This is a genomic window from Burkholderia sp. USMB20 (assembly GCF_000949135.2).
Taxonomy (GTDB): Bacteria; Pseudomonadota; Gammaproteobacteria; order Burkholderiales; family Burkholderiaceae; genus Burkholderia.
Map to the genome: position 1 here is coordinate 457,717 of NZ_JTAN02000019.1, position 55,426 is coordinate 513,142.

Consider the following 55,426-nt stretch of genomic DNA (forward strand, 5'->3'; position numbering starts at 1 on the left):
CGCCGCCTGCGCGTTGTCGAGCTGGCTCTGCACGGCCTGGATGAAATCCTCGAGGCGCAGGCTGGCGTTGCTGTTCATCGCACCGCTCCGTCGACCGGCACGGCTTCGAGGACGATCGCGAGCCGCGCCGGCTCCGCATCGAAGGCCGTGCGGGTCAGGAACTGCGGCAGGTCGCCGACCAGCTCGATGCCGTCGGCGCCCCATGCAATGCGCAGGTCGAGCGGCAGTTCCATCGCCATCGAGCGCACCCGCAGCCCTTGCGCCGCGCCCGCGGCCAGCTGTCCGGCAACGTCGGCGAACGCGCCCAGCGTCTCGCCCAGCGGCCGCGGCGCGATCATGTGGGTTCTCTCTGCGGATGCGGGTGCGGGTGCCGCCGGCGCCGATGAAGCCGATGAAGCCGATGAGGCCGACGCGGCCGACGGGGCGGCGGACGCGGCCGGCACGCGCGGCACGGCGGCGGCGCCTGCGTCGCGCGGCGGAACGGGCACCGCCACCGGCGCGCGGCTGGGCGGCCGGCGGCGCGATCCGCGCGCCGGCCGGCTGTGCCGCTCCAGCAGATTGCGCGACGCCTCGTCGACGAAACGGTCGAGCGGCGGCAGCGTCTCCGATGCGAAATTGATGCTCACCTTTCCGGTCAGCGTCGCCTTGAGATCGGTGTCGGTTTGCGCATTGACCGCAACGGTCGAGACCGTGGTGACGACATCGCCCGACGTTCCCCGTCCGCCCCAGGTCGTCTGCCCCGACGACGGGTCGTTCGACGTCGCATACTGCACGGCGGCGCGGTCGCGCGCCTTGGCCTGGAAATTGAGGCTCGCCGCGATCGTCCCGTCCTTGACCACGACCCGCTGCATGCCCAGCAGCACCATCGTCGACAGCGTCGACAACCGGTGCTGCGCGACGCGCTCGCGGGCGCGGGGCAGCACCACCGATTCGAGCGTCTGGGTATCGAACGCGCCGTCGGCCGCGCCGAAATCGGCGAGCCACGCGGGCGCGGGGGCCGCGTCGTCGTCGCCGGGCCGGACGACCGGCGCGAGGCGGTAATCGCCGCCGTCCTGCGTCAGCGTCACGTCGTGCGGATACTGCTCGACCAGCCACGCGCGCGCCTGCCCGTCGGTCACGTTCTCCTGCGTGAACTGGTCCAGCGGCTTGGCCACCGCGCCGACCAGGTCGGCGAAACTCTCGACCTGCTTGATCGAGCTGTCGACGATCGCGTCGTAGGTGCCATGCACGAGGCTCGCGACGAAGGTCGGAAAGTCGATCGCATCGGCCAGCGCCGCCGCACGCCGGCCGATGGCGTCCGTCGCCTTCTCCTTCGGAGGCGCCGACCCGCCCGGGGCCGCGGGCGCCGCGCCGCCGGCCGGCATTGCTTGCGGCAATGCGCCGTCCTGCCTGCCCGGGTCGCCCGATCCGGACCCGTCGACGATCTCGCGGCCGAACGCGTCGCGAGCAAGGGCCACCGCGGGCGTGATCGCGCCGCGGGGTGGCGGAGGGGGAATGTGGCGGGCCATCGCGCGTGTCCCTCGGGGTCAGGCGGGTTGCAGTTCGCGCGGCGCCGGTTGCGTGCCGCTTGCCGGAAGCGGCGGCGCGCCGTCGGCGCCGTGCACGATCTGGAAGCGGCCGTCGCCGTTCAGCGTCACCTCCGTCACGCCGACCTGGTCCTCCTCGCCGGCATGCCGGAACGTAGTGGTGATGCGCAGCTTGACGCTCGCCCGTTCGGCGGTGCCGGAACCGCGGCCGATATCCGCGCGCACGAACGCGCTCCAGCCGTCGAGCATCTGGCCGTGGTCCGCGGCAATCGTCACGTCGCCGACCGCGCCGCCCTGCCACGCCCAGTCGATCGACACCGGCGCCGACGTGCGGCCGCTCGGCCCGTCGATATACGGCCAGTCGTCGAGGGTGATGCGTTGGCCGGCCATGCGCGGCTGCCCGGCGCCGCCCGCCAGCGCGTTGGCGGGCTGGACCAGCCCGGCGAGCTGCGCGAGATCGTAGCTGCGCCCGTCGCGGCTCTCGGTGCGCCGGGTCAGGCTCACGCCGAAGCCGAACTCGCCGCCCGCTGCCGGCGGCTCGACGCCGAGCGCGTAGCCCGCGCCCGCCGCGCTGCCGCGATTGATCGTGTGGCCGAACGTGCCGCCCGAATGCATCAGCTGGATCACGCCGATGCCGGCCGCCGCCTCGTATTCCGACACGAAATCCTCGTAGGTCATGATGTAGCGGCTGCCGGTCGAGTGGGTCGGCGGCACGGTCCGCGCGCCGGGATGGCCCGGCGTGCCGACCACGCGGTCCAGCGGATCGGTGATCCGCACGAAATACGCGTCGCCGCTGCGATACATGCCCGTCACCACCACCGCATGGAAGAAGTTGACCGGCGCGCGCACGACTTCGGCGACCCAGATCGGCCCGTTCGCCTCCAGCAGCCGCCGAAAGCCTTCGGGCGCGAAGCACGCATTGGGTTCGACCGTGAGCGTCGACACCCCGGCGAACCCCGCCACCTCGGCCGGCGCCAGGCCATCGCGCATCTGGCGCTCGAGGCTGATGCAGCGCGCGAGCAGCGTCGGGTCGACGCTCTGGTTGTCGCGCCAGCCGATCACCATCGACGCGGCCGTCGCCCAGCAGCCCATGTCGGTGGGCTGCGGGGTCAGTTGCACCTCGTCCCAGTTCACCGACCAGTCGTCGGCGCCCAGCGCGCGCGCGGCGCCCGAGGCGACCGACAGCGCCTGGCTCGTGCCGAAGAAGCCGCGGCTCGGGATCGGCGCCTTCAGATGGCCGACATACGCGAGCGTTCCGGGGGCCATCGTGCCGGTCGACAGGCTGGCGAGATCGCCCGGCGGCACCCAGTGCGGCGGCACGCTGACGATCGGCCTGCCCGCGTCCTGGAACGACTGGGCGACCAGCTGCGAGCAGAAGAAGTTGTCGGTGTCGGCGCCTTCGCCGAGCTCGATGCGGCCGACGAAGCGGCGGCAGCGCTCCGCCGCGTCGCCCGACAGCAGGTCGCACGCGTGGCGGTCGATCAGGTAGCTGCCGCAGCGGACCAGCCCGACGTAGTTGAAACCGCGATCGAGGTAGCGCGCGGCGGCATCGGCAACCTGCTGCCGCTGCGTATCGGTCAGGCCCGGCACCCGGAACGCGACCGCGAGGCGCGCGTCGGCCAGCGCGTCCGCGAGCGGGCGCAACTGGACCCCGCCGGGAATCGCCTCGATCACCTGCCCGCCCTGGCCGACATAGAGCATCGCGTGGCTGACCTCCGCACCCGAGCCGGCACGAATGACGCCGGAGCCCGGATTGCCGGTGGTGCTGAGAATGATGTCGCCGATCTCCAGCGCGTCGGTGCCGATCGACAGGCCGCCGACGCCGGGATCGAGCGGAATGTCGTCGCCGAGGCCGCGCGCGGCGAGCCCCAGCGCCTGGCCGGCCGCCTGCGGCTGGCAGGTGCGGCTGGTGACCAGCCGCATGAAGTAGTCCCAGTCCCAATTGCCGTCGGGGCACGCGGTATGGCCGGTCGAGGTGTCGGCCTCGCGATGGCCCATGATCGTCGTGCGATTGATCGGCAGCTGATACTTGTCGCACAGCGACGCGACCAGCGCCGCCGAGGTTTCGTACTGGAGCTGGGTCGGCGCCAGCGCATCGAAATGCTGGACGGTGCCATTGCGACGCGGGTAGTCGGCGCCGCCGCGCTTCACCGCGATGTGTTCGATGCCGATGCTGCGCTGGTTCGAGCCCTTGCAGTGCCACGCCGTGTCGGCCTCGGAGACGAACTGGACGACTTCGCCCTCCTGCCCGACCAGGTAATGCGAACTCACCTTCGACGACGCATTGGTGAAGGTATTCACCACCTGCTGGACGGTGGGGACGTCGGCGATGTGGATGATGATGCGGTCGATCGTCTTGCTGCCGCGCCCCTCGTCGAAATTCGGGCTGGCGGCCGTGCGCGTGACGAGACTGTTCTCGCGCGCGCCCAGCGCCAGCGCGCTGGCCGTCGCGGACGGCTCGGCGGCCGCATCGTCGTCGCTGTACGGCGGCGTATCGATGCCGTAGGCCTCCGGGTCGGCGCTCAGGCCGCGCGCCCACGCAAGCGACGACGACGACGAGGTGGCGATCGTGCCCGCCGCGGCGCGCGAGACGCCGACGAAGACGCTCACCGGGCTGCCGACGCTGACGCCGGCCGACAGCGTGACGCCGACGAATTCACCGCGGGCGTTGAACAGCGCCGAGATGCCGCCGGCCGGGGCTTCGCCGACCATCACGCCGACCGTCGTGCCGGTGCCCGCGAAATCGTCGATATGGCCGCGCAGCAGGCTGATCTGGCCGGTGAGGCTCGCCGACACGATGTAGCCGAAGTCGAGCTCGCCCGACACGAAGACGCCGATGTCGTCGCCATTGGCGTCGAAGATGAGGCCGACCGCGCCCGCGCCCCCGGATTCCAGCCCGGCGCCCGCACCCGCGCCGATCGAGACCGACAGGCCGTTGCGCATCGCGACCGGCAGCAGCAGCATCAGCGACGCGGTGGCCGGATTCGCGCTCAGAATCGCGCGCAGCGCGGCCCGCTCGACGGTCGAGAGCTTGCGCGGCCGCGGCCAGGTGAAGCCGCGGCGTTCGCCCGCGAGGCGGAACCCGGCATCGTCGCTCATCCCCTGCGACACGGGTGCCGGTGCGATGGCGGGTGCCGGTGCGACGGCGGGTGCCGGTGCGACGGCGGATGCGGCGCGCGGCGGGGCGACGCCGACGCCGGCGCGGCGCGTCGCGGCGCCCGCGTTGCGGCATTGAGCGGCGGAAGCGGACCGAAGCCGTCGTCGTAATGGACGTCGTGGTGCGGCGCAGCGCCCTCGACGGCCGCTGCGGCGCGCGGGGGCGGCGCCCGGCCGGCCGGCGCCGGCACGGCGGTCGCGCCCGGCCGCGTGGCGTCGCCCGCCCAGTTCAGCAGCGGACTCCTGACGGCGGCAGCGCCGCGCGTCGGGAACACGCGGACCCGGCGCAATCCCCGGTCGCTGAGCCCCGACAGCGACACATACGGACTGTCGGCATTCGGCAGGACGTCGACCGTCCACGCATCGGCAGCGGGCGACGCCGCGGTGGCGAGGCCGAACCACAGCCGGCTCGCGCCCGCGAAGCGCGCCAGCACGGCAGGCGGCACCATGAACACCGCTTCGCCACGCGGGATCGCCAGCAGGCCGTCCTCGCGGCTGGTATAGAACGTCGACGACGTGCGCCCGTCCTTGCGCGTGAACAGCGCGGGATCGGTGGCGATCACCAGTTCCGCGACGCACGGCGCGTGGCCGACGCGAATCGTGAAGCCCAGCATCGGGAAACGGTCGGTCAGGACCATGCGGTTGGGATGGAGTTGCGCTGCCATGTCGTGTCCTCAGCTCTGGTTTTGATCGGGCTCGTCGCGACGGCCGCCGAGCATCGGCTTGCTGCGCGCATCGATCGCGCGCCGTTCGAATTCCTGCGGGGGAAGCATCTCCAGATCCGGTTCCGGGTCGCCGATGTCGGGGATTTCGTGGTGCGTCGCTTCGAACTGGGCAATCGCGCGCGCCAGCAGTTGCGCGAGCAGCTTCGCGTGCACCGGGCTGATCGCGACGCGACTCATCAACTGGACGTTGCCGGATTGCGGCTCGACCTGCCCGGCATCGATCAGGAACTCGAACGCGTTGTGCCCGACCTCGAAATAGTTCGCATAACTGGCGAGCAGCGGCCGTGTCTGGCCGGCCGGCTGGGCCGGCTCCGGCGGGGCGTCCTGGCTTGGCTCGATGACGTGCACGACGGCCTCCTTGCATGGCGACGGGCGGTCTGTCCGTTCTGCTTCGCAAGGAGCGGGCCAACGCGGGTGCGCCGGCGCAAGCACATGATTTGCCGTGGAATTTCCCGGCCGGTGCGGGATTCGGGAACGCTGCCGGGCTGTACCATGTGACAGCCCGGCTGTCACACCGATGCAGTGTTGCCGGCGTCCAGGTTGTATTTGGCCAGCTTGCGGTACAGCGTCATGCGCGACCAGTTCATCTGGCGCGCCGCTTCCATCTTGTTCCAGTTGGTCTGGCGCAGCACCGAGACCAGCCGCTCGCGCTCATGCTCGCCGGCCGAAAAATCCTGCAGGAACAGGCGCCGGAATGCCGGCGGCAGGTCGCCCAGCCCGAACGGGCGCCCTTCCGGCGCATCGATGAACAGTGCCTCGACCAGGTTACGCAACTCGCGTACGTTGCCCGGCCACCGGTAATGCCGCATGCACTCGAGCAGGGCGGGATCGGGCCGCCCCACCCGCATCGCCCGCTGCAGGTTGTGTTCGGCGACGAAGAGATCGACGATCGGCGCGATGTCCTCCGGCCGTTCGCGCAGCGGCGGTATCTCGATGCGCGCGACGTTCAGGCGATAGAACAGGTCGGCACGGAAACGGCGTTCCGCGACCAGGTCCTCCAGGCGTTCGTTGCTCGCCGCCACGATCCGGACATCGACCGGGCGCCGGCGCAGCGAGCCGACCGGCATCACCGTGCGGTCCTCGAGCAGGCGCAGCAGCTTCGCCTGGACGGCGAGCGGCATCTCGCTGACTTCGTCGAGGAACAGCGTGCCGCCGTCGGCCTCGACGAAGCGGCCGGGAAACGCGTGCTGGGCGCTGGTGAACGCGCCGCGCTCGTGGCCGAACATCTCGGATTCGAACAGGCTGTCGGGCACGGCCGCGCAGTTGACGGCGATGAACGGCTTGTCGGTCCGGGTGCTGAGGCGATGGACGGCGCTGGCGACGCGCTCCTTGCCGGTGCCGGTTTCGCCGGTCACGAGCACCGTCGTATCGGTGCGCGCGACCTTCGCCAGATAGCGGCGCAGGTCGGTCATCGCCGGGCTCGAGCCGTGCAGCCCGAGCGACGTCGCGTGAATGCCTCCGATCGTGCTCATGCGCGCGCCGCCCGGCTAGCGAACCGTTGACGGATGATGCGCAGCCCCGATGTTCATCGCCACTTCCCCCCCGCTGGATGTTGAGGAACAAGACAACCATCCTCGATGGCGATTGTTGGCACGCGTTTAATTAGTACTGTGATGCGTGTTGAATGGAGAGCCGCGTGTCACGGCGCCGGCCGATAACCAGTGTAGTTTCAATATGGAGATTCGTACAACCTGCCGACTACGCAATAACAAATATGTCATTTCACGCATTTTCATCAATTCATCCGCAATCGGGATGACGAACGGAAAGCCCGTCGCGGAATTCGGAGAATGCGTGTCGTTCACGAAGCGGGATCGGTGACTTCGCCAGTCGCGTACGTCGGTTGCGGTGAGGATGTGGCGCACGTGTCTGATGCGCGCGGAGACGGCGAGCCGCGTCGGGTTTCCGTGCCGCTCGATCGGCATGAACTGCCCGAGCGTCGAAACCCGAACCCGCAGCCTGCCGCCTCGCTGACGCATTCGCGCACGCTGCCATCGTCAATCGCGCAGATAGCCGTCGGTCGCCGAGTCCCGCATCCGGAACGACGCGAGCGCGGCAATCGCCCCCAGTGCACTCACGTACCAAAAGAATGCGGATTCGATACCGGCTGCCTTCAACGAAAGCGCCGCATACTCCGCCGACCCGCCGAATGCCGCATTGGCAATCGCGTAAGGCAACCCGACACCGAGCGTCCGCACTTCCGCCGGAAACATCTCGGCTTTCACGAGACCGCTGATCGAGGTGTACAGGCTCACGACCGCCAGCGCGGCGAGAATCAGGACGAAAGCCCACAGTGGATCGTGGACGGACTTCAGCGCCACCATCACCGGAACCGTGCCGACCGTTGCACCGACGCCGAACATCAGCATCGACGCCCGGCGCCCGATCCGGTCGGACAGCGCGCCGAACGCCGGCTGCATCACCATGAACACGACGAGCGCGGCGGTCATGATTGCACTCGCGGTCTTCGCCTGCATTCCGACGGTGTTGACGAGGTACTTCTGCATGTAAGTCGTAAACGTGTAGAACACCAGCGAGCCACCGGCAGTGAAACCCAGTACCGTTACCACGGCCCGGCCGTGCCCGCGCAGTCCTTTCAGCGTGCCAGCATCGGCCCGGTTGCGCGCATGCGCGGTCGTGGTCTCGTCGAGCGAACGACGCAACCTCATCGCGACAACCGCGCCGAGTGCACCCAGCGCAAACGGAATGCGCCAACCCCATGCGATCAGCTGATCGTGCGAAAGCCACTGCTGAAGCGCGACTACCACGACCAGGGCGAGCACCTGCCCGCCGATCACGGTCACGTACTGGAACGACGCGAAAAAGCCGCGCCGTCCCGGCTCGGCGATCTCGCTCATGTAGGTCGCGCTGGTGCCATATTCCCCGCCGACCGATAGCCCCTGCATGCAACGCGCGGCGAGCAGCAGCGCCGGAGCGAGCGCGCCGACTTGCGCGTACGTCGGCAGCACGGCGATCGCCAGCGACCCGCCGCACATCATCAGCACCGACAGGACCATCGCCCGCTTGCGGCCATGGCGATCGCCGATGCGCCCGAACAGCCAGCCGCCGACCGGGCGCATCAGAAAGCCGGTCGCGAACACGCCGGCCACATTGAGCAGCTGCGTCGTCCTGTCACCGGCAGGAAAGAACGCATGCGCAAAGTACAACGAGCAGAACGAATAGACGAAGAAATCGAACCACTCGACCAGGTTGCCCGACGAAGCGCCGACGATCGCCCGAATGCGTCGCCGGGAATCCGCCGGCGCGCCGACCGCGTTCGGCCGCAGGGTATTGGTTTCCATTGCTTGGTGTCTCCAGATCCATGTTGTCCCGCGGTCCGGTCTGATGCCGCGTCGGGAGGATTTGCGTACCGCTGCTAGCGCATCACGAACGGATTCCCCGTCGGCGCGCCCGTGTTGATCCACACGCTCTTCGTCTGCAGGTATTCGTCGATCGCGCCGATGCCGTTCTCGCGTCCGAGCCCCGAATCCTTGTAACCGCCGAACGGCGACATGAAGCTCACCGCGCGATACGTGTTCACCCACACGGTGCCCGACTCGATGCGCTCGGCCATCCGGAACGCGCGGCCGATGTCGCGCGTCCACACGCCCGCGCCGAGCCCGAAGCGCACGTCGTTCGCGAGCGCGACGGCCTCCTCTTCCGTATCGAAGCGGATCACCGACAGCACCGGCCCGAATACCTCTTCCTGCGCGATGCGCATGTCGTTGCGCACGCCGGTGAAGATCGTCGGCTCGACGAACCAGCCGTTGCCGCATTCGACACGCGCCGCCGCGTGGCCGCCGAGCGCAAGCTGCGCACCTTCGTTGCGTGCAATGTCGATGTAGCTCAGCACCTTGTCGTATTGCGCCCGCGTCGTGACGGGGCCGACCTGCGTGCCCGCATCCATCGGGTCGCCCATCCGCGCGGTGCGTGCGAGCGCGACCACGCGTTCGACGACCTCGTCGTGGACTCGCGCTTGCACGAGCAGCCGCGAGCCCGCGATGCAGGTCTGGCCGGTCGCGGCGAAGATGCCCGATACCGCGCCGTTCACCGCATCGTCGAGATTCGCGTCGTCGAACACGATGTTTGGCGACTTGCCGCCGAGTTCGAGGCTCACGTGCTTGAAGTCGCGCGCGGCCTGCTCGTTGATGCGGCGCCCGGTCGAATCGGCGCCGGTGAACGTCACCTTGCGCACCAGCGGATGCGCGACCAGCGCACTGCCGACTTCGTTGCCGAAGCCGGTCACGACGTTGACCACGCCGCGCGGAAAGCCGACCTCGTGCAGCAACTCGACGAACTCGAGCGTCGACGCCGACGTGAACTCGGACGGCTTGATCACCGCCGTACAGCCGGCCGCGAGCGCGGGCGCGAGCTTCCACGCGAGCAGCATCAGCGGCGAATTCCACGGCGTGACGATCGCGACCACGCCGAGCGGCTCGCGTCGCGTGAAATTGAAGTAGCCAGGCTTGTCGAGCGGGATCACGTCGCCCTGGATCTTGTCCGCGAGGCCGCCGTAATAGCGATACCACTGCGGCAGATACGTGAGCTGACCGCGCATCTCCGCGTACAGCTTGCCGTTGTCGCGCACCTCGATCGCGGCGAGGCGCTCGGCGTGCTCGGCGATGCGGTCGGCGAGCCGGCACAGCAGCTGGCCGCGCGCGGTCGCGGACATCTCGCGCCATGCGCCGGCGACGAACGCACGATGCGCGGCGCGCACTGCGACATCCGCATCAGCCTCGTTGCCGCGCGCCAGCTCGGCCCACGGCTGGCCGGTAAACGGATTGTCGGTGTTGAACCATTGACGGCTGTCGGGCTCGCGCCGTTCGCCGTCGATCAAGTGAAGGTAGCGTTGCATGTCCGGCTCGCTGAAATCGGTGTGAATCGCCCGGACCGCTACCGGATGCACGCATTCGGCAGCGGTCCCGGCACGGCGGTCGCCGCCGTTCGACGGGAACGACGAGATTGCGTCGAACGACGGCGTGTCAAGCGCACTCAGAACGGCGCGTAACCGAGTGCTTCGCGGAAGCGGTTCTTCACGTACACGCCGTCGCGCGGCGGCAGCGCGCGCGGCGGCTCGTCCGCGCGGATGTGAACCTGGGCAAACACCGGCCCGCTGCGCGCATTCACGCGCTCGACGATCTGCGTGTAGTCGCGCGCGTCGCGTACCGCGAACGAATCGGCGAGCCCGAAGCCCTTCGCGACCGCAACGAGATCGGTGCCGAGGCTCGAATGGCTCTGCTGCATGCCGGTTTCGCCGTAATGACCGTTATCGAGCACGACGATCGTCAGGTTGTTCGGCTGCTTCGCGCCGATCGTCCCGAGCGCGCCGATCCCCATCAGCTGTTCGCCGTCGCCGGTCACGACGATGACCGGCTTCTCCGGCTGCGCGAGCGCGAGGCCGAGACCGAGCGCCGCCGCGCCGCCCATCGCGCCCCACAGATAGAAATTGCCGACGCGATCGCCCGCCGCGAACACGTCATACGAGGCCGAACCGAGGCCGCTGACGACGAGCGCGTCCGGCGCGCCGGCCAGCAGGTTCCGGACGAACGCACGGCGCTCGATGGTCTGGTTTTGTTGCTCGCTCATTATTTCCGCTCCCACTTCTTGCGACCGATCAGGCTCTGCGACAGCAGCACGGCAACCTGCTCGCCGGCTTCGAAGGCGGCGTCGAACCCCGCACTGACGATTTCCTCGACGTCCTCCGGGCGGTCCGCGCGCAGCACCGTGATGCCCATCAGTTCGAGCGCGGCCTGCGTCGTCTTGCCCATCGGACCCTGCCACGGATTGAATTCCGCGTATTCGCCGCGCATCGTCACCAGCGTGAAGAACGGAAAATTGCAACTGCGTAACAGCGAGAACATGTTCACGCAATTGCCAACGCCGCTGCTCTGCATCAGCAGCACCGCGCGCTGGCCGCCGAGCCATGCACCGCTCGTCAGCGCCACGCCTTCCTCCTCGGTGGTCAGCGCGATGGCTGCGATTTCATCGTCCGCGATCGCGCTGCGGATCACCTGCGTATGTCCGGCGTCCGGCACGTAGGCGATCTGCTTCACGCCGCCGGCCTTCAGAACGGAAAAGATGGACGTCTGCCATGCCGGCTCATGTCCCGTTGCGGTACTCATCGGTTGCGCTCCTTCACGAAGTTGTTTCAGGAATCATAAAATGCGATTACTCTCACGCAGAAATAGAGTTTCCTGATACACGGATCACGATTCGGCATGGACATCAAGCAATTGCGCGCGCTGCTGGCCGTCGCGGAAACCGGCAGCGTCACGCGGGCAGCCGACGTGCTGCACATCGTGCAGCCCGCCGTGTCACGCCAGTTGAAGCTGCTGGAGGAGGACGTCGGGATCGCGCTGTTCGAGCGCGGTCGATACGGGATGGAACTGACGGAATCCGGCGAGATCCTGGTCGAGCATGCGCGGCGCGCGCTGCTCGAGCTCGACCGCGCGCGGGCGGAAATCCAGCCGTCGGACGCGCGGATCTCCGGCATCGTGACGATCGGCCTGCTGCCGAGCACGGCCGACCTGCTGGCCAGCCCGCTGCTGACCGCCGTGAAGGCGCGGCATCCGTCGGTCAGCCTGCGGGTGTCGGTCGGCTACGCCGGCCATTTGCGCGACTGGCTCGAAGCCGGGGAAATCGACGCGACGCTGCTGTACAACCCGAAAGCCACGCCCACCATCCAGGTGCAGCCGCTGCTCGGCGAGAGCCTGTGCGTCGTCGGGCCGCGCTCGTCGGACCTTGCGCCCGACCGGCCGCTCGCGCTCGCGGACATCGCCGCATGGCCGATGATCCTGCCGAGCGCGCCGCACGGCATCCGCAACATGCTGGAGCAGGCGCGCCCGGGCGCCGGCGCGACGCTCGACGTCGTTGCGGAAACGAATGCGATGAGCGTGCAGAAGAGTCTCGTCGCGCGCGGGCACGGCTTCACGATTCTGCCCAGCATCGCGGTCACGGAAGATATCGCGCGGGATGCGCTGCGCGCGGCGCCGCTGTCCGATCCGGGGCTGCAGCGCACGATCGTGCTGGCGTTGCCGAATACGCGCCGGATCGCGGCGGCCGTGCGGGCGGTTACCGCGCTGCTCGTCGACGAGATGCGCGCCGCGGTCGAACGCGGCGACTGGCCGTCCGCACACTGGCTCGCTGACTGAACCCGCGAAGGTCGCCCGTCACGACGGCGCGGATTCGCCCTCGCGCAGCGTGATGCCCGTCCACGCGCCGCTTGCGGCCAGTTCGCCGATCAGCTCGACGATCGCTTGCCGCACGGCGAGCGCGGCGGAATTGACGGGAGACGTGTTCGACCAGCACAGGCTCGCGGGCCGGCGGATCTCCGGCTCGACGATCCGGCGCATCTTCGGCCGGCTGGACGGCTCGCGCGACGCCAGCGCGGACGCCGGCAGGATCGTGCACGCGAGGCCCGACTGCGCGAGCGAGATCATGGTCGGCAGCGAGTCGATATCCGCGATGATGTTGAGCGGCACCTCCTCGCGCGCGAACGTGCGTTCGAGCAGCAGGCGCAGCCCGTTCTGCACGCCCGGCGCGACGAGCGGCACGCCGGCGAGCGACGCGAGCGGGCAGGTTCGCGCGCGCGACGGCACCGCGCCGCCCGGCTCGCCGAGCAGATACAGCACCTCGTCGAACAGCGGCATCGCGGTGATGCCGGTCGTGTTGGATTCGCGGAACAGGATCGCGAGGTCGAGCCGCCCGTTCGCCAGCAGCTCGTTGATGAAGCCGCTCATGCTCTCGATGTACTGCAGCCGGATGCCCGGATAACGCGCCCTCACGCGCTCGAACAGCGGCACCGCGAGGATCGACGTCATCGTGGTCGGGAAACCCACCGCGACCGTGCCCGACTCGCTGCCCGCGCCTTCCCGCACTTCCTGGCGCAGTTGCTCCATCTGCCTGAGCACGAGCCGCGCGTGACGGTACAGCGCCTGCCCGGCCGCGGTCGGCTTCACGCCCTGCGGGCTGCGCACCAGCAGCGTGACGCCGATGTCGCCCTCGAGCTTCGCGATCTGCTGGCTCAGCGACGGCTGCGCGACGAACAGCTTTTCGGCCGCCTTCCCGAGGCTCCCGTATTCCACGATGCTGACGAAGTAACGGAGCTGGCGGATGTCCATGGCGGTTCGTTCGATGCGAAAGCCATAGGATACCCCTATGACCGGCACATCCAAACGGTATTTCCGCCGCGCCTGCGCTTCACCTAAAGTCACTTCATGCCAAGTCAGAACAGCCGGCCCGCCCGGCGATGGAGGTGACAGTGAACGCTCCCCGGTCGCATGCCAGCGACGATGTCCAACAGGTCGCGACCGACCTGATCAGCGCCGAACGTGCGGTCGCCTTCGCGGCCACGCTAGACCATCCGGTCGTTCCCGCCGTGGGCGACGCGTTGCTGCCCGCCTGGCACTGGCTGTATTTCTGGTCGATCGCGCAGCAGGCCGAGCTCGGCCCGGACGGCCATCCGCGCACGGGCGGCTTCCTGCCGGACCTCGGGCTGCCGCGGCGCATGTGGGCCGGCGGCCGGCTGACGTTCGAACGCCCGCTGACGATCGGCGCGATCGCGACGCGCACGTCGCGCATCCTGTCCGTCGAACGCAAGGAAGGCCGCACCGGCACGCTCGGCTTCGTGACCGTCGAGCACGTGATCGAATCCGCGGGTGAAGTCGCGATCCGCGAGGAACACGACATCGTCTATCGCGGCGCGGCCGCGCCCGGCGCCGCCACGCCCCCGCCGAAGGCCGCGCCCGACGCCGCGCAATGGCAGCGCGACATCACGCCGGACGAAGTCATGCTGTTCCGCTATTCCGCGCTGACCTTCAACGGCCATCGCATTCACTACGACCGCACCTACGTGCGCGACGTCGAAGGTTATCCGGACCTCGTCGTGCACGGCCCGCTGATCTCGACGCTGCTGCTCGACCTCGTGACGCGCTCGCTGCCCGGCGCGACGATCGTCGAATACGCATATCGCGCGGTACGGCCGACCTTCCTCGGCAACACCTTCAGCGTGTGCGGCCGCCTCGCCGACGACGGCGAGACCATCGAGCTCTGGGCAAAAGATCACGACGGCTGGCTGACCATGTCCGCAACCGCGACCCTCGCATAGGGCCCATTCCAAGCATTCCCCGATACGAAACATGAATCCTACCGACGCGTACCAAGACATTCGCGAAGCCGTTCGCGACCTGTGCGGCGAGTTTCCCGCCGAGTATTTCCGCAAGATCGACGAGGAACGCGGTTATCCCGAAGCGTTCGTCGACGCGCTGACGAAAGCCGGCTGGCTCGCCGCGCTGATTCCGCAGGAATACGGCGGCTCCGGCCTCGGCCTGACCGAGGCATCGGTGATCATGGAGGAAATCAATCGCGCGGGCGGCAACTCCGGCGCGTGTCACGGCCAGATGTACAACATGGGCACGCTGCTGCGCCATGGCTCGGCCGAGCAGAAACAACGCTATCTGCCGAAGATCGCGAGCGGCGAGCTGCGCCTGCAGTCGATGGGCGTGACCGAACCGACCACCGGCACCGACACAACGAAGATCAAGACGACGGCGGTACGCAAGGGCGATCGCTACGTGATCAACGGCCAGAAGGTGTGGATCTCGCGCGTGCAGCACTCCGACCTGATGATCCTGCTCGCGCGCACCACGCCGCTGTCGGACGTGCAGAAGAAGTCGGAAGGGATGTCGATCTTCATCGTCGACCTGCATCACGCGATCGGCAACGGGATGACGGTGCGCCCGATCCCGAACATGGTGAATCACGAGACCAACGAGCTGTTCTTCGACAACCTCGAGATTCCCGCGGAGAACCTGATCGGCGAGGAAGGTCGCGGCTTCAAGTACATCCTCGACGGACTGAACGCCGAGCGCACGCTGATCGCAGCCGAATGCATCGGCGACGGCTACTGGTTCGTCGACAAGGTGTCGCAGTACGTGAAGGATCGTGTCGTGTTCGGCCGCCCGATCGGCCAGAACCAGGGCGTGCAGTTTCCGATCGCCCGCTCGTTCATCAACGTCGAGGCGGCGAGCCTGATGCGCTTCGAGGCCGCGCGCCGGTTCGACGCGCACGAGCCGTGCGGCGCGCAGGCGAACATGGCGAAGCTGCTCGCGGCCGATGCGTCGTGGGAAGCCGCGAACGCGTGCCTGCAGTTCCACGGCGGCTTCGGCTTCGCATGCGAATACGACGTCGAACGCAAGTTCCGCGAAACGCGCCTGTACCAGGTCGCGCCGATCTCGACGAACCTGATCCTGTCGTACGTCGCCGAGCACATCCTCGGCCTGCCGCGTTCGTTCTGACGGGAGTGACGAGCATGCGCCCACTGGAAGGCATCAAGGTCGTCACGTTCGAGCATGCGATCGCCGCGCCGTTCTGCACGCGCCAGCTCGCCGATCTCGGCGCGCGCGTGATCAAGGTCGAACGGCCGGGCGTCGGCGATTTCGCGCGCGGCTACGACGAACGCGTGTCGGGACTCGCGTCGCACTTCGTGTGGACCAACCGCTCGAAGGAAAGCCTCACGCTCGACGTCAAGCAGCCCGCGGCGCTCGACGTCGTGCACAAGCTGCTCGCGGATGCCGACGTGTTCGTGCAGAACCTCGCACCCGGCGCGACCCAGCGGCTGGGGCTCGATTACGACACGCTGCGCGAGCGCTATCCGCGGCTGATCGTCTGCGACATTTCCGGCTACGGGCTCGACGGGCCGTTCCGCGACAAGAAGGCGTACGACCTGCTGATTCAAAGTGAATCCGGATTCCTGAGCATTACCGGATCGAACGGCGAGCCGGCCAAGGCCGGCTGCTCGATCGCCGATATCGCCGCCGGCATGTATGCGTATACGAACATCCTCGCCGCGCTGATCGAGCGCGGGCGCACCGGGCGCGGCCGGCACATCGACGTGTCGATGCTCGAAAGCATGGTCGAGTGGATGAGCTATCCGCTCTACTACGCGATCGACGGCCAGTCGCCGCCGCGGCAGGCCGGCGCGTCGCACGCGACGATCTTTCCGTACGGCCCGTTCAGGGCCGGCGACGGCAACACCGTGATGCTGGGCCTGCAGAACGAGCGCGAATGGAAGCGCTTTTGCGAGACCGTGATCGGCATGCCCGAGCTGGCGGCCGACGAGCGCTTCGGGTCGAACAGCCGCCGCGTCGCGAATCGCGACGCGCTCGCGGCCATCATCGTCGATGCGTTCTCGACGCTGACGTCCGCCGACGTGATCGACCGGCTCGAGCAGGCCGGCATCGCGAACGCGCGGATGAACGACATGCACGGCGTCTGGACGCATGCGCAACTCGCCGCGCGGCATCGCTGGACGCGGGTCGACACACCGGCCGGCGAGATTCCTGCCCTGCTGCCGCCCGGCGTCGCGCCGGGCGACGATCCGCGCATGGACCCGGTGCCGGCGCTCGGCCAGCATACCGATGCCGTGCTGCGCGAGCTCGGCTATGCCGATGAACAGATTCACACGTTGCACGCATCCGGTGCCGTCTGACCGGGCCTTGCCGCGCTGATCGAAGCGCGCCCCCCACCTACGTTTCGAAGCGTCTCCGCGTCCGGCCACGGACGCGAGAGCGCCACATGACTGGAGACATCATGGCGAACACCGTCAATGCCGCCGGCCGGCTCGACCGGCTGCCGATTTCAAGGTTTCACTGGAAGATACTCGGCCTGATCGCCGGTGGCGCGTTCCTCGACGCGTTCGACATCTATCTCGCCAACGGCTCGGTCGCGGCGATGGTCAAGGAGGGATTCACCGACCTGCGGCATGGCGCGATGTTCGTGTCGTCGACGTTCGTCGGGATGATGATCGGGGCGTTCGTCGCGGGTTACGTCGGCGATCGGCTCGGGCGGCGCTATTCGTATCAGCTCAATCTGGCCGTGTTCGGGCTGGCTTCGATCGCCGCGTGTTTCGCGCCCGATATCGCGTGGCTGATCGTGCTGCGTTTCATCATGGGAATCGGGCTGGGCGCGGAACTGGTCGTCGCGGCCGGGACGCTCGCCGAGTTCGTGCCGCCCGAGACGCGCGGCAAGTGGGTGTCGCTGCTCGCGATCATCACCAACAGCGGGCTCTTCGCGGCGCTGGCCGCGGGGTACTGGATCATTCCTTATCTCGGCTGGCGGTACATGTTCGCGCTGGCGGGCGTCGGCGCGCTGGTCGTCTGGTTCATGCGCAAACGGATGCCGGAGTCGCCGCGCTGGCTCGAATCGGTCGGGCGGCTCGACGAGGCCGAGGCGACGCTTGCCGCGATCGAGCAGGAGGTCGGCCGGCAGGTCGGCACGCTGCCGCCCGTGCGGCGCACCGTCGACCTGCATGTCGGCAAGGTGCCGCTCGGCGTGCTGTTCTCGAAGGGGATGCGGGGCCGGACGATCGTCGCGGCGTTGACCGCGATCGGTGTGAACGTCGGGCTCTACGGCTTCATTGCGTGGCTGCCGACGTTCTTCGTCACGGAGGGATTGTCCGTCGTCAAGTCGCTCGGGTTCGTGTTCCTGATGTCGATCGGCTCGCCGGTCGGCGGGTTGATCGGCTATCTGATCGCGGATCGGATCGGGCGGGCCAAGGGCATCGTGATCGCGTCGATTCTCAGCATCGCGCTCGGCTGGCTGTATGTGTCGCTTCGCGATACCACCGCGATCATCGTGGTCGGCTTCTGTCTCGTCAGCGCGATCTACACAATTACGACGCTCGGGCTGTTCGGCTACATTCCCGAACTGTTCCCGACCGAAGTGCGGCTGCGCGGCACCGGTGTCGCGGGGATGTGCGGACGGATGTCGTCGATCGGCACGCCTGCGCTGGCCCTGGCGCTTTACCAGGCGTTCGGCGTATCGGGCGTGATCGCGATGGTCAGCGCGACGCTCGGCGTGCTGTGTGTCGCGATCGGGCTGCTGCGCGTCGAAACCGGAGGGCAGGCGCTGGAGGAAGTCGCGCCGGGGATGCAGGACGCGGAGGACACCGCGGTCCACTCCGGCGTCAGGCAAGCCTGATTGCCGGCGGCGGCGAATATTCGGCGCTCGCTGCCGGGCGCCGGCGGCGAGCGGCGAGCGGCGAGCGGCGAGCGGCGAGCGGCGAGCGGCGAGCGGCGAGCGGCGGTGCGACGTCCCGGACAAACAAGGGTTTCGCGTGGATTTCCTCTGATGTCCGCGTTCGCCGCCTTCTTCAAGCGCACCCGCATGTTGAACGACTGCACCGCCGCGCCAATCGCGCGTCAGACAGGAAGGTTCAAGCTCGACGTGGCGCGTGAAGGTCCGCCCCGTCCATGTGCCTGTGACGCATATACGCGCACATACCCGCACATACACGCACGTAGCGCGCCGCCGATGCTGACATAAAATAGAAGCTATTCCCGACTGAAAAAAGGGGGCCGACATGAGGCGCCTCTATTTCCTCGTACCCGACACGCAGATGGCGAAGGCGATCGTGGATGACTTGCTGCGCGCTCGCATCATCTGGCGCCATATCCATGTCCTCGCGGATCACAGTGTCACGCTCGAAGAGTTACCCGAAGCGTCCTTGCTGCAAAGCAGCGATGTCGTGCACGCGCTCGAGCGCGGCGTCGCGCTCGGCGGCGCAACGGGCGCGCTCATCGGCCTCGTCGCGCTCGTCTACCCGCCTGCCGAGCTCGTGATCGCGGGCGGCGCCGTCGTCGCATTGACGGTGGCGGGTGCGGGCTTCGGGGCGTGGACGGCCGGGATGATCGGCATCGCCGAGCCGAACGCGCGACTCGAGCGATTTCGGGAGGCGATCAAGGAAGGCCAGATTCTGATCATGGCCGACGTGCCGGCATTGCGGGAGCAGGAAATCGAGCAGATGATCGCCCAGCATTTTCCGAAGGCGGACCTGGAGGGCGGCGAGCCTACGTCACCGGTTTTTCCCTGACACGAGGAAACCGGCATGCACGGCGCGTGGGGCCGCACCCGCATCGAGCGGGTCGGCAGCAGGCAAGGGCAAAATCGGCATTCTTCCATTCATAAGATTTGTCGGTGTACTTAATTTACTCCGACACGCCGGCACGAGGACGATTCCATGACGGCCCCTGCCCTTTTGGCGTTGCATCCGGTGAGATGCCCGTGACCGCGCAACGTCACGGCCTCCGTTCCCGTGTCGCGCCGCCGACGCCCGCCGCACGCCGATCCTGAACAGAACACCGTACTGCCATGCGACGCGCAGGGTTTTTGCACCTTGCGTTGCCCCCCATATCTGCCATTCTGAATCGAATAGCCGACGTATTTTCGACGCGCGAACCGTCAGCAAGGAGGTCGTATGGAACTGCACATTCAATCGCACCATTGGCAACGGCGCATGCCGGACTGGCTCGCCGCGGCCGTGGCCGGGCTTGCGGGCGGCGCCCTGGTGATCGTGCTCGAATTCTTCTGGTCGACCATGGTGCTCGATGAAAGTCCGTGGCAGCCGACTCACAAGATCGCGGCGATGGTGATGGGCCGTGGCGCACTCGAACAGATGTCGGTGTTCAGCTTCAGCATCGTGGGAATGGCACTGCTGTTGCACTATGTGCTCGGCGCCATCATGGGGATGATCCTCGCCGCGATCATGGCGCCGTTCCGCTTCGATTCGAGCGTCGGCATGGAGGCCGTTATCGGGCTGGCTTTCGGGATCGTCGCGTACGTATGGAACTTCTACGTGATGACCGCCGTGTTCCCGTGGTTCATCTCGGAGCGGGGATCCGGACCGTTGCTGGCCAACCTGCTGTTCGGCGTGGTCACCGCCGTCGTCTACGGCATGCTCGAACGGCGCAAGCAGAACGCGATGCACTGACATGCCGGTGCTTCGCGCCGCGCGCGACGGCTGCCTCGACAAGCCAAGCCGGAGGCGGCCGTTTTGCTTGTCGTCGCGGCCGGTGGTGCCGTCCGTGGTGCGACGCGGGTATGGGGTGCTTCCCTCCTTCCTCTTGCGCTGCCTTGCACGATGCAAGGCAGCAGACTACCTTTTTCTTTAGAGCCGCCGACGCCGCCCGGCGAATCGGTCCTGGTGGATTGCCGGCAAACAATCGTACGAAATTCGGCAAGGCGGCACGACGATGCCCGGAGCGCCGGTTGGCGGCTCCGGCGAGTGACGCGCGGCGAGGCGGCCCATGGTGCTTGCGATTGCCCTGATCGTGATCATCGCGTTGGCGGTGGGGTTTCACTTTGCCAGTCCCTGGTGGATCACGCCGATCGCGTCGAACTGGGTGCGCATGGACGACATGCTGACGATCACGCTCGTCATCACCGGCGCGTTCTTCATCGCCATCAACCTGTTCATCGCGATCGCGCTGATGCGCTACCGCCACCGCGGCGGGCATCGCGCGGCCTACGAGCCGCACAACAGGCGGCTCGAATGGTGGCTGATCGGCCTGACCGCCGTCGGCGTCGCGGCGTTGCTGGCCCCCGGTCTGTTCGTCTATGCGGACTACATCCGGCCGCCGCGCAACGTGCTGCAGATGGAGGTGCTCGGCCGGCAATGGCAATGGCGCTTCCGCTTCGCCGGCCCCGGCGGCAAGCTGGGCACGACGGATGTGCGCTATATCGGCAGCGACAATCCCTTCGGCCTGAACCCCGCCGACCCCAACGGCCGCGACAACTACCTGATCGAGACGCCCGAGGTCCACCTGCCGCTGAACCGGCCGGTCCAGGTCCTGACACGATCGCTCGACGTGCTGCACGACTTCTATGTACCGCCGTTCCGTGCGCGCATGAACATGGTGCCCGGCATGGTGACGACCTTCTGGTTCACGCCGACCAAGGCGGGACGTTACGACATCCTGTGCGCGCAGCTCTGCGGGATCGGGCACGCCAGCATGCGCGGCGTGGTGGTCGTGGAAGACGAAGCCTCGTTCTCGCGCTGGCTCGCGCAGCAGACCACCTTCGCGCAGCGGCAGCAGGCCAAGGTTCAGGCCGCGGCGGCAACGCCAGGCGGCAGCGCGCAGGCGCTTGCCGACCAGGGCAAGGCGCTCGCCGCGGCCAAGGGCTGTCTCGCCTGCCATACCGTGGACGGCAGCCCGCGCGTGGGTCCGACCTGGAAGGGCCTGTACGGCAAGACCGAAACGATGGCCGACGGCAGCACCGCGAAGGTGGACGACGCCTATCTGCGCGCCTTCATCCGCGATCCGGCGGCCCGCGTCGTGAAGGGCTATTCGCCCATCATGCCGCATTTCGACCTGAGCGATCAGGAGCTGACCGCGCTGGTGACCTACATCGAATCGCAAGGCGGCCCGGCTGCCGGCAGCACGGCCAACCGCCAGCCCTAGCGGAGCAGACGCAATGCCCTACGCGCACCTCGACCACACCCCGAAAAGCTTCTGGACGCGCTATGTCTGGAGCCAGGACCACAAGGTCATCGCCGTGCAGTATGCGCTGACGGCCATCGCCATCGGCCTGGTCGGCCTCGTCCTGTCGGACCTGATGCGGTTGCAGCTCGGCTTTCCCGGCAAGTTCAGCTTCATCGACGCCAACCACTATTACCAGTTCGTCACCATGCACGGGATGATCATGGTGATCTACCTGCTGACCGCGCTGTTCCTCGGCGGCTTCGGCAACTACCTGATCCCGCTGATGCTGGGCGCGCGCGACATGGTTTTCCCGTTTCTCAACATGCTGAGCTTCTGGGTCTACCTGCTGGCCGTGCTGGTGCTGGTGGCGAGCTTCTTCGTGCCGGGCGGGCCGACCGGCGCGGGCTGGACGCTGTATCCGCCCCAGGCGATCCTGCCCGGCACGCCGGGCGTCGAATGGGGCATCGTGCTGATGCTCGTGTCGCTGGCGATCTTCATCGTCGCGGCAACCATGGGCGGCCTGAACTACGTCACCACCACGCTGCAGGCGCGCACGCGCGGCATGACGCTGATGCGCATGCCGCTCACGGTGTGGGGCATCTTCATCGCGACCATCATGGCGCTGCTGGCGTTTCCGGCGCTGTTCGTGTCGGCCGTGATGATGCTGCTCGACCGGACGCTCGGCACCAGTTTCTTCATACCGGCCGTGGTGTCGATGGGACAGTCGCTCAAGCACGCCGGCGGCAGCCCGCTGCTGTTCCAGCACCTGTTCTGGTTCTTCGGGCATCCGGAGGTCTACATCGTCGCACTGCCGGCCTTCGGCATCGCGTCGGACCTCATCAGCACCCACGCGCGCAAGAGCATCTTCGGCTACCGGATGATGGTGTGGGCCATCGTCGTCATCGGCGCACTGAGCTTCGTGGTCTGGGCGCACCACATGTTCGTCGCCGGCATGGATCCGTACTTCGGTTTCTTCTTTGCCACCACCACGCTCATCATCGCCATCCCGACCGCCCTCAAGGTCTACAACTGGGTGCTGACGCTGTGGCGCGGCGATATCCACCTGACCGTGCCGATGCTGTTTGCCATCGGCTTCATCAGCACCTTCGTGCTGGGCGGGCTGACCGGGCTCTACCTCGGCAACGTGAGCGTGGACATTCCGCTGTCGAACACGTACTTCGTGGTCGCGCACTTCCATATGGTGATGGCCGTGTCGCCGATCCTGGTGGTGTTCGGCGGCCTCTACCACTGGTATCCGAAGGTGACGGGCCGCATGCTCGACGACAGGCTCGGGCGCGCGCACTTCTGGATCACCTTCCTCGGCACGTACGCGATCTACTTCCCGATGCACTATCTCGGCATCCTCGGCATGCCGCGGCGGTATTACGCGTACGAGGGCTACAGCTTCATTCCGCATTCGGCGCAGACGCTCAACACGTTCATCACCGTCGCCGCGCTGATCGTGGGGGTCGGACAGTTGCTGTTCCTGTACAACCTGGCGTGGAGCCTCGTACGCGGCAAGCGTGCCGACGGCAATCCGTGGCGGGCCACCACGCTGGAATGGCAGACGCCGCAAACGCCGCCGGTGCACGGCAACTGGGGCGCCGCGCTGCCGGTCGTCTACCGTTGGGCGTACGAATACAGCCCGCCGGGACAAGCGGAAGACTTCGTCCCGCAAAACCAGCCGCCTGCAACCGCGCCGGAGCCGGAACCGGCCCGCCCGACGGTTCAACCCGGCGAGGCACGCAAATGACCACGCTGCCGCGCCCCTTCGTTCCCGACACGCCGCCGCCCGTCTTGCCGAATGCGAGCCGCGTCGGCCTGATCGTGTTCATGGCCGTGGCAACGGCCTTGTTTTCATTGCTGCTGCTCGCCTACGGCATGCGCATGCGCGAGCCCGACTGGCAGCCGATCCCGCATCCGGCGCTGCTGTGGTGGAACACCGGCGCGCTCGCGCTGGCCAGCGTCGCCATGCAGCGTGCCCGGCAGCTGACTGGGCATCGCCTGGCGTGGCTGGTGGGCGGCGGCGTGCTGGCCGCCGCGTTCGTGATCGGGCAACTGATCGCCTGGCGCATGCTGTCGGCGGCCGGGCAAACCGTCGTCGCCAATCCTTCCAACAGCTTCCTCTACCTGCTCACCGGCCTGCACGGACTGCACGTGCTGGGCGGGCTGGCAGCCTGGGCCGTGACGATCGCGCAGCGGCGGCGTATGGATCCGTTCCGCGCTCAGCGCGCCATTTCGCTGTGCGCGCTCTACTGGCATTTCCTGCTGGCGGTCTGGCTCGTGCTGCTGGCGGCAATGTGGTGGCTCACCCCCGCGGTTGTCGCCGCCATCTGCGGACCGCTGTATGGAGCCGCGCCATGACCTCGCCCCCGCTCCCGCCCGAATCCGCCACCACCCCGCCCGCCGACGCCGGGCCCGACGGCTGGCGCGGCATCGTCACGGACTGGTCGGCCGACCGCGAAGCCTTCAAGGTGCCGTGGGGCAAGGCGATGATGTGGATCTTCCTGCTGTCGGACACCTTCGTGTTCAGCAGCTTCCTGATCGGCTACATGTCGGTGCGCATGTCGACCACGGCGCCGTGGCCCGACCCGTCCAAGGTGTTCGGGCTCACCGTGGCCGGCGTCGAGGTGCCCTTGCTGCTGATCGCGATCATGACGTTCACGCTGATCACCAGCAGCGGCACCATGGCGATGGCCGTGAATTTCGGCTATCGGCGCAATGCCCGGCGCGCCGCCGCGTTGTTGCTGGCGACCGCGCTGCTCGGCGTGACCTTCGTGTCGATGCAGGCCTTCGAATGGACCAAGCTGATCGTCCATGAAGGCATCCGCCCGTGGGGCAACCCGCTGGGCGCCACGCAGTTCGGCGCATGCTTCTTCATGATCACGGGGTTCCACGGTTTTCACGTGACCTGCGGCGTGATCTACCTGCTGCTGATCGCACGCAAGATCCTGCAGCCGGGATTCACCGAGCACGGCAACTTCCAGATCGTCGAGATCGCCGGCCTGTACTGGCACTTCGTCGACCTGGTGTGGGTGTTCATCTTCGCGCTGTTCTATTTGTGGTGAGGCAGGCCATGGACCACACCGATCCCGCCGATCGACCCGACGCCGCGCACGGCCAGCAGCACCCGATCGGCATCTACCTGAAAATCTGGGGCCTGCTGTTCGTCCTGAGTACGTTGTCGTACCTGGTCGACTACTTCAAGGTGCAAGGCGTGGTGCGCTGGGTGCTGATCGTCGTGCTCATGATCGCCAAGGCCGGACTGATCGTGTCGATCTTCATGCACATGATGTGGGAGCGGCTGGCGCTGGTGTACGCGATCCTGATACCGCCGCTGTGCCTGCTGGTGCTCATGGTGCTGATGGCGGCCGAAGCGCATCACACGTTCGGCATGCGGGCGCTCTTCTTTCATTGATCGCGTCGCCGGTTCGTTCTTCCGGCGACGAACGCTTCGGATCACGTACGATCCGGCTCAGCTCGAGGAGGGGGATGGGGACAACGCGCGCCTGGCGCGTGCCCGCATGCAGCCGAACGTTTGGAATTGGACGCTGGCCAGCACGCAGGCATGTGTGACGAGAGGATGCGCACTGCCGCGAGCAGCGCGCATCCCCCTGGAGGGCGGCGATCAGTAGGCCGCCACCTTTTCGGTATTGCGTCGTTCCACGGACGTCCTGGATTTCGCCACTGCCGTGATGAACAACATGGTCGCGATGCCACCGGCGATCAGTGCCGGGTAAGCGGCCAGGATCTGGAGCAGGGAATACTTCCAGCTCAACGGGCGCCCGACGCCAAGCATTGCAGCATAGAACCACGAGACGGCGGAAATCACGCCCGCGAAAATGGCAACCATGCGCCGTTCGAACGAAAGCTTCAGCAAGGATCCCGCTTTCCGCAATGCCGGCAGGACCGCGGAGTGCAGCGCGATACCGTTGAAGGTCAGCAACGCGACGATGCCGATCTTGGCCTGCAGCTTGGGATTGCCGAGATACCGGAGACCCTGGGTCCGCATGTCGAACGCAATGATCGCGATGCCGGTGATCCAGAGAATCGTCAGCGCCAACGTGACGGTGCGCTGCAGGCTGGCCAGGTGAACCTGGGCAGGATCGGTAGGCGCGTCGGTATCCAGCAGTTGCCTGACCATCGCAATGTCGCTGGTCAGCACGAGACCAATCGCGACACAGCAGGCAATGAGATGAACATAGACGATTCCCATTCGTACGAATTCCATTTTCTGTCCTTTATCGGCGCGGTGCGCAAAGTTAAGTTGTACCGTCGTGAATCTGGGCGAATTCCGTCGATACACATTTAGGATTGCGACGCAAACATCAAAATTCGATCATGGATTCCGCTATCAAGCTGGCTCCAGTTCGGCATGACATGAACAACGTGGTGAGCCCATTCCGGTGCGTCTGGTCGCAACGGGCTGAATGCAGTCGAACCGACACCCATCGCGAGTTCGACCACTTGATCAAGCCCGCACGGCGTGCAGACTTGTAGTGTCGGATGGCTGGCCATCCGGGTATCCGGCATGCGTGACTTGCAGATTGAAAGGTCGCCCGACTGCCGGATGCTGCTGGGCGACGGGCAAAATTTAAAACAGCGAGCCCTGACGAATCAACCCGAGTTGTTACGAAATGCAAAGGACGTAACGAGCGCTGAATGCGCCGAGAGAAGGGTCGGACCGGGCGCAATTTCTGCTGATACGGAGTATGCGGAATTGTTCTGACCTGGATTCAGGCACTGATTGACGGGTCACGTCTTTTTACATTTGAGCGGTAAATAGTAAAGGGGTCGCAGTTCGGAGTGCATATTGCGAAACTTTCATATGTTGAATAGGTAAATTGTCGGTCATTCTGGATATTGTCGAGCATTGATTTTCTCAGACGAAACGCCAACGGCAGCGGGCGTTGATGCACCGGTCAGTGCCTGAAAATCTGCGCAGTTTGCCGAGAGATCTCCCGTCGCTTCCTTCGCATTACGCCGTCTGGCGGGGCTGAGCGTCAAACCGGCAGTAACGGCGGAGACACCGACCGGGTCGACATGACCAAAATCGGATGGCCCGAATTTTTTAGGGTATGGTTCCGCAATAAATCGAAGCAGATCGCGCGATCGGCCGAAAGAATATTTTTGACGACTGGCAGGAAGTAAAAATCGCGGACGTCAAAAATCAAAAATACCCTGATTACCCGAAATCAAAACCGTGCCTTGCAAATAACTTTCGATCAAGGCCGAGAAATCCCGCCGGGTCGAGATTCGTCGTCGATGGCGGCTGAGGAAGTCGCGCCTCATTCGCAAAGCGCCGCTCATGCGTCGGTTTGAGCGTTCACCAAACGCCGCTGCAACGTGCTCGTGCGCGTCGAGCGCGGTTGCCCCTCAGATTGCCTTCTCCCGGCAGTCCCCGTCGAATCCGGGAATAACCGTCGTGTGCTCACGGTATTGCAGGAAACACGAACCGGGTGACCCCTATGGACATCATCGACACGGCCCATGCAACGGATACCAAACAGGAATCGCCCGCGGTGCGCGCACCGTACCGTGAATCGAAAGTCCGGATGCAATCCGTGCTGCGCGGTTTCCAGCTCGGATCGGGCGTGGTGCTGCTGACCTATCTCTTTCTGCATCTGATCAATCACGCACTCGGAATCTGGTCACTCGAACTCGCCGGACGCGGTCTCGTGCTGGCGTTGCGGCTCTGGCGCAGCGCACCGGGGACGTTCGTGCTGTACGGTGCGGCGTCGCTTCATTTTGCGCTGGCGTTGCACACGATATACGGGCGCCGCCACTGGACCCTGCCGCCCGCCGAATGGCTCCGACTCTGGGCAGGCCTCAGCCTGCCGCTGCTGCTGATCCGCCACGCGGTGACAACCCGGCTCGCGTCCTCGCTCTACGGCTTCGAGCCGGACTACGAGCGTGTCGTCACCGTGCTGCTCACCAGCGGCACGCAGGGCCTGCAACTGGCCCTGCTCGCGCCCGGCTGGATACACGGATGTCTCGGCCTGTGGTTCCGGTTGCGCCATCAGCCGTGGGCGTGCCGCGTCAAACCCGCGCTGCTGGCATTCGTCGCCCTGTTGCCGTTGCTCTCCGCAGGCGGCTTTGTTCATATGATGCGCGTCGTCGAGGCGAAGGGCTCGCTGTATCTGCCCCCCGATCCGAAACTGGTTTCACACCAGCTCGCCCTTGACGCGTGGCGTCACTATCTCGTCACCCTCTACGTGTGCCTGATCATCGGCGCGTTGATCGCGGGCCTGTTGCGCAACCGCCTTGAACGTCGACGATTGCAGAACGCGTGACGAAGACCAGGAAGATCCGGCCGAGCCGCGGCGGCCGGCACGCCTCATCTCCGTCGATCAGGGTTGACGCTTGCCGCGACCACCGGCGGGTTTCCCGGCCGGCTTGCGTGAACCCGCAGCCGCCTTGCCGGCGGGTTTGCCGCGAGGCTTTTGCACGCTGAACGGACTGCCGCTCAACACGCTTGCCGCCTTACCCGCGGTGCCGGAACGCTGCCCCTCGGCCTTGCGCTTGCCCTCGCCACCTTGCGGCTTCGGCTTCTTGCCGGCCGCCGGCATGGCACCCGCCCCACCTTGCGGCACCTTGGGCTTCTTCGGCTTTTTGGGCTTCTTGATGATCTGCCCCGTCGCGCTGGTTTCCGGCACGCGGTGTTCGGCTTCGAAACCCGGCTCCTCTTCACGGCGCAGCGTCTGCCGGATCAGCGCTTCGATCGCGGCCAGCTGCGGCGCTTCATCGGCGCACACCAGCGACACCGCCACGCCGCTGGCGCCCGCGCGGCCGGTACGGCCAATACGGTGCACGTAGTCTTGCGCGACGATCGGCAGATCCACGTTGATCACCAGCGGCAGGTCGTCGATATCCAGCCCGCGCGCCGCCACATCGGTCGCGACCAGCATCTGCACTTCGCGCGTCTTGAAGCGCTCCAGCGCACGCAGGCGCGCGGGCTGCGGCTTGTCGCCGTGGATGGTGTCGACCGCATAGCCCGCTTCATCGAGCATCGCCGCCAGGTAGTCCACGCCGTTGCGGGTCTTGACGAACACCAGCGCGTGGTCCCAGTTGTTCTCGGCCACCAGGTGCATGAAGAGGTCGGGCTTGTTGCGCTTGTCCACCGGCACCACCCACTGCTTGATTTTGCTGGCCGTGACGTTGGGCGGGCTGACGCTGATATCGACCGGGCTGCGCAGAATGGTCGCCGCCATCGCGCGGATATCGTCGGTAAACGTGGCGGAGAACAGCAGCGTCTGGCGCCGGGCGGGCAACGCAGCAAAGACGGCGTTGAGTTCGCGCGCAAAACCCAGATCGAGCATCCGGTCGGCTTCGTCCAGCACCAGCGCCTGCACCTGATCGAACTGCACCGCGTTCTGCCGGTTGAGGTCCAGCAGACGGCCCGGCGTGGCAACGAGCACATCCACGCCCTTGCGCAGCTTCATCATCTGCGGGTTGATGCTCACACCGCCGTAGGCGGCCAGGAACCGCAGGTCGAGGCCCTTGCCGTACGCGACGAAGCTCTGCAGCACCTGTTCGGCCAGCTCACGCGTGGGCACCAGCACCAGGACACGCGCACGGTTGCTGGACACCGCCGGCCCGTGTTGCACCAGCCGCTGCAGCAGCGGCAGCGCGAAACCCGCCGTCTTGCCGGTGCCGGTCTGCGCCGCGGCCATGACGTCCTTGCCGCCGAGCACCGCGGGAATCGCCTTGGCCTGCACCGGCGTCGGTGTCTGGTAATTGAGGTCCTGCAGATTACGCAGCAAGGGATCGATCAGGCCAAGCGAGGCAAAAGACATGGACGTGTTCCGGGCTAAAACCGCAATTCTAGCCGTTACCGCCGCCGCGACCGCATCGCCCGGGCCGAACGCCGCGCCGCGCGATGCGGCGTCACCGGTCCTGTTTCGACGCGCCGCGCGTGAACGGCTGCGGCCGCCTGCCCGCCGCCTGGCGATCGATCATCCAGCCGGGATAGCCGGCAGGCACCGCACTGACCGCATCAAGATGCGCGAGTTCGTCCCCGGTCAGCGCGACCTCGGCCGCGCCGAGATTGTCTTCGAGCTGTTCGACCCGCTTGGCGCCGATGATGACGCTCGTGACATGCGGCTTGGCGAGCAACCATGCGAGCGCGATCCGCGCGACCGACACACCTCGCGCGTCGGCGATGGCGCGCATCGCGGCAACGCACGGCCACGCCCGCTCGAGATCGACCGGCGGGAAATCGAAATGGCTGCGCCGCGATCCTGCTTCGGCCGGCGCCCCGGGGCCGAACTTCCCCGAAAGCAGTCCCCCGGCGAGCGGCGACCAGACGAGCAGGCTCATCTGCTCGTCGATCGCGAGCGGCACCAGTTCGTGCTCGACGTCGCGTCCGGCGATCGAATAGTAGGCCTGCAGCGTCTCGAAGCGCGTCGCATGGAGCGCCTGGCTGAGCCCGAGCGCCTTGCCGATCTTTCCGGCGCGCCAGTTCGAGACGCCGACATGGCGAACCAGCCCCTGCCGCGTCAGATCGTCGAGCGCCCGCAGCGTCTCTTCGATCGGCGTGACGGGGTCGTTCGCGTGTATCTGGTAGAGGTCGATGTGATCGACCTGGAGCCGTTCCAGGCTTCGCTGCACGGAATCCATGATGTGGCCGCGCGACGCCCCCTGATCGTTGGGCTTCGGGCCCATCACGCCCGCCGTCTTCGTCGCCAGCACGATCTCGCCGCGCGGCACGCCGAGGTCCCGGAGCGCCTGTCCGACGAGGCGTTCCGACTGACCGAACGAGTAGATGTCGGCGGTATCGATGAAGTTGATGCCCTCGGCCAGGGCGCGGGAAATCAGCCGGGTCGCGTCGTCCTGGCCGACCGCGCCGATCGACGCCCACATGCCGGCATCGGCATTGCCGCCCAGCGTCATCGTGCCGAGACACAGCTCGGAGACATACAGGCCGGTGCGGCCCAGTTGCTTGTATTTCATGGCCGTTTCCTCATGGTCGGCTGGAAAGCATGCGGTGGCGTCCGGTCAGGCGCCCCGCACGCCGGGATGTCAGCTGATTCGCGCGTGCCCTGCCCGAAACTGTCCGGCGATCGTTGCGACGCGTGCGCCATAGCGGCGTGCCGTCTCGAGATCCCCCGGCGACATCTCGTCGGGCGACGCGTCGGCCGGCGTCTGCGCCATCGGCGCGAGATAGGACCCCATGCGATTCAGGTCGTCGCGCATCGACGCCTTCAGGTTCGCCGGCTTGATGTCCATGCTCACCCAGACACCGCCGTGCTGCCCGGCGAGCAGCACGAAGTATTCGAGCGTATTGAGCTTGTCGCCGTTGACGCTCGCGCTATTGGTGAAGCCGCCGAAGATCTTGTTGCGCCACCGGCCGTCGAACCAGGCCTTCGACGATGCGTCGGCGAACTTCTTGAACTGCCAGCTGGGGCCGCCCATGTAGGTCGGCGAGCCGAACAGGATCGCGTCGGCGCCCGCGAGCGTGTCCCACGCGTCCGGTGCGATGTTCCCGTCGGCGTCGATTGCGACGAGGACGGCGCCCGCGCCCTCGGCGACAGCCGTTGCCATACGCTGGGTATGCCCATAGCCGGAGTGGTAGACGACGGCCGTCTTAACCGGTGCGATGTGTTGTGTCATGGTTGCGCCCTTTCGTTCAGTTGGTCGTCGGGAGACGACATCGGAAAGCACTCTACTGAGTCGCAATTGAGTTATAAATGACGGCCGATTGAACGTTCTGTTACTCACCGAGTGAACAATGCAAAACCTCGATGCGCTGTTGATCTTTGCCCGTGTCGCCGAAATGACGAGCTTCACGCGGGCAGCCGAAAGCCTGGGCATCCAGAAGGGACGTGTCTCGATGGTGATCCGTCGACTCGAGCGCGACGTGGGCGTTGCGCTGTTGCATCGGACGACGCGGAGCGTGCAGCTGACCGAGGACGGACGCGCGTTCTATTCGCGCGCACGGGACCTGCTGGCCGAAGTCCAGGCATTGCAGTCGATGTTCTCCGGCAACGGCTCGCGACTGCGGGGAAGATTGCGCGTCGACATGCCGACCGAACTGGCCCGCAGTGTCGTGGTTCCCGCACTCCCGCAACTGATGGCCGCGCATCCAGAGCTGGAACTGGAGCTGTCGAGCACCGATCGGCGAGTCGATCTCGTCCAGGAAGGCTTCGATTGCGTGATCCGTCTGGGCCCGATCGTGGACGAGACGCTGATCGCGCGACCGTTGGGCCGGCTGCGCATGATCAATGCGGCGAGCCCCGGCTACCTGGCGCGGTACGGCGTACCGCATACGCTCGACGATCTGCTCGGCCAGGGACACCGGATGGTCCACTACACGCTGACACTCGGGGCGCGTCATCCGGGATGGGAGTGCCCGAACGGCACCAGCTATGCGTCGCTGCCGTTGCCGAGCGCGATGCAGGTCAACAGCGTGCAGACCTATCACGCTGCCGGGCTGGCCGGCATCGGCTTGATCCAGGCCGGATATTCAGGGGTCGCGACTCACATCGAAAGCGGCGCGCTGGTGGAGGTGCTGCCCGATCTGCGCCCGGAGCCGCTGGCCGCGTGGCTCGTCGTGGCCCATCGACGCAATCTGTCGCCGCGCGTTCGGGCGTTCATGGACTGGATCGAGCGGGTGCTGGAGCCTTATTTCGACTGAGAGCGGCGCGGCGGATTGGCTCGGGGGGCATGGCCCGCGGCCGGGAAACCGATGAGGCCGCTCATGCGATTTGGCCGGGCCGCCGACATGGTTTGACTGCAAGCTGCGCCGTAACCGGCGACCTCGCGTCGTGACGCCGCAGCTAATCCTTCGGCGCGGGCGGCAGAGGAATCCAGTGCGTGTACGCCGACTGCAGCAGCGCGACGTCGTCGAATCGAGCGACGACCGCAAATCCTCGTGAATCCCACGCCAGCACATTAGACGCCGAGTCCGCATCTTGACGCGTCGGGCAGTGCTGATCCGCCGGAATCCAGTTCTGGCCCTGACGTGCCCCCTGCCATCCATCCCACGCGGCCGCCGCGCGTGTTCCCGTGACATAGCCGCCTTGGTCCCGAACGCGATAGGCCAGGTCGGCGCGATATTCCACCGGCGCGTCGCGGAACCACCATTGTTCAAAAAGCTCTCTCTCGGTGCTCACCGACTTCTCCAGTGACGCAGCTTCAGCTTGAATCCGCGGCCGCGAATTCGGCTACGCCCACCACCGTGCAATTCGCGTTCCTGCGGCATCGCAGGCTGACTTCGTCGCCCATCATGCCGAATCGGACTGCCCTCGGCGCGGCGCGAGCCCAGCCTTCCACCCCGTCAGCATATCGCGATGTGCTGCAACGATGCTGTGCGGCACGCGGCATCGTCGTCATGGATAGCGCCATGAGTCGAAGTCGCTTGCTGGCTACCATGCGCCGAACTTCGCTTGAATGTCAAAGCATCGACACGTTCCCGATTTGGCACGAAGCGCAGCGAAATCACGCTCCGGTCAAGTCGATGCCGCGGGGATGGCAGTCGCAAAAGTCAAAGGTACTCACGGAGTACGAATTGCCCATGAATCGACTGGAAACGTGGTGTTTATAGGCGAATTTGCCCGACTGTCGACGAGCATACTTGAGACCGCGACGACCATCCCGCACACGCCACCGAACTTCAGCTTTCCCGTGCGTCGGACCGCACGAGACCCGCCCGCACCTTGACGTCAGAGGGTCATCAACAATCGCAACTGGTGTTCGGTTTCCGTTCCCTTGACCAGCGCATAACATCGCGTCTCCCGTCGCTCGATCACTGAAAGGCCTTCCGCATCGGAGAAGGTGTTCCATACGACGCCGTCGATACTTGCCCATTCTCCGCGGGTTCGCGCAAAGGCGCGCAACAGCGGACTGGCTTCACGGCGCAGAACGACACGGTCCGCATTCAGCACACAGGTCGACCAGCCACCGCGGAGGATCAGGTAACAGGGTACCGAACGGTGATCAATTCTCGTGAGCACAGTTGTTTCTTCCATTTTCATCGCGACGAGGTCCAACGGTTCGCATTGCAGACGAAGTTATCGAGCCGATCGAAGCGTGCGCGGCCACGGCCGGATGGTGAAGCCGGCCGGATCGCGACACATCCCGACGGCGGACGCTTCTGCTCGTGCGGCCCCGCACGGCAGCCCCGCTCGCGACAACCAGACAGGGAGGAGCCCATGCTCTTCAATACGACACGCTTCCGGATCGATCCGACGCCCCGCAGGGCCGATGGCGAGTACATCGCACATGCGAGAATCACCACGACGCTGCTGGACGGAGGTGAGAGAGAGGTGCATTCCAGCGGCGATCTGGCCGGCTTCGATGCGCGCGACGATGCGATTGCGTACGCGACGCAATGGGCGCAGGGATGGCTGGCCGCTCAATTTGGCTGAAGGCAAGAAGGCGGTGGCGCAGCTGTGGCTCGAGCGTCGGGCATCGTGGCTGCGTTACCGCCTGGGATGCTTCATTTCCTCGGCTTCCATCGCGGCGAGTCGCTCTTCACTTGCGGATACGGGTTCCATGGCTTCGTCGATCGAAGTCAATGCATATTCGCAGGCCAGCTTCACTTCTTCAACGGTAGTCTCCGGCTGCTCGTCGTCGCCAGGCGGCGGGGAAAGCATGTCTGCGAGCATCATGGCCAACTCGGGGGTGTCCCATGGTTCGCCCTTTTGCGCCTTCTTCTTTATATAGTGCCGGATTTCCGCATCTTGCTCGGGCGAGAGCGGAAGGTGTCGAAACGTGTTGCCTGGGTTAGCGTCAATCATGTGTTGCTCCGAAATTCGAATGCGACTCCCGTGGGCTGCTCCCTGCCATGCGCGTGCACCCGGAACAAGACGAGAACGAAGGAGCAGCTTCCTATTTTCGGCAGCGCGAATCCTGAATGCGTTCGAGGCGGACCAAAAGCTCGTCAACCTGCAGTGCGAGGACCTTGCTTCGCTCGGATTGTGTGCGGAGCTTGTCGAGCTTGACTCTCCAGTACGCGGGATCGTTCACGGACGATCGGTTGATGAAGGCGTGTTGCGCTTGCTCGAGCAGCCCGACCGATCGTCTGATATGGGCCAACTCGCGTTCCGCGTCGCAGTACCAGCTCATGCTTGCCGCCTTCTGATCATGATTTTCATCCTGGCTTGCTGCACGGCGCGACTGGCGTACCGATCAATCTTCCTGCCGGTGCGCGGCGGCCGGCCGGCATGCTGCCTGCGTCGTCCGGCCGCCTTACCGCATGCCGGGGATCGGGATGGCGACGTAAGCCCCGTGGCCGGCACGTTGTTCCCGCCGTTCTTCTAGTACATCTTGCGGGGCGGCAACATGCGCTTCGCCCGCAAGCGCTGCCGGGCAACGGCACTGGCCTTTTTCCGCTTGCGCTCCGTCGTGGGCTTCTCGTAGCTGGTGCGACTGCGCAACTCGCGAATCAGCCCGGTCTTCTCGATACTGCGCCGGAAGCGCCGCAGCGCGACATCGAGGGGTTCGTTGATCTTCAGTGTGATGGTTGTCATGTAATGCCTGTTGGAAAACTTTCGACGGAAAAACTAGCCGAGTCGTGTCATGACGGTGCTCGCTATCGCGTCGGATTCGAACTCCGAATACCCGGCTCCGATCGAAAATGCGCGCACCGCCGCGAACATCTGCAGCTCTTGTTGATGGCACCGCGCAGAATGGGTCATTCCAGCGGGCAGGACAGCATCGCTCCGCGTGAGCTTGCACCGCTGGACCAGATCGAGAAGCTCGTCGACGATCATTTCGCCCTCCAAATTGATGGCAAGTCACGCTGCCATGCGAGTCGTGTCAGACGGCGTCCGAAAAGAAGCTCAGCTTTTCGCGATCGTCGTCAATGACGCGCTCGGCATAGCGCAGCGACGCACGCCGTGCGTCACCGGCCGTGTCGAACGGGCCGTCGCCGACGAGCCTGAAAGTCTGGCTCTGCGTCAGCGTGTCGGTGGTGCCGCGAAGACAAATCTTGACCGCTGCGTCGAAGCCGGCCTCGTAGTTGTGCGGCAAGCCATCCAGCGCAGGCACGTGCGGGTAAATCAGTGGATAGATCTCGAATCCACGGTAGATATGCATGCTCATCATGAACTCCTGACGATCGCTTCTCGGCGACTCGCAAGGACGAGCGTAGGCAGCCAGCATCGCCTGATGCATGGCGCGACGGGTCGTGGTGAAAGGGACAAACGTTGCGCGCGAGGCAATGCGCGACGCAACACGGTGGCAGGTGGAGGGCGAGCGGTCGAACAGCAAACGGAGGCTCGAACGAAACCATCATACGCGCATCGTCGATCGGGTGTCCATTTTATTTCGACCGCGACGAGGCAGATGACGAAGTGCGTTGTCGCGCCGTGATCGCGGCTCACCCCATGCCGTCGTGCCCTCGTTCATCGAAACGCTTTCGACGTGGCGAGTCGACCAGATGAAGACCACGCCGATCACTGCCGTCGACGAGCATCTTCCCGGCGACCAAACTTTTGCATCTCCACCATCTTCCGTCAGTCGACCGAATACAGAAGCAACTTCGCCTAATGCAAGCCGCCGAGGCATGCACGCACCCATTCATTGATCCGACGATAGCGGACAGCCGTGGCCACCCCGACTCACGCCGCCGATCATTCGCCGGCGGCGGCGTTCGATCCGGCGTTGACGGCTGCAGCCAGCGCGGCGATCCGCTCGGCGCGCAACAGCACCGGCCGATCGACCATCTTCCCGTCGACCGTCACCACGCCGCCATTCGAATCGCGCATCGCATCGAGCACGCGCCGCGCCCAGCGCGCTTCGTCGTCGCTCGGTCGAAAGCATCGGTGCACGAAGCCGATCTGCTTCGGATGGATGCACAGCTTCGCGCCGAATCCCAACTGCTTGCCGTTGAATGCATCGCGCGCGATACGCTCGCCGTCATCGATATCCGGCGTCACGCCGTCGACCGGCGATTCGATCCCGGCCACCCGCGAGATCAGCACGAGTTGCGAGCGGAAGTGATTGAGCGAAACGCCATCGTCCGACATGCCCATGTCCGCGATGAAATCGAGCGTGCCGAACATCAACCGCTCGACGTACGGCGCTTTCGCGACATCGAGCGCGTTCCACATGCCGTGTGCGCTTTCGATCAACGGATAGACCGGCACACGCCGGCGCGCGAGCGCAACGGCAGCGCACACGTCGTCGGCACGCTCGGCCTTCGGCAGCACGATACCGGCCACGCCCTTCAACGCGCCGAGCGCGGCATCCGCGTCGAACCATCGCGTGTTCCGCGCGTTGATCCGCACGAGCACCGGATGCTCGGGCGAAACCCACGCCGCTATCGCATCGCGCGCCGCCACTTTCGCCTCCGGCTCGACGGCATCCTCGAGGTCGATGATGATCGCATCGGCGCCGCTTGCGAGCGCCTTGTCGAAGCGCTCCGGCTTGCTCCCCGGCACGAACAGATACGACTGGGCCTGCGCCACGCGGCCACCGCCGGCGCGCATCGCGGCATCAGACGGCATCGACCACCTCCGGAACCCGTTCGAACAGATCGCCGACGAGGCCGTAGTCGGCCACGCTGAAGATCGGTGCTTCCGGATCCTTGTTGATCGCGACGATCACCTTCGAATCCTTCATGCCGGCCAAGTGCTGGATCGCACCCGAGATGCCGACCGCGATGTACAGCTGCGGTGCGACGATCTTGCCGGTCTGGCCGACTTGATAGTCGTTCGGCACGTAGCCGGCGTCGACTGCCGCGCGCGAAGCGCCGAGTGCCGCCGACAGCTTGTCGGCCAGCGGCTCGAGAACCTTCGTGTAGTTCTCGCCGCTGCCCAGGCCGCGGCCACCCGACACGATGATGCTCGCCGACGTCAGCTCCGGACGGTCCAGCTTCGTCACTTCACGGCTCACGAATTGCGACTTGCCGGCGTCCGCCGCGGCTTCGATCTTCTCGATCGCTGCGCTGCCGCCTTCCGCTGCCACCGGATCGAAACCCGTCGCGCGCACCGTGATGACCTTGATCGGGTCGCTCGACTGCACCGTCGCGATCGCGTTGCCCGCGTAGATCGGGCGCTCGAACGTGTCGGCACTGTCAACAGCCGTGATGTCGGAGATCTGCGCGACGTCCAGCTTCGCGGCGATACGCGGCGCGATGTTCTTGCCGTAAGCCGTTGCCGGCGCGAGGATGTGCGAGTAGTCCTTCGCGATGTTCAGCGCGGTCGCCTCGACGTTTTCCGCGAGGCCCGCTTCGAGTTGCGGCGCATCGGCCAGCAACACCTTCGACACACCTGCGATCTTCGCTGCTGCATCGGCCGCACCTTGCGCGTTGTGGCCCGCGACCAGCACGTGAATGTCGCCACCGATCTTCGCTGCCGCCGCCACCGTGTTCAGCGTCGCGGCCTTGATCGACGCGTTGTCGTGTTCTGCAATCACCAGAATCGTCATTTCTTTCCGCTCCCTCTTACAGCACCTTGGCTTCGGTCTTCAGCTTTTCGACCAGCGTCTTCACGTCCGGCACCTTCACGCCGGCCGCGCGCTTCGGCGGCTCGGCCACCTTCAGCGTCTTCAGACGCGGCGCGACATCCACGCCGAGGTCTTCCGGCTTCACCGTTTCCAGCGGCTTCTTCTTCGCCTTCATGATGTTCGGCAGCGTCACGTAGCGCGGCTCGTTCAGGCGCAGGTCGGTCGTGACCACCGCCGGCAGCGACAGCGACAGCGTTTCCGCGCCACCGTCGACTTCACGGGCCACGGTTGCCTTGCCGTCGGCGATCGTGACCTTCGACGCGAACGTCGCTTGCGGCAGGCCGGCCAGCGCGGCCAGCATCTGGCCCGTCTGGTTCGAATCGTCGTCGATCGCCTGCTTGCCGAGGATCACGAGTTGCGGCTGTTCCTTGTCGACCAGCGCCTTCAGGATCTTCGCGACTGCGAGCGGCTCGACGCTGTCGTTCGACTCGACGAGGATCGCGCGATCCGCGCCGATCGCCAGCGCCGTACGCAGCGTTTCCTGCGCTTGCGTCACGCCGACCGATACCGCGATCACTTCGGTCGCCACGCCCGCTTCCTTCAGGCGCACCGCTTCTTCCACCGCGATTTCGTCGAACGGGTTCATCGACATCTTCACGTTCGCGATGTCGACGCCCGTGTTGTCCGACTTCACGCGGACCTTCACGTTGTAATCGACCACTCTTTTCACTGGCACCAGGATTTTCATGCACACGCTCCAAAGTTACGAATACGACCAGAGGCCATTCTATAGCGAGGCCTCATGACTGCGCGGCCAAGCGGACCAATCCATCGCGGCTATCGAGGATAGCGCGCCTCTCCGGCGCGCCGGCAATAGCGAACGGTCGTTCTATTTTAAAAGAGAAAAAACCCGGACGCAAAGCCCGGGTTTTCGATCATCGACTCTAATCGTCACCGGGCGCGCCCCGCATCACGTGTTACCAGGCAGCGATCACCGCGCCGCCGAACTTCTGTTCGATGAACTGCTTCACTTCCGCGGAATGATAAGCCGCGACCAGCTTCGCGACCCACGGCTTGCCCCGGTCGGCCTCGCGAATCGCGAGAATGTTCGCGTACGGGCCGGTCGGGCCCTCGATCGCGATCGCATCCTGTTTCGGTTTCAACCCCGCTTCCATCGCGTAGTTGGTATTGATCGCCGCCGCGTCGACGTCGCCGAGCGAGCGCGGAATCTGCGCCGCATCGAGCTCGACGATCTTCAGCTTGCGCGGGTTGTCGACGATGTCGAGCGGCGTCGCCTTCAGCCCGGCGTCCGCGCGCAGCTTCAGCAGCCCCTGCTTCTGCAGCAACAGCAGCGCACGGCCGCCGTTGGTCGGATCGTTCGGCACCGCGATGCGCGCGCCCGGCTTCAACTCGGCCAGCGACTTCACCCGCTTCGAATAGATGCCCATCGGGAACGTGACGGTCTCCGCGACCTTGATCAGCTTGTAGCCGCGATCCTTCACCTGCGCCTGCAGATACGGATCGTGCTGGTAGCTGTTCGCGTCGAGATCGCCGGACGCGAGCGCCGCGTTCGGTTGCACGTAATCCGAGAATTCGACGACGCGGATGTCGAGGCCGCCCTTGGCCGCGACCTTCTTCACCACCTCCATGATCTGCGCGTGCGGGCCGCCCGTCACGCCCACCTTGATGATTTCGGTCTGCGCGTGCGCGCTCGCGAACAGTGCGGCCGCGCCGAATGCGGCCGCGAACTTCAGCATGAAGCGTCGTTGCATCCTATCCCCCAACGAATGAATGTCGTTTTACTTGTGGCTCAGCCGGCGCACGAGCCAGTCGCCGAACGACTGCACGATCTGCACGAACACGATCAGGATCGCGACGACCGTCCACATCACTTCCGGCAGATAGCGCTGGTAGCCGTAGCGGATCCCGAGATCGCCGAGCCCGCCGCCGCCGATCGCACCGGCCATCGCCGAATAGCCGACGAGCGATACGAACGTGATCGTCAGGCCCGCGACGATGCCCGGCAGCGATTCGGGCAGCAGCACCTTGAACACGATCTGCGAGGTCGTCGCACCCATCGACTGGGCCGCCTCGATCAGCCCGCGGTCGACTTCGCGCAGCGCGGTCTCGACCAGCCGCGCGACGAACGGTGCGGCCGCGAGCGTCAGCGGCACGACCGCCGCGGCCGTGCCGATCGACGACCCCGTGACGAGCCGCGTGAACGGAATGACCGCGACCAGCAGGATGATGAACGGCGTCGAGCGCACCGCGTTCACGATGCCGCCGAGCACGCGATTCACGCCGAGATTCTGCAGCACGCCCTGGCGGTCGGTCAGGTAGAGCAGCACGCCGAGCGGCAGCCCGACGAGCGCGCCGACCGCCCCCGAGATGCCGACCATGATCAGCGTCTCCCAGAACGACTGCACGAACATATCGAACATCTCACTCAACATACGAAAGCTCCTCTACCACCACACCTTGCTCGCGCAGGAACGCGAGCGCCTGCCCGACCTTGCCCGGTTCGCCGCCCGCGAGCACCGCGAGCGACCCGAACGCCTGCCCCTGGATCTCGTCGATCTGGCCATGCAGGATGTTGAAATCGAGTTCGTACCGGCGGATCGTCTCCGACAGGATCGGCTGGTCGACACCCGAGCCGGTGAACGCGAGCCGCAGCAGATGCCCGCTGCCCGTCTTCAGCCGCTCGGCCACGCGCGCCTTCAGCGCCGGCGGCAGTTCCTGCGCGATCACGTCGCCGATCAGCGCGCGCGTCACTTCGTGATGCGGCTGCAGGAACACGTCGATCACGCGGCCCTCTTCGACCACGCGGCCCGCGTCGAGCACCGCCACGCGATCGCACACCTGCTTGATGACTTCCATCTGGTGCGTGATCAGCACGATCGTCAGGCCGAGCTCGCGGTTGATGCGCTTCAGCAGGTCGAGGATCGCGCGCGTGGTCTCGGGGTCGAGCGCCGACGTCGCTTCGTCCGACAGCAGCACCTTCGGCTTGCTCGCGAGCGCGCGGGCGATGCCGACGCGCTGCTTCTGGCCGCCGCTGATCTGCGCCGGATAGCGATCCTTCTGCGCGGACAGCCCGACGAGGTCGAGCAGCGGCAGCACCGCCGCCTCGATCTCGGCACGGCTCGCGCCGGCCAGCTCGAGCGGCAGCGCGACGTTGTCGAACACCGTGCGCGACGACAGCAGATTGAAGTGCTGGAAGATCATGCCGATTTCGCGGCGCGCTTCGCGCAGCGCGCCGGACGACAGCAGCGTGAGATCGCGTCCCCCGACGACGACATTGCCTTCGGTCGGCCGCGTGAGCAGGTTGATGGTGCGCACGAGCGTGCTCTTGCCGGCGCCGCTTCGGCCGATGATGCCGAACACCTCTCCCTGCGGGATCGTCAGATTGACGTTGTGCAATGCGTCGACCCAGCCGGTCGGCCCGGGAAAACGCTGCGACAGATTGCGTAATTCGATCATGTAAACAAAACGGCGGCCGGCTGGCGAGGCCCGCCAGTCGGCCGCCGAAGCATCTGGAATAGCCGGCGATTTTACCGCAAACGCCTCATTCCACTTAATAATCGATTTCGATCTTTTCATAACCAGACGAAATTAGAGGGGCGCTGCTGGCCCGCCGCGCGGGTACCGCGACTATGATCCGGAACACCGATGCCAACGAGACAGGGGACCCGCCAGATGACCGCCACCACCACGCAGGCCGCCGCACCCGCCGCCACCTCGGCATCGGGCCTGGTATCGCCGCCCGCCCCGCGGATGGGCCGGCTGCGTACCGCGGACGGGCTCGAACTGGCGTCGTATCGCTGGCCGGCCGGCGACGGCACGGTGCCGCCGCTTGCGACGATCGCGCTCGTCCACGGCCTCGCCGAGCATGCGGGCCGCTACGCGGCGCTCGCGGCCAGATTGAACGCGGCGGGCATCGACGTGCTGGCGATCGATCTGCGCGGGCACGGCCAGTCGCCCGGCAAACGCGCATGGGTCGAGCGTTTCGACGATTACCTGAACGATGCGGATGCGCTGGTTGCCGAAGCCGCCCGCGGCGCCACGCCGCTCTTCCTGATGGGGCACAGCATGGGCGGCGCCGTCGCGGCGCTGTATGCGATCGAACGCGTGCCGGCTCGCGGCCACGCGCTGGCAGGCCTCGTGCTGTCGAGCCCGGCGCTCGCGCCGGGACGCGACGTGCCGCGCTGGATGCTCGCGATGAGCCGCTTCATCAGCCGCGTGTGGCCGAGCTTCCCTGCAATCAGGATCGATGCGGCGCTGCTGTCGCGCGATCCGGCCGTCGTCGCGGCCAATCGGGCCGATCCGCTCGTGCACCACGGCGCGGTGCCGGCGCGCACCGGCGCCGAAATCCTCGATGCGATGGCGCGCATCGAGCGCGGTCGCGGCGCGCTGCGCGTGCCGGTGCTCGTCTATCACGGCACCGAGGACAAGCTGACCGAACCCGATGGAAGCCGCGCGTTCGGCGCCCGCGTCGGCTCGCCCGATCGCACGCTGACGCTATACGAAGGCGGGTTCCACGAAACGATGAACGATCTCGAGCGCGACCGCGTGATCGATGCGCTGATCGCGTGGATTCACGCGCACGTGCCGGCGCGCTGAGCGCGCGCCGATCCGCTGCCGGTCAGATGCCGGCCAGCACGCGCAGGTGCGCGACGACGCTGCGCCCGAGTGCCGACAGGTTGTAGCCGCCCTCGAGACAGCTGACGATGCGGCCCTGCGCATGCCGGCGCGCGACGTCGACGACCTGCGCGGTCAGCCATTCGAAATCGGATTCGACGAGACCGAGGTTGCCGATGTCGTCCTCGCGATGCGCGTCGAAACCGGCCGACACGAACAGCATTTGCGGCTTGAACGCGTCGAGACGCGGCAGCCAGAACATGTCGACCGCTTCGCGGATCGCCATCCCGTTGCTGCGCGCAGGCATCGGCAGGTTGACCATGTTCGGCGCCTGGTGATCGGCGCCCGAGAACGGGTACAGCGGATGCTGGAAGAAGCTGCACATCAGCACGCGCTCGTCGTTCGCGAACGCGGCTTCGGTGCCGTTGCCGTGGTGCACGTCGAAATCGATGATCGCGACCCGCTCGAGGCCGTGCACGTCGAGCGCGTGCCGCGCGGCGATCGCGACGTTGTTGAAGAAGCAGAAGCCCATCGCGCGCGCGGGTTCCGCGTGATGGCCGGGCGGCCGAACGCTGCAGAATGCATTCGCGTAGCGGCCTTCGATCACCGCGTCGGTCGCCGCGATCGCGGCGCCGGCCGCACGCAGCGCGGCGCGCCACGTGTCGCGGTTCATCAGCGTGTCGGGATCGATCTCGACGTAGCCGTCGACGGGCATCATGCTGCGGATGTAGTCGATATGGGCCTGCGTATGCACGCGGCCCAGCGCCACCTCGCTCGCGAACGGCGCGGTTTCGTGCACGATCAGGTCGTCGATGCGGCTCGCGATCAGCTGATCCTGGATCGCCGACAGTCGGGCCGGGCATTCCGGATGCCATTCCCCCATCTCGTGCAGCATGCAGTCGGGGTGCGTATAGAAGGCGGTTGCCATAAGCTGTCATCCGCGACGCGGGTTGCGCCGCAGGTCTCCATCAATGATGTCCATCGTCTGCCGCGAATTCGCCGCTAACTTACCACAACGGTGCGCTGCTACGCCCCGGCACGCAAGGTGCGTCGGGTATACTGCGCCGAACCCCATCGCCCTGTCCGCCCGCTTCGACATGAATTCCAGCAAGCCTGCCGCCCTTCTCTCCGCACTGTTCCGCGTTCGCGTTCCGCTCGTTGCCGCTGCCGTCGCCGCTACCCTGGCCGCCGCACCCGCCGCCGCGCAAACACAGCCTGCGAAGTCTCCCGGCACGCTCGTCGCGCAGGCGCAACCGCAGCAGCCGACGCCGCCGGGCCAGACCTTCGAAGAGGAGATCGTTCCGCAGCGTTACGCGAGCAACGCGAAGGTCGATGCGTTCATCGACGAGATGGTGAGCCGCAACGGCTTCGATTCCGCGAGCCTGCACGCGCTGTTCTCGCGCGTCAGCTACTCGGCCACGGCCGTGAAACTCGTGAAGCCGGCGCCGACGCCTTCGGTGAAGAACTGGAGCGTCTATCGTTCGCGCTTCATCGAACCGATCCGCATCAACGCGGGCGTGAAATTCTGGAAGGCGAACCGGGCAACGCTGCAGCGCGCGTCCGAGGAATTCGGCGTGCCGCCGGAGGTGATCGTCGGCATCATCGGCGTCGAAACGATCTACGGCCGCTACATGGGCAACTTCCGCGTGCTGGATGCGCTGACGACGCTCACGTTCGACTACCCGGACACGCCGAATCGCGACAGCCGCCAGGCCACGTTCCGCAAGAACCTCGAGGACTTCCTCGTCTGGACCCGCGACAACCAGCTCGACCCGACCACCGTGCTCGGCTCGTACACGGGCGCGATCGGCATCCCGCAGTTCCTGCCGAGCAGCATCCGCGAGTATGCGGTCGACTACGACGGCGGCGGCCACGTCGATCTGCGCAGCAGTCCTGCCGATGCGATCGGCAGCGTCGCAAACTACCTGAAGCAGCACGGCTGGGAAACCGATCGCCCGGTGGTCTGGCGGATCACGCCCGACACGGGCAGCCTCGGCATCGCCCAGGCGGCCGCGGACGGCCAGCCCGAACCGCACTGGGCACTGTCGCAGCTGCTGCGCGCCGGCATGACGCTCAACGAGCCGACGGTCAATATCACCACCGAAGCCGGCACGCCGGTGACCGTGGTCGATCTGCCGTCGCCGGGGCGCGCAACCGAGTACATGCTCGGCCTCAAGAACTTCTACGTGCTGACGCGCTACAACCGCAGCTTCTTCTACGCGCTCACCGTGTACCAGCTCGGCGAAGCCGTGAAGGCGCAGATGGAAGCGAGCGGCGCGCTGCCGCTGCCCGCAGCGGACACGGAAGCGCCGGCGCAGTAAGCTCGGCCCGCGCAAAGAAAAAGCGCCGCTCGTGCGGCGCTTTTTTATCGCGTGATCCTGCCGATGCCGTGCCGGCTCAGGCAGGAAACACGCCGGTAGACAGGTAGCGGTCGCCGCGATCGCAGACGATGAACACGATCGTCGCGTTCTCGACCTGGCGCGCGATGCGCATCGCGACTTCGCATGCGCCACCCGACGAGATGCCGGCAAAGATGCCTTCGACGGCCGCGAGCCGGCGCGCCATCGTTTCGGACGCGGCCTGACTCACGCTCTCGACGCGATCGACGCGGCTGCGATCGAAGATCGTCGGCATATAGGCCTCCGGCCACTTGCGAATGCCCGGGATGCGCGACCCTTCTTCCGGCTGCGCGCCCACGATCTCGATCGCCGGATTCTGTTCCTTCAGAAAACGCGACGTGCCCATGATCGTGCCCGTCGTGCCCATCGCCGACACGAAGTGCGTGACGCGCCCCTCGGTGTCGCGCCAGATCTCAGGGCCTGTGCCTTCGTAGTGCGCGATCGGGTTGTCGGGGTTCCCGAACTGATCGAGGATCACGCCCTTGCCTTCGCGCTGCATCTGCTCCGCGAGGTCGCGCGCCAGTTCCATCCCGCCCTTTACCGGCGTCAGGATGATTTCGGCACCGTAAGCGGCCATGCTCTGGCGACGCTCGACCGACAGGTCCTCCGGCATGATCAGCACCATCTTGTAACCGCGGATCGCCGCGGCCATCGCGAGCGCGATGCCCGTATTGCCGCTCGTCGCCTCGATCAGCGTATCGCCCGGCTTGATGCGGCCGCGGGCCTCGGCCTTGCTGATCATCGACAGCGCCGGGCGATCCTTCACGGAACCGGCCGGATTGTTGCCTTCCAGCTTGGCGAGCAACACGTTGTTGCGTGCGCGAATCTCGTCGTCCGGCAGGCGGACCAGTTGCACGAGCGGCGTGTTGCCGATCGTGTCTTCGATAGTTTTGTAAGCCATGGAGATACCGTGAGTGCGAGGCTGATCAATCGATTGATTGTAAACCAGCGCCGGGGCTCGCGCCGGCAACCCCCATTGCGACGGTGGAATAGGCGTGCCCGCGATTCACGATCGTGCGCGTGCAGCATGCACGCAAAAAACCCGCGGCATGCCGCGGGAAGCCGTCGCAACGACGGCGACTGAAGGAGCCCTTCGCCTCGCGTGCGTTACTTCTGCGCAGTGCGGGCGGGCGCCGCGGCAGGTTTCACTGCCGCGGGCTTGCCCGCGGCGGGTGCCTGCGCACCCGAGCCTGCTGCGCCGATCGTCAACCCCTCCTGCTGAAGGCGCTCGACCGTATGGCCGCCCATGCCTTTCACGCGCGATGCAAGATCGTCTGCATTCCTGAACGGGCCGCGTGCGCCGCGCTCGTCGAGAATCGCCTTTGCCCGCGCGGGACCGATGCCCTTGATGCCGACGAGTGCATCCTCGTTCGCGGTGTTGACGTCGACGGCCGCCCAGGCCGACGCGATCGCGCCGAACATCGCGGCGGCGGCAAACCATTTCCTGATCATGTGCTGGATCTCCGATGAAAAACGGTCGGCGGCTGCCGACCGTGAGACCCAGTCTAGCGATGCGACGCGCGGACTTAAACCTGGCCGGACAGCCAACGCACGTAACGGTCGACACCTTCCTGCACCGTCAGGAACGGCGCATCGTAGCCGGCGGCACGCAGCTTCGTCTGGTCGGCCTGCGTGAAGCACTGGTACTTGCCGCGCAGCGCATCCGGGAACGGCACGTATTCGATCAGCCCCTGCTCGACCTGCTGCGCGAGCGTCAGCGGCGGCAGGCCGTCGAGCGCGCGCAGCGTGTTTACGACCGTCGACGCGATGTCGTTGAACGGTTGTGCGCGGCCGGTGCCGAGGTTGAAGATGCCCGACTTCTCCGGATGATCGAAGAAGAACAGGTTCACCTTCGCGACATCCTCGATCGAGACGAAGTCGCGCGTCTGCTCGCCCGGCGCATAACCGTTGTACTCGCCGAACAGCTTGACCTTGCCTTCCGCGCGGAACTGGTTGAAGTTGTGGAACGCGACCGACGCCATGCGGCCCTTGTGCGTCTCGCGCGGGCCGTACACGTTGAAGTAGCGGAACCCGGCGATCTGGCTCTTCGCGCTCGGCAGCACGCGCCGGATCACCTGGTCGAACAGGAACTTCGAATAGCCGTAGACGTTCAGCGGCGCCTCGACCTCGCGCTCCTCGACGAAGCGCGTCGAGCCGCCGTAGGTCGCCGCCGACGACGCGTACAGGAACTGCGCGCCCTGCGCGAGGCACGCATCGAGCACCGCGCGGCTGTAGCGGAAGTTGTTGTCCATCATGTAGCGGCCGTCGGTCTCCATCGTGTCCGAACAGGCGCCTTCGTGGAATACCGCGCGTACCTTGCCGAAATCGCCGCGTGCGAAGCGTTCGACGAATTCCGTCTTGTCGAGATAGTCGTCGATCTCGCAATCGACGAGATTGCGGAACTTTTCCGCGCGCGTCAGATTGTCGACCGCGATGATGCGCGACTCGCCACGCTCGTTGAGCGCCTTGACGATGTTCGCGCCGATAAAACCGGCTGCGCCGGTGACGATGATGGTCATGGTCGTCCTGCCTGAAAAATGGGAGCCGTCCGGCCGGCGCGTGCGCCGCCCGATGCGCTCAGTGAAACAGTTCGTCGTAGCCGACGGTCGCCGTGCCGAGCTTGCCGACCACGATACCCGCGGCACGGTTCGCCAGCACGACGGCGTCGACGAGCGGCACGCCTGCGCCGAGCATCGTCGCGACGGTCGCGATCACGGTATCGCCCGCCCCCGACACGTCGTACACCTCGCGCGCGAGCGCCGGCGCGTGCAGCTCGCCCGCGGCGGAAAAGAGCGTCATCCCCTCTTCCGAACGCGTGAGCAGCAACGCATCGAGATCGAGTTCCGTGCGCAGCTTCGCGACGCGCGCGCGAAGGTCGTCTTCCGAATGCCACTGACCGACGACTTCGCGCAACTCGGCACGGTTCGGCGTGATCAGCGAGGCGCCGCGATAGCGCGCCCAGTCGCCGCCCTTCGGATCGACGAGCACCGGCTTGCCGGCCGCGCGCGCCTTCTCGATCATCGTCGTCACGTGCGTCAGCCCGCCTTTCGCGTAATCCGACATCAGCACGATGTCGTGCTGCGGCAGCAGCGCGTCGAACCGCGCGAGCCCGGCGAGCAGCACCTCGTGCGTCGGCATCGCTTCGAAATCGACGCGCAGCAGCTGCTGCTGGCGCGCAAGCACGCGCAGCTTGATGGTCGTCGGCAGCGCCGCGTCGCGCTCGAGATGGGGCGTGACGCCACTGCTGCCGAGCAGCTCGACGATCCGCTCACCGGGTTCGTCGCAGCCGACCACGCACAGCAGCCCGGCCTGGGCGCCGAGCGTCACGGCGTTGCGCGCGACGTTGGCCGCGCCGCCGAGCCGCTCTTCCTGGCGCTGCACGTGCACGACGGGCACCGGCGCTTCCGGCGAAATACGGTCGACGTTGCCGAACCAGTAGCGGTCGAGCATCACGTCGCCGACCACGAGCACACGCGAACGCGCGAGCTGCGCGCGCGGGACCGGCACCACTTCGCGAAGGGTCGTCATCGTGCGCTCATCCACGGGAGGAGGACTGCGGATCGACATGCGGACGCCCGATCGCGTGGTAGTCGAAGCCGAGTTCGGCCATCGCGTCCGGTTCGTACAGGTTGCGTCCGTCGAAGATCACCGGCGCCTTCAGTTCGGCCTTCAGGCGCGTGAAATCCGGGCTCCGGAATTCCTTCCACTCGGTGACGATCACGAGCGCATCCGCGGCGCTCACGGCCGCGTCCTGGGTATCGACGAAATGCAGACGCGCAAGCGCGTCGGAAGCCTCGCCGAGATCGAGCGCGAACACGCGGCGCGCCTCGTCGATCGCGACCGGATCGTACGCGCGCACGATCGCGCCACGCCCGAGCAGTGCGGCGATCAGCCGACGGCTCGGCGCCTCGCGCATGTCGTCCGTATTCGGCTTGAACGCGAGGCCCCAGACCGCGAATTCGCGACCGGTCAGGTCCGCGCCGAAGCGCTGCTCGATCTTGCCGATCAGCACGTCCTTCTGCGCGGAGTTGGCCGCTTCGACGGCCTCCAGGATGCGCAGCGGCTGGCCGTTCTCGCCGGCGGTGCGGATCAGCGCCTGCACGTCCTTCGGGAAGCACGAGCCGCCGTAGCCGACGCCCGCGTACAGGAAGTGATAGCCGATGCGCGGATCGGAACCGATCCCGCGGCGCACGGCTTCGATGTCGGCACCGACCTTGTCGGCGAGATTCGACATCTCGTTCATGAACGAGATGCGGGTCGCGAGCATCGCATTCGCCGCATATTTCGCGAATTCCGCCGAACGCACGTCCATGTAGATCGTGCGCTCGTGATTGCGGTTGAACGGCGCGTACAGCTTCTTCATCCTCTCGCGCGCCACCGTGCCCGTCTCGTCGTCGTCGACGCCGATGACGATCCGGTCCGGGCGCATGAAGTCCTCGACTGCCGCGCCTTCCTTCAGGAACTCCGGATTCGATACGACCGAGAAACGGTGCGCGACGCTGCCCGCGAGCCCGCGGGCGCCGAGCGCCTCGTCGACCACCGCGCGCACGCGCTGCGCGGTGCCGACCGGCACCGTCGACTTGTCGACGATCACCTTGAAACCGGTCATGTAACGACCGATGTTGCGCGCGGCCTCGAGCACGTATTGCAGGTCGGCCGAACCGTCCTCGTCGGGCGGCGTGCCGACGGCGATGAACTGGATCTCGCCGTGCGCGACGCTCGCCTCGATGTCCGTCGAGAAGCGCAGACGCCCTGCCGCGCGATTGCGCGCGATGATGTCCAGCAGGCCCGGTTCGTGAATCGGCATCCCGCCGTTGTTCAGGATCTCGATCTTGCGCGGATCGACGTCCAGACAGAAGACGTCGTGGCCGATCTCGGCGAGGCAGGAGCCTGTGACAAGACCGACATAGCCGGTGCCGATGATGGTGATTTTCATAGATGTTCCGGTACGTCCCGGTAATTGACTAACTTGCCCGCCGGGCCGGACCCGGCGGGAACCGCAGTGCGTCGGCGCCGCGCGCCGGGATCAACCCGGCATCGCAGGTTCGACGCGGCGCGGCGCATAGGTTTCCCAGCCGCTGCATCCGGGGCACTGCCAGTAGAAGAGCCGTGCCCGGAAACCGCAATTCTGGCACGTATAGCGTGGCAGATTTTTGGTGCGCTGCTTGATCAGCGCGCGCATCATTTCAAGTTCCTTACGGCGCGGCTCGTCGGCGGCCGCGATCTGCGCATCGAGCAGGTGCAGCATGCCCGACAGGTTCGGCGACTTCTCCATCTGCGTGCGCGCGAGCGTATGCGCCGCTTCCTGGCCGCGCAACCCGGCGATGTGCTGATACGCAGTATCGAGCAGGTCGTTCGACGGATAGCGATCGACGTAGCCCATCAGCAGCTCGGCGCCCTCGACCGGCTTGTCGAGCGCGACATAGGCCTTCATCAGCTTGTCGGCGACGAGCGGCAGATAAGCGGGATTTTGCGCCTCGACGCGCTTCCAGTGCTCGATCGCGGCCGCGTGATCGCCCGCCGCCTGCGCGGCATCACCGGACAGGATCGTCGCGCGGACGTTCTGCGGGTTCGCGGCAAGCGCGAGCTTCAACTGCTCGGCCGCGGCCGTGGCGTTCTTGCGTTGCAGCGCGTCCTGCGCGAGTTCGCAGTGGAACTGCGCGATTTCGGTGCCGAGCGGCTTGTCGCTCATCGATTCGATGCGCTTCGCGGTGTCGATCGACTTGTTCCAGTCCTTCTCGATCTCGTAGATCGTCAGCAGCGCCCGCTGCGCGCCCAGCGCGTAGTCGCCGTCGGCGAGCCGGTGGAAGGCCTCCTCGGCACGATCGAGCAGGCCGGCCTTCAGGAAATCCTGGCCGAGTTCGTACAGCGCATGGTCGCGCTCGTTGACCGGCAGGTCCGTACGGCTCAGCAGATTCTGGTGCACGCGGATCGCACGGTCCGTTTCGCCGCGACGGCGGAACAGGTTGCCGAGCGCGAAGTGCAGCTCGACCGTCTCGGGGTCGAGTTTCGCGACCTCGATGAACGCGTCGATCGCCTTGTCCGGTTGTTCGTTCAACAGAAAGTTCAGGCCGCGGAAATACGATCGCGGCAGGTTGGCGCTCTCCGACAGGAGGTTCTTCAGGTCATAGCGTGACGCCGCCCAGCCGAGCGCGAACGCCACCGGAATCGCGAGCAACCACCAGAAATCCAGATCCATGCGAAATATCGAAGCAGAGACGAAAACCGCGCGGGAGTCGCGCGGCGTCCGTGTTAAATGACGGGCGGCATCGGCGGCTGGTCGACGATGGCCGGGGTTTCGCGCGCCGCACGCAGATCGCGCTTCAGGCGCCCGTTCTCGAGGCGCAGGCGGAACATCGCCGGCAGTGCCGACAGCAGGCCGGCCAGCAGCCCGACGACGAAGAACGCGAGGCCGATCAGGATCAGCGGCGCTTGCCATGCGTAGCCGGCAACGAAATTCAGCGTCGCGGTTTGCGTATTGGCCAGTGCGAGCACCAGCAGCAGCACGAACACCAATACCCGGATCAGCCAGACGATAAACTTCATGTAGCCCTCTCTTTGTTGAGGTTTGCCGCGGCGCGCGACTCCCCTTCGCGGCGCCGAATCGACCCGTATTGTAAAGGAAGCGTTTCCGCGTCACCGCACATCCTGCGGATGCGCATTGCCGCACGGCAGCCGGAAATGAAAAAAGCGCCCGCAAGGGGCGCTTTTTTCTTCAGCCTTCGCCGGACGGATTCCGGGCAAGCCGAACGACGTTCAACGTTCGTCGTCCGGATCATCAGCTTTCAGCGGCTCGCCGGCGCGGCCGTCGACGCGTTCACGCAACTCCTTGCCGGGCTTGAAGTGAGGCACGAACTTCTCGGGCACCTGCACTTTCTCTCCCGACTTCGGGTTGCGTCCGACGCGTGCCGGGCGACGGTTGAGGCCGAAGCTGCCGAAACCCCGAATTTCGATGCGATGCCCTTTCGCCAGGGCGTCGGACATCGCATCGAGCATCGTTTTCACCGCGAAATCCGCATCCTTGAGGACAAGTTGCGGAAATCGCAGTGCCAGCTGCGCGACCAACTCGGATTTGGTCATACTTCAGCAGACCTCGTGAGGCTTACTGGTTCTGGCCGTCGAGCTTCGCCTTCAGCAGCGCGCCGAGGTTGGTCGTACCGGTCGCAGCAGCGCTGGTGTCCGACTGCAGGCCGCGGATCGCTTCCTGTTGTTCAGCCGAATCCTTCGCCTTGATCGACAGGTTGATGCCACGCGACTTGCGATCGATGTTGATCACCATCGCGTTGACCTTGTCGCCTTCCTTCAGCACGTTGCGTGCGTCTTCGACGCGATCCTGCGAGATTTCCGATGCACGCAGGTAGCCTTCGATGTCGCCCGTCAGCGTGATGACAGCGCCCTTCGCATCGACCGACTTCACCACGCCGTCGACGATCGAACCCTTGTCGTTCATTGCAACGTAGTTGCTGAACGGGTCGCCTTCGAGCTGCTTGATGCCGAGCGAAATGCGCTCCTTCTCGACGTCGATACCGAGCACGATCGCTTCGACTTCGTCGCCCTTCTTGTACTTGCGAACGGCTTCTTCGCCGGCTTCGCTCCACGACAGGTCCGACAGGTGGACCAGGCCGTCGATGCCGCCCGGCAGACCGATGAACACGCCGAAGTCGGTGATCGACTTGATTGCGCCCGTGATCTTGTCGCCCTTCTTGAAGTTGCGGCTGAAGTCATCCCACGGATTCGGCTTGCACTGCTTCATGCCGAGGCTGATACGACGACGGTCTTCGTCGATCTCGAGGACCATGACTTCGACTTCGTCGCCCAGCTGGACAACCTTCGACGGTGCAACGTTCTTGTTGGTCCAGTCCATTTCCGACACGTGGACGAGGCCTTCGATGCCCGATTCCACTTCGACGAATGCGCCGTAGTCGGTGATGTTCGTGACCTTGCCGAACAGGCGCGTGCCCGACGGGTAACGGCGCGAGATGCCTTCCCACGGATCGTCACCCAGTTGCTTGATGCCCAGCGAGACGCGGTTCTTCTCTTGGTCGAACTTGAGGATCTTCGCGGTGACTTCCTGGCCAACCGACAGGACTTCGCTCGGGTGACGCACACGACGCCATGCGATGTCGGTGATGTGCAGCAGGCCGTCGATGCCGCCGAGGTCGACGAACGCGCCGTAGTCGGTGATGTTCTTGACGACGCCGTTGACGATCGCGCCTTCCTTCAGCGTCTCGAGCAGCTTCGCGCGCTCTTCGCCTTGCGTTGCTTCGATCACTGCACGACGCGACAGCACGACGTTGTTACGCTTGCGATCGAGCTTGATCACGCGGAACTCGAGCGTCTTGCCTTCGTACGGGGTCGTGTCCTTGACCGGACGCGTGTCGACCAGCGAACCCGGCAGGAACGCGCGGATGCCGTTGACCATCACGGTCATGCCGCCCTTCACCTTGCCGGTGATCGTGCCGGTGACGAGTTCGTTGTTGTCGAGGGCCTTTTCCAGCGACAGCCACGATGCCAGGCGCTTCGCCTTGTCGCGCGACAGGATCGTGTCGCCGTAGCCGTTTTCGAGCGCGTCGATCGCGACGGACACGAAATCGCCCGACTGCACCTCAACCTCGCCCTGATCGTTCAGGAATTCCTCGATCGGAATGTAAGCCTCGGACTTCAGGCCTGCATTGACGACCACGAAGTTGTGGTCGACGCGCACGACTTCGGCGGAAATCACTTCGCCGGCGCGCATGTCTTGACGGGTCAGCGACTCTTCGAACAGAGCCGCAAAGGATTCGGTATTCGGGGTGGAGGTTTGCAGGTCGGACATAAAAATCTGATTGTGCATGGCTCGCTGTGCCACGCCGGCCGGAATGGCAGGCTGAAAGGGCCAGATCGAGGTCCATACGGGGTTAAGGGTTCGAAACACGCTCCGCGCTGCTCGCGCGAAGCACCTACTGCCGCCCGCCTTCTCAGGCGGGCTGGCCGAGCGCCCGGTACCACTGCAGCACCTGGTCGACCGCTTCATCGACCGAAAGCGCCGACGTATCGAGCAGCTTGGCATCTGCCGCGGGCTTCAGCGGCGCGGCGGCGCGATTGCTGTCGCGCGCGTCACGTTCACGAAGATCCCGGAGCAAGTCATCTATATTAGCAGAAAAACCTTTTTGCATCAATTGCTTATGCCGCCTGGCCGCGCGCGCCTCGGCGCTGGCCGTCAGAAACACCTTCAGCACGGCGTCCGGGAAGATTACGGTGCCCATGTCGCGCCCGTCGGCGACGAGGCCCGGCGTCTTGCGGAATGCGCGTTGGCGCGCGACCAACGCGGTACGCACCGGCCCGTGCACGGCAATCGCCGACGCGCGATTGCCGACCGCTTCGGCGCGGATGTCGTTCGACACGTCGACGCCGTCGAGCTGCGCGCAGCCTTCGCGGAACGTGATGTGAAGATCGTCGATCAGCTTCACGAGCGCGTCGATGTCCTCCGCCGCGATGCCGTAGCGTACGCTCGCGAGCGCGGCGAGACGATACAGCGCGCCGCTGTCGAGCAGGTGGAAGCCGAGATGCGCGGCGACGAGCGCGGCGACGGTCCCCTTGCCGGAAGCTGTCGGACCGTCGATCGTGATGACGGGGGTCGGGTGAAAGGGTCGGGTCGATTTCATCGGTACGGTGGGTCAGGCCTTGGCGAGCGCGGCGAAGCGGTCGAAATAGTCGGGGAACGTCTTGCCGACGCACTTCGGATCGTTGATTCGCACGGGCACGCCGCCCAGACTGACGAGCGAGAAGCACATCGCCATCCGGTGATCGTCGTACGTGTCGATCGCGGCGTTCGGCGTGAGTTGTTGCGGCGGCGTGACGACCAGATAGTCGGGGCCTTCCTCGACGATCGCGCCGACCTTGCGCAACTCGGTCGCCATCGCGGCGATGCGGTCGGTTTCCTTCACGCGCCAGCTCGCGATGTTGCGCAGCGTGCTCGTGCCGCTCGCGAACAGCGCCGCGACCGCGATGGTCATCGCCGCGTCGGGAATCAGGTTGAAGTCCATGTCGATCGGCTCGAGCTTGCCATGGTCGTGGCCGATGCCGCGCACCTCGATCCAGTCGTCGCCCATCGATACGTTCGCGCCCATCTGCATCAGCGCATTCGCAAAGCCGACGTCGCCCTGGATGCTCGCGCGCCCTACGCCCTCGACGCGCAGCGGGCCGCCGCCGAGCGCGCCGGCCGCGAGGAAATACGAGGCCGACGACGCATCGCCCTCGACCATGATGCGCCCCGGCGAACGGTAGCGGACGCCGGCCGGCACGACGAAGCGCTGCCAGCCGTCGCGCTCGATGGTCACGCCGAAGCGCTCCAT

At 66.1% G+C, this 55,426-nt stretch carries 57 protein-coding genes (2 of these 57 running past the window's edge); 17 read left to right on the forward strand and 40 right to left on the reverse strand.

Annotated features, from left to right (window positions below; all coding sequences use genetic code 11):
• The 10 genes from PL79_RS26600 to PL79_RS26645 form a co-directional block, all read right to left on the reverse strand.
• Window positions 1-78, reverse strand: the 5' portion of a protein-coding gene (locus PL79_RS26600; protein WP_044844334.1) for a hypothetical protein. The gene continues 744 nt to the left of window position 1, outside the view; only the first 78 of its 822 coding nucleotides appear in the window; it begins with the start codon at window positions 76-78; the stop codon falls past the left edge of the window.
• Window positions 75-1,508 (reverse strand): hypothetical protein, encoded by a 1,434-nt coding sequence (locus PL79_RS26605; protein WP_207671185.1) that lies wholly within the window; start codon window positions 1,506-1,508, stop codon window positions 75-77. Before PL79_RS26605 ends, PL79_RS26600 begins: the two co-directional genes overlap by 4 nt.
• An 18-nt stretch (window positions 1,509-1,526) precedes the next feature.
• Complete coding sequence (locus tag PL79_RS26610; protein ID WP_235879338.1) at window positions 1,527-4,625, reverse strand: N-acetylmuramoyl-L-alanine amidase; 3,099 nt, start codon at window positions 4,623-4,625, stop codon at window positions 1,527-1,529.
• Window positions 4,622-5,347, reverse strand: coding sequence for a hypothetical protein (locus tag PL79_RS26615; protein WP_135801151.1), 726 nt, complete (start codon window positions 5,345-5,347; stop codon window positions 4,622-4,624). The genes PL79_RS26610 and PL79_RS26615 overlap by 4 nt, the downstream gene beginning before the upstream one ends.
• A gap of 9 nt (window positions 5,348-5,356) precedes the next feature.
• Window positions 5,357-5,755, reverse strand: coding sequence for a DUF3467 domain-containing protein (locus PL79_RS26620; protein ID WP_044846913.1), 399 nt, complete (start codon window positions 5,753-5,755; stop codon window positions 5,357-5,359).
• Window positions 5,756-5,916: 161 nt separating this feature from the next.
• On the reverse strand, window positions 5,917-6,879 hold the full coding sequence (locus PL79_RS26625; RefSeq protein ID WP_044846914.1) for a sigma-54 interaction domain-containing protein: 963 nt from the start codon (window positions 6,877-6,879) through the stop codon (window positions 5,917-5,919).
• A gap of 525 nt (window positions 6,880-7,404) precedes the next feature.
• Window positions 7,405-8,709: an MFS family transporter gene (locus PL79_RS26630; protein WP_044846915.1), complete on the reverse strand. Its 1,305-nt coding sequence runs from the start codon at window positions 8,707-8,709 to the stop codon at window positions 7,405-7,407.
• A gap of 74 nt (window positions 8,710-8,783) precedes the next feature.
• A complete protein-coding gene (locus PL79_RS26635; RefSeq protein WP_044846916.1) occupies window positions 8,784-10,262 on the reverse strand; it encodes an aldehyde dehydrogenase in 1,479 nt (492 codons plus the stop codon).
• Window positions 10,263-10,399: 137 nt separating this feature from the next.
• Window positions 10,400-10,993 carry a thiamine pyrophosphate-dependent enzyme gene (locus PL79_RS26640; RefSeq protein WP_044846917.1) on the reverse strand — a complete coding sequence of 198 codons (594 nt, stop codon included), beginning with the start codon at window positions 10,991-10,993 and terminating at the stop codon, window positions 10,400-10,402.
• A complete protein-coding gene (locus PL79_RS26645; RefSeq protein ID WP_044846918.1) occupies window positions 10,993-11,529 on the reverse strand; it encodes a thiamine pyrophosphate-binding protein in 537 nt (178 codons plus the stop codon). Before PL79_RS26645 ends, PL79_RS26640 begins: the two co-directional genes overlap by 1 nt.
• A gap of 96 nt (window positions 11,530-11,625) precedes the next feature.
• Between PL79_RS26645 and PL79_RS26650 the strand changes: the two genes are divergently transcribed.
• Window positions 11,626-12,558: a LysR family transcriptional regulator gene (locus tag PL79_RS26650; RefSeq protein WP_044846919.1), complete on the forward strand. Its 933-nt coding sequence runs from the start codon at window positions 11,626-11,628 to the stop codon at window positions 12,556-12,558.
• 18 nt (window positions 12,559-12,576) lie between these two features.
• On the opposite strand, the gene PL79_RS26655 is transcribed toward PL79_RS26650, so the two are convergent.
• Window positions 12,577-13,527 carry a LysR substrate-binding domain-containing protein gene (locus PL79_RS26655; RefSeq protein WP_044846920.1) on the reverse strand — a complete coding sequence of 317 codons (951 nt, stop codon included), beginning with the start codon at window positions 13,525-13,527 and terminating at the stop codon, window positions 12,577-12,579.
• 128 nt (window positions 13,528-13,655) lie between these two features.
• Here PL79_RS26655 and PL79_RS26660 point away from each other — a divergent pair, with 128 nt between their 5' ends.
• The 11 genes from PL79_RS26660 to PL79_RS26715 all read left to right on the forward strand — a co-directional run bounded on the left by PL79_RS26660 (window position 13,656) and on the right by PL79_RS26715 (window position 25,084).
• Window positions 13,656-14,513: an FAS1-like dehydratase domain-containing protein gene (locus PL79_RS26660; protein ID WP_044846921.1), complete on the forward strand. Its 858-nt coding sequence runs from the start codon at window positions 13,656-13,658 to the stop codon at window positions 14,511-14,513.
• A gap of 31 nt (window positions 14,514-14,544) precedes the next feature.
• Window positions 14,545-15,702, forward strand: coding sequence for an acyl-CoA dehydrogenase family protein (locus tag PL79_RS26665; RefSeq protein WP_044846922.1), 1,158 nt, complete (start codon window positions 14,545-14,547; stop codon window positions 15,700-15,702).
• Window positions 15,703-15,716: 14 nt separating this feature from the next.
• Window positions 15,717-16,895 (forward strand): CaiB/BaiF CoA transferase family protein, encoded by a 1,179-nt coding sequence (locus PL79_RS26670; RefSeq protein ID WP_044846923.1) that lies wholly within the window; start codon window positions 15,717-15,719, stop codon window positions 16,893-16,895.
• Window positions 16,896-16,996: 101 nt separating this feature from the next.
• On the forward strand, window positions 16,997-18,385 hold the full coding sequence (locus PL79_RS26675; protein WP_044846924.1) for an MFS transporter: 1,389 nt from the start codon (window positions 16,997-16,999) through the stop codon (window positions 18,383-18,385).
• Between the two features lie 382 nt (window positions 18,386-18,767).
• Window positions 18,768-19,277 (forward strand): hypothetical protein, encoded by a 510-nt coding sequence (locus tag PL79_RS26685; protein WP_044846925.1) that lies wholly within the window; start codon window positions 18,768-18,770, stop codon window positions 19,275-19,277.
• Between the two features lie 384 nt (window positions 19,278-19,661).
• The gene (locus tag PL79_RS26690; protein WP_044846926.1) at window positions 19,662-20,174 is read left to right on the forward strand and encodes a hypothetical protein; all 513 of its coding nucleotides are present in this window, start codon (window positions 19,662-19,664) and stop codon (window positions 20,172-20,174) included.
• Window positions 20,175-20,490: 316 nt separating this feature from the next.
• Complete coding sequence (locus PL79_RS26695; RefSeq protein ID WP_044846927.1) at window positions 20,491-21,645, forward strand: c-type cytochrome; 1,155 nt, start codon at window positions 20,491-20,493, stop codon at window positions 21,643-21,645.
• A 13-nt stretch (window positions 21,646-21,658) separates the two neighbouring features.
• Window positions 21,659-23,419 carry a cytochrome c oxidase subunit I gene (gene ctaD, locus PL79_RS26700; protein WP_044846928.1) on the forward strand — a complete coding sequence of 587 codons (1,761 nt, stop codon included), beginning with the start codon at window positions 21,659-21,661 and terminating at the stop codon, window positions 23,417-23,419.
• The gene (locus PL79_RS26705) at window positions 23,416-24,030 is read left to right on the forward strand and encodes a cytochrome c oxidase subunit 3 (protein ID WP_044846929.1); all 615 of its coding nucleotides are present in this window, start codon (window positions 23,416-23,418) and stop codon (window positions 24,028-24,030) included. Before ctaD ends, PL79_RS26705 begins: the two co-directional genes overlap by 4 nt.
• A complete protein-coding gene (locus PL79_RS26710) occupies window positions 24,027-24,734 on the forward strand; it encodes a heme-copper oxidase subunit III family protein (RefSeq protein WP_044846930.1) in 708 nt (235 codons plus the stop codon). The genes PL79_RS26705 and PL79_RS26710 overlap by 4 nt, the downstream gene beginning before the upstream one ends.
• Before the next feature lie 8 nt (window positions 24,735-24,742).
• Window positions 24,743-25,084, forward strand: a complete 342-nt coding sequence (locus PL79_RS26715) for a cytochrome C oxidase subunit IV family protein (protein ID WP_044846931.1) — start codon at window positions 24,743-24,745, stop codon at window positions 25,082-25,084.
• A 210-nt stretch (window positions 25,085-25,294) separates the two neighbouring features.
• Here PL79_RS26715 and PL79_RS26720 read toward each other — a convergent pair whose 3' ends face one another.
• Window positions 25,295-25,897 (reverse strand): hypothetical protein, encoded by a 603-nt coding sequence (locus tag PL79_RS26720; protein WP_044846932.1) that lies wholly within the window; start codon window positions 25,895-25,897, stop codon window positions 25,295-25,297.
• Window positions 25,898-27,221: 1,324 nt separating this feature from the next.
• Here PL79_RS26720 and PL79_RS26725 point away from each other — a divergent pair.
• Window positions 27,222-27,959: a hypothetical protein gene (locus tag PL79_RS26725; protein WP_044846989.1), complete on the forward strand. Its 738-nt coding sequence runs from the start codon at window positions 27,222-27,224 to the stop codon at window positions 27,957-27,959.
• Window positions 27,960-28,016: 57 nt separating this feature from the next.
• On the opposite strand, the gene PL79_RS26730 is transcribed toward PL79_RS26725, so the two are convergent.
• The 3 genes from PL79_RS26730 to PL79_RS26740 form a co-directional block, all read right to left on the reverse strand.
• The gene (locus PL79_RS26730) at window positions 28,017-29,462 is read right to left on the reverse strand and encodes a DEAD/DEAH box helicase (RefSeq protein ID WP_044846933.1); all 1,446 of its coding nucleotides are present in this window, start codon (window positions 29,460-29,462) and stop codon (window positions 28,017-28,019) included.
• Window positions 29,463-29,553: 91 nt separating this feature from the next.
• Window positions 29,554-30,618, reverse strand: coding sequence for an aldo/keto reductase (locus tag PL79_RS26735; protein ID WP_044846934.1), 1,065 nt, complete (start codon window positions 30,616-30,618; stop codon window positions 29,554-29,556).
• A 69-nt stretch (window positions 30,619-30,687) separates the two neighbouring features.
• Window positions 30,688-31,278, reverse strand: a complete 591-nt coding sequence (locus tag PL79_RS26740) for a flavodoxin family protein (protein ID WP_044846935.1) — start codon at window positions 31,276-31,278, stop codon at window positions 30,688-30,690.
• Between the two features lie 118 nt (window positions 31,279-31,396).
• On the opposite strand from PL79_RS26740, the gene PL79_RS26745 reads away from it, so the two are divergent.
• Window positions 31,397-32,302, forward strand: a complete 906-nt coding sequence (locus PL79_RS26745; RefSeq protein WP_044846936.1) for a LysR family transcriptional regulator — start codon at window positions 31,397-31,399, stop codon at window positions 32,300-32,302.
• Window positions 32,303-32,444: 142 nt separating this feature from the next.
• Here the strand turns inward: PL79_RS26745 and PL79_RS26750 are convergent, their stop codons facing one another.
• Together PL79_RS26750 and PL79_RS26755 are read right to left on the reverse strand one after the other, a co-directional pair.
• Complete coding sequence (locus tag PL79_RS26750) at window positions 32,445-32,780, reverse strand: hypothetical protein (protein ID WP_082088641.1); 336 nt, start codon at window positions 32,778-32,780, stop codon at window positions 32,445-32,447.
• A gap of 549 nt (window positions 32,781-33,329) precedes the next feature.
• Window positions 33,330-33,641, reverse strand: a complete 312-nt coding sequence (locus PL79_RS26755; RefSeq protein WP_082088649.1) for a hypothetical protein — start codon at window positions 33,639-33,641, stop codon at window positions 33,330-33,332.
• A 177-nt stretch (window positions 33,642-33,818) separates the two neighbouring features.
• Here PL79_RS26755 and PL79_RS26760 point away from each other — a divergent pair, with 177 nt between their 5' ends.
• Window positions 33,819-34,034, forward strand: a complete 216-nt coding sequence (locus PL79_RS26760) for a hypothetical protein (protein WP_044846937.1) — start codon at window positions 33,819-33,821, stop codon at window positions 34,032-34,034.
• 54 nt (window positions 34,035-34,088) lie between these two features.
• On the opposite strand, the gene PL79_RS26765 is transcribed toward PL79_RS26760, so the two are convergent.
• The 11 genes from PL79_RS26765 to PL79_RS26815 all read right to left on the reverse strand — a co-directional run bounded on the left by PL79_RS26765 (window position 34,089) and on the right by PL79_RS26815 (window position 41,535).
• On the reverse strand, window positions 34,089-34,406 hold the full coding sequence (locus PL79_RS26765) for a hypothetical protein (RefSeq protein WP_044846938.1): 318 nt from the start codon (window positions 34,404-34,406) through the stop codon (window positions 34,089-34,091).
• Window positions 34,407-34,497: 91 nt separating this feature from the next.
• Complete coding sequence (locus PL79_RS26770) at window positions 34,498-34,734, reverse strand: hypothetical protein (protein ID WP_044846939.1); 237 nt, start codon at window positions 34,732-34,734, stop codon at window positions 34,498-34,500.
• Window positions 34,735-34,925: 191 nt separating this feature from the next.
• A complete protein-coding gene (gene rpsU / locus PL79_RS26775; protein WP_044846940.1) occupies window positions 34,926-35,138 on the reverse strand; it encodes a 30S ribosomal protein S21 in 213 nt (70 codons plus the stop codon).
• Between the two features lie 33 nt (window positions 35,139-35,171).
• Complete coding sequence (locus PL79_RS26780; RefSeq protein WP_044846941.1) at window positions 35,172-35,381, reverse strand: hypothetical protein; 210 nt, start codon at window positions 35,379-35,381, stop codon at window positions 35,172-35,174.
• A gap of 46 nt (window positions 35,382-35,427) precedes the next feature.
• Entirely contained in the window at window positions 35,428-35,712 is a 285-nt protein-coding gene (locus PL79_RS26785) for a hypothetical protein (RefSeq protein ID WP_044846990.1), read from the reverse strand.
• Window positions 35,713-36,242: 530 nt separating this feature from the next.
• Window positions 36,243-37,118, reverse strand: coding sequence for an HpcH/HpaI aldolase/citrate lyase family protein (locus tag PL79_RS26790; protein ID WP_044846942.1), 876 nt, complete (start codon window positions 37,116-37,118; stop codon window positions 36,243-36,245).
• Entirely contained in the window at window positions 37,108-38,040 is a 933-nt protein-coding gene (locus PL79_RS26795) for an electron transfer flavoprotein subunit alpha/FixB family protein (protein ID WP_044846943.1), read from the reverse strand. The genes PL79_RS26790 and PL79_RS26795 overlap by 11 nt, the downstream gene beginning before the upstream one ends.
• Window positions 38,041-38,056: 16 nt before the next feature.
• Window positions 38,057-38,806 (reverse strand): electron transfer flavoprotein subunit beta/FixA family protein, encoded by a 750-nt coding sequence (locus tag PL79_RS26800; RefSeq protein WP_044844823.1) that lies wholly within the window; start codon window positions 38,804-38,806, stop codon window positions 38,057-38,059.
• 229 nt (window positions 38,807-39,035) lie between these two features.
• Complete coding sequence (locus PL79_RS26805; RefSeq protein WP_044844824.1) at window positions 39,036-39,830, reverse strand: MetQ/NlpA family ABC transporter substrate-binding protein; 795 nt, start codon at window positions 39,828-39,830, stop codon at window positions 39,036-39,038.
• Window positions 39,831-39,857: 27 nt separating this feature from the next.
• Window positions 39,858-40,511, reverse strand: coding sequence for a methionine ABC transporter permease (locus tag PL79_RS26810; RefSeq protein ID WP_044844825.1), 654 nt, complete (start codon window positions 40,509-40,511; stop codon window positions 39,858-39,860).
• Window positions 40,501-41,535: a methionine ABC transporter ATP-binding protein gene (locus PL79_RS26815; protein ID WP_044844826.1), complete on the reverse strand. Its 1,035-nt coding sequence runs from the start codon at window positions 41,533-41,535 to the stop codon at window positions 40,501-40,503. The genes PL79_RS26810 and PL79_RS26815 overlap by 11 nt, the downstream gene beginning before the upstream one ends.
• 216 nt (window positions 41,536-41,751) lie before the next feature.
• On the opposite strand from PL79_RS26815, the gene PL79_RS26820 reads away from it, so the two are divergent.
• Window positions 41,752-42,675, forward strand: coding sequence for an alpha/beta hydrolase (locus PL79_RS26820; RefSeq protein WP_044844827.1), 924 nt, complete (start codon window positions 41,752-41,754; stop codon window positions 42,673-42,675).
• 22 nt (window positions 42,676-42,697) lie between these two features.
• Here the strand turns inward: PL79_RS26820 and PL79_RS26825 are convergent, their stop codons facing one another.
• Window positions 42,698-43,621, reverse strand: coding sequence for a histone deacetylase family protein (locus tag PL79_RS26825; RefSeq protein WP_044844828.1), 924 nt, complete (start codon window positions 43,619-43,621; stop codon window positions 42,698-42,700).
• A gap of 43 nt (window positions 43,622-43,664) precedes the next feature.
• Here PL79_RS26825 and mltB point away from each other — a divergent pair, with 43 nt between their 5' ends.
• Window positions 43,665-45,014 carry a lytic murein transglycosylase B gene (mltB, locus tag PL79_RS26830; protein ID WP_082088495.1) on the forward strand — a complete coding sequence of 450 codons (1,350 nt, stop codon included), beginning with the start codon at window positions 43,665-43,667 and terminating at the stop codon, window positions 45,012-45,014.
• A 76-nt stretch (window positions 45,015-45,090) separates the two neighbouring features.
• Here mltB and cysM read toward each other — a convergent pair whose 3' ends face one another.
• From cysM to aroA, 11 genes are all read right to left on the reverse strand, one after another.
• Window positions 45,091-45,993, reverse strand: coding sequence for a cysteine synthase CysM (gene cysM, locus PL79_RS26835; protein ID WP_044844830.1), 903 nt, complete (start codon window positions 45,991-45,993; stop codon window positions 45,091-45,093).
• A 206-nt stretch (window positions 45,994-46,199) separates the two neighbouring features.
• The gene (locus PL79_RS26840) at window positions 46,200-46,544 is read right to left on the reverse strand and encodes a ComEA family DNA-binding protein (protein WP_044844831.1); all 345 of its coding nucleotides are present in this window, start codon (window positions 46,542-46,544) and stop codon (window positions 46,200-46,202) included.
• Window positions 46,545-46,618: 74 nt separating this feature from the next.
• On the reverse strand, window positions 46,619-47,611 hold the full coding sequence (rfaD, locus tag PL79_RS26845) for an ADP-glyceromanno-heptose 6-epimerase (protein WP_044844832.1): 993 nt from the start codon (window positions 47,609-47,611) through the stop codon (window positions 46,619-46,621).
• Between the two features lie 58 nt (window positions 47,612-47,669).
• Window positions 47,670-48,620, reverse strand: coding sequence for a D-glycero-beta-D-manno-heptose-7-phosphate kinase (rfaE1, locus tag PL79_RS26850; protein ID WP_135801153.1), 951 nt, complete (start codon window positions 48,618-48,620; stop codon window positions 47,670-47,672).
• A 7-nt stretch (window positions 48,621-48,627) separates the two neighbouring features.
• Window positions 48,628-50,028: a UDP-glucose dehydrogenase family protein gene (locus PL79_RS26855; RefSeq protein WP_044844833.1), complete on the reverse strand. Its 1,401-nt coding sequence runs from the start codon at window positions 50,026-50,028 to the stop codon at window positions 48,628-48,630.
• Window positions 50,029-50,118: 90 nt separating this feature from the next.
• The gene (gene lapB / locus PL79_RS26860) at window positions 50,119-51,291 is read right to left on the reverse strand and encodes a lipopolysaccharide assembly protein LapB (RefSeq protein WP_044844834.1); all 1,173 of its coding nucleotides are present in this window, start codon (window positions 51,289-51,291) and stop codon (window positions 50,119-50,121) included.
• A 53-nt stretch (window positions 51,292-51,344) separates the two neighbouring features.
• Window positions 51,345-51,638, reverse strand: a complete 294-nt coding sequence (locus PL79_RS26865) for a lipopolysaccharide assembly protein LapA domain-containing protein (RefSeq protein WP_044844835.1) — start codon at window positions 51,636-51,638, stop codon at window positions 51,345-51,347.
• Window positions 51,639-51,848: 210 nt separating this feature from the next.
• The gene (locus tag PL79_RS26870) at window positions 51,849-52,172 is read right to left on the reverse strand and encodes an integration host factor subunit beta (protein ID WP_034187427.1); all 324 of its coding nucleotides are present in this window, start codon (window positions 52,170-52,172) and stop codon (window positions 51,849-51,851) included.
• Window positions 52,173-52,194: 22 nt separating this feature from the next.
• Window positions 52,195-53,907, reverse strand: a complete 1,713-nt coding sequence (gene rpsA / locus PL79_RS26875; RefSeq protein WP_044844859.1) for a 30S ribosomal protein S1 — start codon at window positions 53,905-53,907, stop codon at window positions 52,195-52,197.
• 142 nt (window positions 53,908-54,049) lie between these two features.
• A complete protein-coding gene (cmk, locus tag PL79_RS26880) occupies window positions 54,050-54,736 on the reverse strand; it encodes a (d)CMP kinase (RefSeq protein ID WP_044844836.1) in 687 nt (228 codons plus the stop codon).
• A gap of 12 nt (window positions 54,737-54,748) precedes the next feature.
• Window positions 54,749-55,426, reverse strand: the 3' portion of a protein-coding gene (gene aroA / locus PL79_RS26885) for a 3-phosphoshikimate 1-carboxyvinyltransferase (RefSeq protein ID WP_044844837.1). It continues 627 nt past the right edge of the window; only the last 678 of its 1,305 coding nucleotides appear in the window; its start codon lies off the right edge, out of view; it ends in the stop codon at window positions 54,749-54,751.

What these genes read in the sequence shown, in the direction of transcription:
- cysM (WP_044844830.1), bottom strand. Translation starts at nt 45,993, where the DNA reads ATGGCTTACAAAACTATCGAAGACACGATCGGCAACACGCCGCTCGTG.
- PL79_RS26730 (WP_044846933.1), bottom strand. Translation starts at nt 29,462, where the DNA reads ATGTCTTTTGCCTCGCTTGGCCTGATCGATCCCTTGCTGCGTAATCTG.
- rpsA (WP_044844859.1), bottom strand. Translation starts at nt 53,907, where the DNA reads ATGTCCGACCTGCAAACCTCCACCCCGAATACCGAATCCTTTGCGGCT.
- PL79_RS26825 (WP_044844828.1), bottom strand. Translation starts at nt 43,621, where the DNA reads ATGGCAACCGCCTTCTATACGCACCCCGACTGCATGCTGCACGAGATG.
- PL79_RS26615 (WP_135801151.1), bottom strand. Translation starts at nt 5,347, where the DNA reads ATGGCAGCGCAACTCCATCCCAACCGCATGGTCCTGACCGACCGTTTC.
- PL79_RS26800 (WP_044844823.1), bottom strand. Translation starts at nt 38,806, where the DNA reads ATGAAAATCCTGGTGCCAGTGAAAAGAGTGGTCGATTACAACGTGAAG.
- PL79_RS26685 (WP_044846925.1), top strand. Translation starts at nt 18,768, where the DNA reads ATGAGGCGCCTCTATTTCCTCGTACCCGACACGCAGATGGCGAAGGCG.
- PL79_RS26605 (WP_207671185.1), bottom strand. Translation starts at nt 1,508, where the DNA reads ATGGCCCGCCACATTCCCCCTCCGCCACCCCGCGGCGCGATCACGCCC.
- PL79_RS26705 (WP_044846929.1), top strand. Translation starts at nt 23,416, where the DNA reads ATGACCACGCTGCCGCGCCCCTTCGTTCCCGACACGCCGCCGCCCGTC.
- PL79_RS26610 (WP_235879338.1), bottom strand. Translation starts at nt 4,625, where the DNA reads ATGAGCGACGATGCCGGGTTCCGCCTCGCGGGCGAACGCCGCGGCTTC.
- PL79_RS26765 (WP_044846938.1), bottom strand. Translation starts at nt 34,406, where the DNA reads ATGATTGACGCTAACCCAGGCAACACGTTTCGACACCTTCCGCTCTCG.
- PL79_RS26735 (WP_044846934.1), bottom strand. Translation starts at nt 30,618, where the DNA reads ATGAAATACAAGCAACTGGGCCGCACCGGCCTGTATGTCTCCGAGCTG.
- PL79_RS26625 (WP_044846914.1), bottom strand. Translation starts at nt 6,879, where the DNA reads ATGAGCACGATCGGAGGCATTCACGCGACGTCGCTCGGGCTGCACGGC.
- PL79_RS26815 (WP_044844826.1), bottom strand. Translation starts at nt 41,535, where the DNA reads ATGATCGAATTACGCAATCTGTCGCAGCGTTTTCCCGGGCCGACCGGC.
- rfaE1 (WP_135801153.1), bottom strand. Translation starts at nt 48,620, where the DNA reads ATGACGACCCTTCGCGAAGTGGTGCCGGTCCCGCGCGCGCAGCTCGCG.
- PL79_RS26725 (WP_044846989.1), top strand. Translation starts at nt 27,222, where the DNA reads ATGCAATCCGTGCTGCGCGGTTTCCAGCTCGGATCGGGCGTGGTGCTG.
- PL79_RS26855 (WP_044844833.1), bottom strand. Translation starts at nt 50,028, where the DNA reads ATGAAAATCACCATCATCGGCACCGGCTATGTCGGTCTTGTCACAGGC.
- PL79_RS26640 (WP_044846917.1), bottom strand. Translation starts at nt 10,993, where the DNA reads ATGAGCGAGCAACAAAACCAGACCATCGAGCGCCGTGCGTTCGTCCGG.
- PL79_RS26810 (WP_044844825.1), bottom strand. Translation starts at nt 40,511, where the DNA reads ATGTTGAGTGAGATGTTCGATATGTTCGTGCAGTCGTTCTGGGAGACG.
- cmk (WP_044844836.1), bottom strand. Translation starts at nt 54,736, where the DNA reads ATGAAATCGACCCGACCCTTTCACCCGACCCCCGTCATCACGATCGAC.
- PL79_RS26840 (WP_044844831.1), bottom strand. Translation starts at nt 46,544, where the DNA reads ATGATCAGGAAATGGTTTGCCGCCGCCGCGATGTTCGGCGCGATCGCG.
- PL79_RS26645 (WP_044846918.1), bottom strand. Translation starts at nt 11,529, where the DNA reads ATGAGTACCGCAACGGGACATGAGCCGGCATGGCAGACGTCCATCTTT.
- PL79_RS26670 (WP_044846923.1), top strand. Translation starts at nt 15,717, where the DNA reads ATGCGCCCACTGGAAGGCATCAAGGTCGTCACGTTCGAGCATGCGATC.
- rpsU (WP_044846940.1), bottom strand. Translation starts at nt 35,138, where the DNA reads ATGACAACCATCACACTGAAGATCAACGAACCCCTCGATGTCGCGCTG.
- PL79_RS26665 (WP_044846922.1), top strand. Translation starts at nt 14,545, where the DNA reads ATGAATCCTACCGACGCGTACCAAGACATTCGCGAAGCCGTTCGCGAC.
- PL79_RS26805 (WP_044844824.1), bottom strand. Translation starts at nt 39,830, where the DNA reads ATGCAACGACGCTTCATGCTGAAGTTCGCGGCCGCATTCGGCGCGGCC.
- PL79_RS26795 (WP_044846943.1), bottom strand. Translation starts at nt 38,040, where the DNA reads ATGACGATTCTGGTGATTGCAGAACACGACAACGCGTCGATCAAGGCC.
- lapB (WP_044844834.1), bottom strand. Translation starts at nt 51,291, where the DNA reads ATGGATCTGGATTTCTGGTGGTTGCTCGCGATTCCGGTGGCGTTCGCG.
- PL79_RS26820 (WP_044844827.1), top strand. Translation starts at nt 41,752, where the DNA reads ATGACCGCCACCACCACGCAGGCCGCCGCACCCGCCGCCACCTCGGCA.
- rfaD (WP_044844832.1), bottom strand. Translation starts at nt 47,611, where the DNA reads ATGACCATCATCGTCACCGGCGCAGCCGGTTTTATCGGCGCGAACATC.
- PL79_RS26870 (WP_034187427.1), bottom strand. Translation starts at nt 52,172, where the DNA reads ATGACCAAATCCGAGTTGGTCGCGCAGCTGGCACTGCGATTTCCGCAA.
- PL79_RS26660 (WP_044846921.1), top strand. Translation starts at nt 13,656, where the DNA reads ATGGAGGTGACAGTGAACGCTCCCCGGTCGCATGCCAGCGACGATGTC.
- PL79_RS26865 (WP_044844835.1), bottom strand. Translation starts at nt 51,638, where the DNA reads ATGAAGTTTATCGTCTGGCTGATCCGGGTATTGGTGTTCGTGCTGCTG.
- PL79_RS26755 (WP_082088649.1), bottom strand. Translation starts at nt 33,641, where the DNA reads ATGAAAATGGAAGAAACAACTGTGCTCACGAGAATTGATCACCGTTCG.
- PL79_RS26785 (WP_044846990.1), bottom strand. Translation starts at nt 35,712, where the DNA reads ATGAGCATGCATATCTACCGTGGATTCGAGATCTATCCACTGATTTAC.
- ctaD (WP_044846928.1), top strand. Translation starts at nt 21,659, where the DNA reads ATGCCCTACGCGCACCTCGACCACACCCCGAAAAGCTTCTGGACGCGC.
- PL79_RS26760 (WP_044846937.1), top strand. Translation starts at nt 33,819, where the DNA reads ATGCTCTTCAATACGACACGCTTCCGGATCGATCCGACGCCCCGCAGG.
- PL79_RS26780 (WP_044846941.1), bottom strand. Translation starts at nt 35,381, where the DNA reads ATGATCGTCGACGAGCTTCTCGATCTGGTCCAGCGGTGCAAGCTCACG.
- mltB (WP_082088495.1), top strand. Translation starts at nt 43,665, where the DNA reads ATGATGTCCATCGTCTGCCGCGAATTCGCCGCTAACTTACCACAACGG.
- PL79_RS26720 (WP_044846932.1), bottom strand. Translation starts at nt 25,897, where the DNA reads ATGGAATTCGTACGAATGGGAATCGTCTATGTTCATCTCATTGCCTGC.
- PL79_RS26745 (WP_044846936.1), top strand. Translation starts at nt 31,397, where the DNA reads ATGCAAAACCTCGATGCGCTGTTGATCTTTGCCCGTGTCGCCGAAATG.
- PL79_RS26695 (WP_044846927.1), top strand. Translation starts at nt 20,491, where the DNA reads ATGGTGCTTGCGATTGCCCTGATCGTGATCATCGCGTTGGCGGTGGGG.
- PL79_RS26715 (WP_044846931.1), top strand. Translation starts at nt 24,743, where the DNA reads ATGGACCACACCGATCCCGCCGATCGACCCGACGCCGCGCACGGCCAG.
- PL79_RS26740 (WP_044846935.1), bottom strand. Translation starts at nt 31,278, where the DNA reads ATGACACAACACATCGCACCGGTTAAGACGGCCGTCGTCTACCACTCC.
- PL79_RS26710 (WP_044846930.1), top strand. Translation starts at nt 24,027, where the DNA reads ATGACCTCGCCCCCGCTCCCGCCCGAATCCGCCACCACCCCGCCCGCC.
- PL79_RS26630 (WP_044846915.1), bottom strand. Translation starts at nt 8,709, where the DNA reads ATGGAAACCAATACCCTGCGGCCGAACGCGGTCGGCGCGCCGGCGGAT.
- PL79_RS26635 (WP_044846916.1), bottom strand. Translation starts at nt 10,262, where the DNA reads ATGCAACGCTACCTTCACTTGATCGACGGCGAACGGCGCGAGCCCGAC.
- PL79_RS26790 (WP_044846942.1), bottom strand. Translation starts at nt 37,118, where the DNA reads ATGCCGTCTGATGCCGCGATGCGCGCCGGCGGTGGCCGCGTGGCGCAG.
- PL79_RS26690 (WP_044846926.1), top strand. Translation starts at nt 19,662, where the DNA reads ATGGAACTGCACATTCAATCGCACCATTGGCAACGGCGCATGCCGGAC.
- PL79_RS26675 (WP_044846924.1), top strand. Translation starts at nt 16,997, where the DNA reads ATGGCGAACACCGTCAATGCCGCCGGCCGGCTCGACCGGCTGCCGATT.
- PL79_RS26655 (WP_044846920.1), bottom strand. Translation starts at nt 13,527, where the DNA reads ATGGACATCCGCCAGCTCCGTTACTTCGTCAGCATCGTGGAATACGGG.
- PL79_RS26650 (WP_044846919.1), top strand. Translation starts at nt 11,626, where the DNA reads ATGGACATCAAGCAATTGCGCGCGCTGCTGGCCGTCGCGGAAACCGGC.
- PL79_RS26770 (WP_044846939.1), bottom strand. Translation starts at nt 34,734, where the DNA reads ATGAGCTGGTACTGCGACGCGGAACGCGAGTTGGCCCATATCAGACGA.